The organism is Pseudonocardia xinjiangensis (genome assembly GCF_012911925.1).
Lineage (GTDB): Bacteria > Actinomycetota > Actinomycetes > Mycobacteriales > Pseudonocardiaceae > Pseudonocardia > Pseudonocardia xinjiangensis.
On record NZ_JAAXKY010000019.1, the window covers coordinates 1 to 57671 of the forward strand.

Genomic DNA, 57671 nt, shown 5'->3' on the forward strand with positions numbered 1-57671 from the left:
GAGTCCGGCGGGCGCCGCCAGGTCGATCGGTACGGGGGCGGCGCGACCCGCCGGCGCGGCGCGGTCGACGCGCTGCGCGTTGCCGGGCACCACGTCGCCCCTGGCCGCCCGGCCCCCGGCCGGAGCCGTGCGGCCGGCCGTGCCGTCGCCGCCGTCCTCGTCCTGCACGTGCCTCATCGCTCCATCCTGGTCGCCGTGGTGGCATCCGGCCCGCCGGGCCGGACGCCCTCCGGTCGACCAGGCCTCACATCGAGCGGCCGCGCCACTCCCGGTACCGGCGCACCAGCGCCGCGGTCGAGGCGTCGAGGCCGCCGGTGTGCGCCTCCGGGTCGGAGAGCACCGGTCCCAGCTGCCGAGCCAGGACCTTGCCCAGCTCCACACCCCACTGGTCGAACGAGTCGATGCCCCAGATCGTGCCCTCGACGAACGTCATGTGCTCGTAGAAGGCGATCAGCTGACCGAGTACCGACGGGGTCAGCTTCCTCGCAAGGATCGCGGACGACGGCCGGTTCCCCGGCATCACCTTGTGCGGAACGATCTCGGCAGGCGTGCCCTCGGCCGCGATCTCCTCGGCGGTCTTGCCGAACGCGAGCGCAGAGGTCTGGGCGAACAGGTTGGACATGAACAGGTCGTGCATGTCGCCGCTCGTGCCACCGTCGGGCACCGACACGTCGTGGTTGGGCTCGGCGAACCCGATGAAGTCGGCGGGGACGAGCCGCTTGCCCTGGTGCAGCAGCTGGTAGAAGGCGTGCTGGCCGTTGGTGCCCGGCTCGCCCCAGAAGATCTCGCCGGTGGTGGTGGTGACGGGGCTGCCGTCGCCGCGCACCGACTTGCCGTTGCTCTCCATCGTGAGCTGCTGGAGGTAGGCGGGCAGCCGGTGCAGGTACTGGCTGTAGGGGAGGACGGCGTGGGTCTGGGTGTCGAAGAAGTTGACGTACCAGACGTTGAGCAGCCCCGCGATGACCGGCAGGTTCTCCTCCAGCGGCGCGGTGCGGAAGTGCTCGTCGATCGCGTGCATGCCGGCGAGGAACTCCCCGAACTGCTCCTTGCCGATCGCGACCATGAGCGAGAGCCCGATCGCGGAGTCGACGGAGTAGCGCCCGCCGACCCAGTCCCAGAACCCGAACATGTTGTCCTCGTCGATGCCGAAGGCGCTCACCTCCTTCGCGTTCGTGGAGACCGCCACGAAGTGCTTGGCCACGGCCGACTCGTCGCCACCCAGCCCCGCCAGCAGCCAACGGCGTGCGACCTGGGCGTTGGTCAGCGTCTCCAGCGTGGTGAAGGTCTTGGACGAGACGATGAACAGCGTGGTGGCCGGATCGAGGTCGCGGGTGGCCTCGGTGATGTCGGTCGGGTCGATGTTGGAGACGAACCGCATCGTCAGGTCGCGGTCGGCGTAGGCCTTCAGGGCCTCGTAGGCCATCACGGGTCCGAGGTCGGAACCGCCGATCCCGATGTTGACGACGGCGCGGATCCGCTCGCCGGTGTGGCCGGTCCACTTCCCGGAGCGCACGGCGTCGCTGAAGCTGCCCATCCGGTCGAGCACCGCGTGCACGTCGGCCACCACGTCCTGGCCGTCGACCTGCAGGGTGGCGTCGCGCGGCAGCCGCAGTGCGGTGTGCAGCACCGCCCTGTCCTCGCTGGTGTTGATGTGCTTGCCCGAGAACATGGCCTCGGTGCGCTCCGGCAGGCCGGCGGCGCGGGCGAGCGCGGTGAGCAGCGGCACCGTGTCGCGCGTGATGCGGTGCTTGGAGTAGTCGAGGACGAGGTCGGCGCCTGCTGCCGTCATGGCGGCGGGGCGGTCGGGGTCGGCGTCGAACAGCTCACGCAGATGCAACCCGGCCACGGCCTCGTGGTGCTCGGCCAGCGCGGACCACTCGGCGGTGGAGGTGATGTCGATTGCGGGCACGTCCGCCATCCTGCCGCGTATCAGGACTTGGCGGGGGTGGGGACACTCTCCTGGGCGCCGATGCTGCGGTCCCACAATGCGATGCCCCCGAGCAGGCCGGAGATGTTCGGCACGAGTGTCCGGTTCGGTCCGAGCTTGTCCGCATCGAGCCGCTTGGCGTTGCCGCCGCCGACGTAGACGTGGTCGGGCAGCACCATCGCCTCCAGCGCTTCGAGGGCGTCCATCACCCTCTCGCGCCAGTGCTCCTTGCCGACCTTGTGCCGTTCGTTGTCGCCGCAGGCCACCTCGATGGAGTGGCCGTGCCCGAAGCGCCCGTGCGAGAGCTCCATGTGCGGCAGCAGCATGCCGTCGAAGAACACCGCGCACCCGACGCCGGTGCCGAGTGTGATCACCAGCTCCATGCCGTGGCCGGAGATGACGGCGCAGCCCTGCACGTCGGCGTCGTTCGCCACCCGCGTCGGCTTCCCGAACCGCTGTTCGAGCGCCGTCTCCAGCTCGAAGCCGGTCCACTGCGACACCAGCTCAGGGTCGGGCTGCTGACCGGGCCCGTGGCGGGAGAAGGCGGGGACCTCGCGGACCCGGCCTCGGCGGATCGCCCCGGGGAAGCCGACCGAGACGCGGTCGTAGGCGGGCTGGGTGCCGGCGAGTGTCGTCAGCTCGTCGAGCAGCACCGGTGGAGTGCACGGGTACGGCGTCTCGCGACGCTCGCGCTCGGACATCATCTCGCCCTCCGGCGACAGCACGGTGGCTTTGAGCCCCGAGCCGCCGACGTCGATTGCCAGTGTGAGCGGTCCAGCCATGCCCGTGGTCCTCCTCGTGCCGTGCCTCCACCGCACCGTAGCCGGGTGGACTCACGGCTGTCATGGCGAGTGCTCCACAGGGGATCGACGCCGGACGTCAGCCGGGGATGACACCGTCCTTCGCCAGGGTGGGCACGTCGACCGCCACCGTGTCCGGGTAGATAAGCCCGGTCCCGGTGTTGAGCACGACGACGTCCTCGCTGCCGTCGAGCCAGCCGGACTCCCGCAGCTGCCCCACCGCCGCGAAGCACGCCGCTCCTTCGGGGCACACCCAGGTGCCCTCGTCGCGGGCGAGCGCAGCCTGCGCGGCGAGCAGGTCCTCGTCGGTGACCGCCACCGCGGTACCGCCGGTGGACCGCACCGCGTCGAGCACGAGGAAGTCACCCAGCGCCTTCGGCACGGTGATGCCGAACGCGACGGTGTGCGCGTCGACGGGGGCCGTGCTCTCGGTGCGTCCGGCGTGGAACGCGTCGACGATCGGCGCACATCCCGTCGCCTGCACCGCGACGAGCCTCGGCAGGTCGCCGGTCAGCCATCCCAGCTCGCGCAGCTCCAGCAGCGCCTTGTGGATCGCGATGATCCCGACGCCGCCGCCGGTCGGGTAGAGGATGACATCAGGTGCCCGCCAGCCGAGCTGCTCGACGATCTCGTAGCCCATCGTCTTCTTGCCCTCGATGCGGTAGGGCTCGCGCAGGGTGGACGTGTCCTGGTACCCGTCGCGCCCGGCCACCGCCGCAGCGATCAACCGACCGGCGTCGCCGATCAGCCCGTCCACCAGGTACAGCTCGGCACCGGCCACCACGCACTCGCGGCGGGTGATCACGGGCGCGTCGACGGGCATCGCGATGAGCGCGCCCATCCCGGCGCGTGCCGCGTAGCTCGCCCATGCCGCGCCGGCATTGCCGTTCGTCGGCATCGCGATCCCCGTGACGCCCAGCTCCGCCGCCCGCGAGATCCCGACGGCGGCGCCACGTGCCTTGAACGCCCCGGTGGGGACCAGTCCCTCGTCCTTCATGCGCAGGCGCGGGACGCCGAGCCGGGCGCCGTGGCGGGGCAGGTCGAGCAGCGGCGTCATGCCTTCCCCGAGGGTGACCACATGTGCGGGATCCCGCACGGGCAGGAGCTCGTGATAGCGCCACAGGTCCGGCGGGCGGGTCGCGATCTCTGCCGGTGTGACGGTGGCGGCCGCGCGCTGCAGGTCGTAGCGGGCGAGCAGGGGAGCACCGAGCGGGGAGGTGCCCTGCACGACGTCGGCGTCGTGGCGGGAGCCGTCACGGGAGCACTCGAGGTGCGAGAGAGCGGAGAAGGACGTCGTCGGATGGGCGGGGGCCGCAGGAAGAACCACGACGGCAGGCAATCCTGCTGCGACGAGCGCGTCAACTGTGACGTTCGTCCTGATCGAGCGCCGACACGATGTGGTGAAGATCATGACGAGCGGCCCGTCCTGCGCGACGGTCGGACGCGGAAACGTCGAGATGGGCACTCGGTCCCTTATGTCCGCTGCTCATCGCGCATGACCACCCAGCCGTCGAGGCATCCGTGTGACGTCGGATGCTCGACCGCCTACGTCAGGTTCACTGGTGGTCACTCCCCGGATCAGATTGATCACCCAGCGCTTCGGAGGACTTGATGTTGCACCGTCCCCTGCCCCCGCCTGCCAGCGACGTGGCACTGCTGCTGGCACGCATCCTCATCGGCGTCGTCATGTTCGCCCACGGCTACCAGAAGATGGTCATCAGCGGTATCGGCCGCACCACCGAGGGGTTCGAGAACCTGAGCATCCCGCTCGCCATCGTCTCCGCGTCGTTCGTGACGGTGGTCGAGTTCGTCGGCAGCGCGCTGCTGATAGCGGGAGCGCTCACGCCGGTGGTGTGCGCTCTGATGCTGGTCATCATGAGCGGGGCGGCGATCTTCGTCCACATCCCCAACGGCATCTTCGTCGCCAACGGCGGGTGGGAGCTCGTCGGCGTGATCGCGGCGGGCCTCATCGCCATCACCGCCACCGGCCCCGGCCGCTTCAGCATCGACCACATCGTCCGCACCCGGCAGCACCAGCAGCCCGACGTGCAGGCGCCCCCGCCTCCCACGCGCCACGCCGTTGAGGCGGAAGACACCTTTTGGCGCAGTCCCGCGGGGGGCAACCAGGGGGCATGACGCCGCAGACCGCCGCCACAGGGGCCCAACCCCGTCGCCCCACCGTCGCCGACCACGTGGTCGACCGGTTGGCGTCGTGGGGTGTCAGGCACTACTACGGCTACCCGGGCGACGGCATCAACGGCATGACCTCGGCGCTCCAGCGGCGGCCCGACACGCGGTTCGTGCAGCTCCGGCACGAGGAGACCGCCGGTTTCGCCGCCGCTGCGCACGTCAAGTACGGGGGTGGGCCGCTCGGCGCGGCGCTCGTGACGTCGGGGCCGGGGGCCGTCCACCTGCTCAACGGCCTGTACGACGCCAAGCTCGACCACCAGCCCGTCGTCGCGCTCGTCGGGCAGACCGCTCTCACCGCTCAGGGCGGCGGCTACTACCAGGAGATCGACCTCCTGGCGCTCTACAAGGACGTCGCGGGCTTCCTCGCCCAGCTCGACGACCCCAACCAGGTCCGCCACCTGGTCGACCGGGCCTGCCGCACGGCGCTCGCCCACCGCACCGTGTCGGTGCTGGTCCTGCCGAACGACATCCAGGACGAGAAGGCCGTCCTCGACCCGCCGCACAGCCACGCCCACTTCGCCACCTCGAACGCGCCGAGCACCCGGGTCACCGTCCCGCCGGAGGCCGACCTGCGTGCCGCCGCCGAGCTGCTGCGCGGCGGCGAGAAGGTCGCGATGCTCGTCGGCCAGGGCGCGTACGGCGCCGAGGCCGAGGTCGCCGCGATCGCCGAGCGGCTGGGGGCCGGCGTGGCCACGGCGCTGCTCGCGATGCCCGTGGTGGACCAGCGTGAGCCCTGGGTCACCGGCTCGATCGGCCTGCTCGGCACGGGGCCGAGCTGGTATCTGATGAAGGAGTGTGACCGGCTGCTGATCGTCGGGTCGAACATGCCCTACGGCGAGTTCTACCCTTCGGAGGGCCGGCCCGCGGTGCAGATCGACATCGACGGCGCCCAGCTGGGCCTGCGCTACCCCACCGAGGTCAACCTGGCCGGTGACGCCGCGCCCACCCTGCGTGCGCTGCTCGACCTGCTCGCCGGCCACACGCCGCCCACCGAGTGGCGCGACGACATCGCCACGCGCACCGCGGCGTGGCGGACGGCGCAGCGCAAGGTGGCCGAGCAGAAGGCCGACCCCGTCAACCCGCAGCTCGTGCTCGCCGAGCTCGACGAGCGGCTGCCCGCCGACGCGATGCTCGCCGTGGACTGCGGCACCGTCACCGCGTGGTTCGCCCGGCATCTGCACCTGCGCCCGGGGATGCTCGCCAGCCTGTCGGGCACGCTCCTGTCGATGGGGGGTGGCCTGCCGTACGGGATCGCCGCGAAGTTCGCCCACCCGGACCGCCCGCTGTTCGCCCTGCTCGGCGACGGGGCCATGCAGATGAACGGGGTCAACGAGCTGATCACGGTCTCGAAGTACTGGCGGGAGTGGGCGGATCCGCGGTTCGTGCTGCTCGTGCTCAACAACCGCGACCTGTCGTTCGTCAGCTGGGAGCAGCGCGCCGAGGAGGGCACGCCGAAGTTCGACGACAGCCAGCTGCTGCCCGACGTCGACTACGCGGCATGGGGCCGCACGCTGGGGCTCCACGGGATTCGCGTCGACGATCCGGCGCACGTCGGCGCGGCATGGGACACCGCGCTCGCCGCCGACCGCCCGACCGTGATCGACGCGGTCGTCGATCCGGCCGAGCTGATGATCCCGCCGCAGTTCACCCTGGAGCAGGCCCGACACACCGCCACCGCGGTGATCCGCGGCGACTCGGACTGGCGCGGGATCCTGCGTCGGGGCGTGCCGACGGCGGTAGCCACCCTGCTGCCGCACCGGGCCGGCTGATCAGCCGTCGGTCCGCGGATCCACCACGTGTCGGGTCGCGGCCGCCGAGCCGACGTCGGCGAGCGACGGGTCGCCCGGCGGCCGTCCCCACGGCAGGTGGTTGAACAGCAGGTTCAGCAGGAAGGCCACGATCACGCACGAGGTGATCGAGGAACCGACGATGATCCCGAACGTCGCCGGCAGCTTCTCGTAGAACGAGGGTGCCACCACCGGGAGCATCCCGATCCCGATCGAGACCGCGACGATCATCAGGTTGTTCGTGCCGTCGAAGCGGACCTTGTGCAGGGTCCGGATGCCGACGGCGGTCACCGTGGCGAACATGATCAGGCCGGCGCCGCCCACCACCGGTCCGGGGAGCGAGGCCACCACCTCCCCGAACTTGGGCACCAGGCCCAGCAGCAGGAGGATCGCGCCGGCCACCGCGGGGACGAACCGGCTCCGCACACCGGTGAGCTGCACCAGCCCGACGTTCTGGGCGAAGATCGTGTCCGGGAACGAGTTCAGCACGCCCCCGAGCACGCCGGAGAAGCCGTCGGCGGCGAGCCCGCGCGCGATCCGGGCCGGTGTGAGGGGCTCGCCGATCGTCTCGCTGACGGCGAGCATGTCGGCCGTCGACTCGGCGAAGATCACCAGCATCACCACGCACATCGAGATCACGCCGGCGAGCGGGAACTGCGGCGCCCCGAACAGGAACGGCGTGGACACCCCGAACCAGGGCGCGGTGGCGACCCCGGAGAAGTCGGTGAGCCCCATCGGGATCGCCACGAGCGCACCGACGACGAGCCCGGTGAGCACCGCGATCTGGCCGATGAAGCCCCGCACGAACCGCGTGATCAGGACGATGAGCAGCACGATCCCCCCGGCGAGCGCGAGCCCGGGAACGGCGCCGTAGTCCGGGGCCGTCGAGTCGCTCCCCGCGATCAGGCCGGCCGCCGCCGAGATCAACGAGAGCCCGATGATCGTGATCACGCTGCCCGTCACGACGGGCGGGAAGAACCGGATGATCCGCGAGAACGGCACCGCGATCAGCAACCCGAAGATCCCCGAGACGATCATCGAGCCGTAGATGCCGACCAGGCCGAAGTTCTGTCCGATCAGGATCATCGGGGTGACGGCCGTGAACGTGGCGCCGGTGACGATCGGCAGCCGCACCCCGAGGATCTTCCCGATGCCCAGGGTCTGGATCAGCGTGATGATGCCGGCGACGACGAGGTCGGCGTTCACCAGCAGCCCGATGGTGCGGGTGTCCAGGTTCAGCGCACTGCCGACGATCAACGGGACGGCGACGCACCCGGCGTACATCACGAGCACGTGCTGCACGCCGAGCACCAGGAGCCGTCCCGCTGGTGGCACCTCGTCGACCGGGCTCTTCCCGCCGATGGCTTGCGCGTCGGTCATGCGGCCGCCTTTCGTCATCCTGGGAGGGACCGTAGATCTCGTTCGTTAACGCGGCGTGACGACGCGCCAGGAAGCGCGCGCGGCGGGGTGCGAGGATGGCGCCGACGGCGACCCGGGTCTCGGAGCAGGGGGTGAGCGGATGCTGCGGCACGTCACGGCCATCCGGTACGTCACGCCGCTGCGCGAAGGCGGGTCGCTTCCCGGCCTGATGGAGGCCGACGACCTCGGCACGTACGTCGTCAAGTTCCACGGGGCCGGGCAGGGCCGCAAGGTCCTCGTGGCGGAGATCGTCTCCGGGGAGCTCGCCCGCGGGCTGGGCCTGCCCGTCCCGGAGCTGGTCACCGTCGAGCTCGACCCGGCCCTGGGCGCCTCCGAGCCGGACCAGGAGGTGCAGGAGCTGCTGCGGGCGAGCCCGGGGCTGAACCTCGGCATGGACTTCCTGCCGGGCGCGCTCGACCTCGACCCCACCGCCTTCGCCCTCGGCCCGGAGCTCGCGGGGCAGGTGCTGTGGTTCGACGCGCTCGTCGGCAACGTCGACCGCTCGTGGCGCAACGTCAACATGCTGTTCTGGCACGGCGCGCCCTACCTGATCGACCACGGGGCCACGCTGACGTTCCAGCACGCCTGGTCGGGTGCGCAGGGGTGGGTGCGCAGGCCGTACGACGCCGCCGACCACGTGCTCCTCGGCTCCGCGCCCGACCTCGACGCGGCCGACGCCGTGCTCGCGCCGAGGGTCACCGCGGACCTGCTGCGCGCCGCGGTCGACGCCGTGCCCGCCCAGTGGCTCGCCGACGAACCCGGCTTCGCCGGTCCCGACGACGTCCGCGCGGCCTTCGTCGCTGCGCTCCTCGCCCGGCGGGACGCGCGCGAGGCGTGGCTCCCGGGTGTGCGGGCCGCGGTCGACGCCCGCCGGGACGGCCACGGCGAGCCCCCGGCCACCCGCGGACCGAAGCCCCCGTTCTGGGTGACGCAGGGGCAGGGCCGGGCATGACGGGGCGCCACGCCTTCGAGTACGCGGTGCTGCGGGTGGTGCCGCGGATCGAGCGCGGGGAGTCGTTCAACGCGGGCGTGCTGCTGTACTGCCGTCCGCTGGACTACCTCGGGGCGCGGGTGCACCTCGACCCGCAGCGACTGTGCGTGCTCGACCCCGCCGCCGACGGCGCGGTGATCGCCCGCGCCCTCGACGCGGTGGCGGCGCTGTGCGGCGACGGCCACACCGAGGCGGCCCGCTACGCGGGACCTGCGGGGGAGGAGGACCGGGGCCGCCGGTTCCGGCGTCTCACCGCTCCGCGCAGCACGATCGTGCAGGCGGGCCCCGTGCACACCGGCCTCACCACCGACCCGGAGGCCGAGCTCGACCGCCTCCTGGCCGCCCTGGTCCTCCCCCTCCCCTGACCCGGCCGAGCACACACCCCCGCGAGTCGCCCGTTCCTGACCCGCGAGTCGCCCGTTTTCCGTGCGCGAGTCGCCCGGAACCCGTTGGCCTCAGCTGCGGGACCGGCGCCCCACCGCGACCACGGCGACCGTTGCGCCGACCACGACGGCGATCCCGATCGGCAGGAGGGGCAGTTCCGGCTGGGTGCTCGGCGGGACAGGCTCGCTCGACGCCACGGCCGGCGGGGGAGGATCGCTCGTCGCCGTGGGGGCGACCACCGGCGCCCGGTCCACGAGGGTGCCGACCGGTGTTCTGTCCATCGGCTGGGCGAAGCCCCAGTCCAGGAGCGCCGCAGCCTGTCTCCACATCGGCTCGGGATGCTGCTCGCCACGCATGAGCGCGACCACGAGGCGTCGGCCGCCGTGCTGGGCAGCCCCGACGAGCGTGTGCCGTGCGGCGTCGGTGAACCCGGTCTTCTCACCGAGGGAACCGGGATAGCGGGCCAGCAGCCTGCTGGTGTTCGACAACGCGAACCCCGGCCGGTCGCCGTATCCGGGGAAGGGCACGGACGGCGTGGTGAGCGTGCCGGCGAACAGCGGGTCCCGCATCGCCACGCGGAACAGGACCGCGAGGTCGTAGGCCGACGACGCGATCCCTGGCCCGTCGAGCCCGGATGGCGTGGCCGGGAGCGTGTCGAGCGCACCCACCTCGCGGGCAACGGCGGTCATCCGGGCCAGCATGACGGGGTCGCCGCCGACCGCGCGGCTTAAGGCCTGGGCGGTGTCGTTGCCGGAGTTGAGGAGCAGGCCGGCCACCAGTTGGCGCACGGTGTAGCGGCCCCCGGCCCCGATGCCGGCCTTGCTGCCCTCGATCTGCATGTCTTCCGTCGTGGCGCCGACCACCGCGTCCGGGTCGAGGTTCCGCAGCGCGACCAGCGCTGTGAGCACCTTGAGGGTTGACGCGGGCCGGTGCCGCGCATGCGGCGCTCGGGCGGCGAGCACGGCACCCGAGTCCAGGTCGGCCACGACCCACGACGCGGCTCCCACCTGCGGCGCGCCGTCCGTTCCGATCTCCCCGCAGCCACCCAGCTGCGGACCTCCCACCGGCTCGGCCGGCCAGGGCAGCGGCTCCGGTGCAGGCCCGACGACCTCGGTCGGGGCCGGCGGCGGCGGAGGCACCTGCTGACCGGGACAGCCGACCGACGGCCCGGAGGTGATGGGCGCAGCAAGGGCGGCAACCACCGCGATCACGCCCAGGAATCGCACGCTGCGACTCTACGGTCGGGTACCGCCGTGACGGTCGGAGTGACAGGAGCACCCCCCTGTCGCCGAAACCATTCACCCGATGCGGGCGCCCCGGCGACCGAAATGCCCGAATCCGCGTAATCCGCAATCCGTCCCCCGCTCGGTCGGGCCGGACGATAAGGCGGCGGTCAGAGTTGCGCTGCACGTTCGGCAATGACGCATTACGCCGCGGCCGCGACGCATGAGCCGGTGCTCGCGGATCGGGTCGGCCCGTGAGGTGGACGCGGGGCGGGCCGCGGCCGGGCTGAGCACGGACACCCCGGCCTGATCATTCCGAGATCGGCGAATCCGCCTCTGCGAGGGCGGATCTGTGGTTCTCACGGCGATCACCGACCCGGTTCGGCGACATGATCGGTCCGAGATGCGGATGTCCGCCCTTTTGAGGGCGGATTCGTGACTCTCGCCGCGATCAACGGGGCCGGTCGGCGCGGGAGCGGAGGGGCGGAGCGCTCGCCGTATCTCTGTGCGACTCGCGCCAGAAGCGGGCGACTCGGGCGCGCAAAACGGGCGACTCGCGCGGCGGGAACGGGCGACTCGCGGGGGTGGGGGTGGCGCGAGGTTGCTCGGGGTGATCCTGTGGTCACCGACCGGAGCCGACGATTCGGTCACGCCGCGGAGTCCATCGTGTGAACTGATCTGTCGCTCGGCTACGGTCCCTCCGTCGTGCCGTCCGAGATCGGGACGGCCGGAAACAGGAGGCGTTCTTCAGTGCGGATCAGACGAGGATTCGTGCTGGCAGCTGCCGTGCTGACCAGCGCGCTGGTGGTGGTGGGCTGTGCCCGCGACACCGGGAACACCCAGCCCTCCGCCGGCGGTGGAACCAACGCGGGAGCGTGCGCGAAGAACGCCGCGCCGCAGGTCCCGGCGGGGGGTGCCGCGAACTCGGCGGCGCCCCTGCCGAACGCCGACGCGAGCGGGCTCAAGGTCGGTCTGGCGTTCGACATCGGTGGGCGCGGCGACGCGTCCTTCAACGACGCCGCAGGCGCCGGTCTCGACCGGGCGATCAGCCAGCTCGGCCTGATGAAGCAGAACACCAAGGAGCTGACGGCCGCTCCGAACGAGAGCGAGGACGCCGCGGCGACCCGCCTGCGCCAACTCGTCAGCGAGGGCTACAGCCCGATCATCACGGTCGGCTTCAAGTACGCCACCGCGCTGAAGACGGTCGCCGCCGAGAGCCCGAACACCAAGTTCGCGATCGTCGACGACAACTCGGTCGAGCTGCCGAACGTGACGCCGCTGGTGTTCGCGGAGGAGCAGGGCTCCTTCCTCGTGGGTGCCGCCGCCGCGCTCAAGACGCAGACCTGCAAGATCGGGTTCGTCGGTGGTGTCGAGCAGCCGCTGATCCAGAAGTTCCAGGCCGGCTACGTGCAGGGCGCGAAGGCGGTGGCCCCCGACATCCAGGTGGACGTCGATTACCTCACCCCGGCCGGTGACTTCACCGGCTTCAGCGACCCGGCCAAGGGCCAGGTCGTGGCCACGGGCCAGCTCGACGGGGGCGCCGACGTGATCTACCACGCCGCGGGCGCGTCCGGTCAGGGTGTGTTCCAGGCCGTGAAGGCCGCGGGCAAGTCGGCCATCGGCGTCGACTCCGACCAGTACAACATCCCGGGCCTGGCCGACGTGAAGGACGTGATCATCACGTCCATGCTGAAGCGGGTGGACGTGGCGGTCTTCGACTACATCAACGCCTCCGCGGCCGGGAACCTCACGACGCTGCCGAAGGTCTTCGACCTGAAGGTGGACGGGGTCGGATACGCCACGTCCGGCGGCAAGGTCGACGACATCGCCGCCCAGCTCGACGCCTACAAGGCGGCCATCATCAGCGGCGCGATCACGGTCAACTCGACGCCGTCGTCGTCCTGAACCTGGGGCACCATCGGGGGGCCGGGAGCCGCCGCGCGCGGCCCGGCCCCCCGGATCCGCGTCCCCCTTCGAAAGGCCTGATCTCATGGCCACGAGCGCGGCCGAGTACGCCGTCGAGCTCACCGGCATCACCAAGCGCTTCCCCGGCGTGGTCGCCAACGACGACATCCATCTCGCGGTCCGCCGCGGTGAGGTGCACGCCCTCTGTGGTGAGAACGGCGCCGGCAAGTCGACGCTGATGAAGATCCTCTACGGGATGCAGCAGCCCGACGAGGGCACGATCTCGGTGGACGGGCACGTGGTCCGGTTCCGTTCCCCGTCCGACGCGATCCGCGCCGGGATCGGCATGGTCCACCAGCACTTCATGCTCGCCGACAACCTGACCGTCGCGGAGAACATCCTGCTCGGGGCCGAGGCGATGCTGGGAATCGGCGGTGCGGCCCGGCGCCGGATTGCCGAGCTGGCCGCCACCGTGGGGCTCGAGGTCGACCCTCGCGCGCTGGTGGAGCGACTCGGGGTGGCCGACCGGCAGCGCGTCGAGATCATCAAGGTGCTCTACCGCGGTGCCCGCACGGTGATCCTCGACGAGCCCACCGCGGTGCTGGTGCCACAGGAGGTCGACGAGCTGTTCGACACCCTGCGCACGATGCGCGCCGACGGTTTCACGTTCCTGTTCATCTCCCACAAGCTCGACGAGGTGCGCGCCATCGCCGACTCGATCACGGTCATCCGCCGGGGCATGTCGGTGGGCACGGCCGACCCGGCCTCGGTGACCAGCAGGCAGCTCGCCGAGATGATGGTCGGCAGCGAGCTCCCGAGCCCCGAGACCCGCGACTCGACGGTGACCGACCGCGAGGTGTTGCGCGTCGAGGGGCTGGAGCTGCAGGCGGAGTCCGGTGCGCGTCCCCTGCTCGCGGGGATCGACCTGGTGGTGCACGCCGGTGAGGTGCTGGGCATCGCGGGTGTCGAGGGCAACGGCCAGACCGAGCTCGTCGAGACGATCATGGGTATCCGCCGGGCGAGCGCAGGCACGGTCGTGCTCGCCGGGACGGACCTCAGCCACGCCAGCACGCTGGAGCGGCGCGAGGCCGGGATCGGCTACGTGCCGGAGGACCGCACGCGCCACGGCATCCTGGCCAGCCAGCCGCTGTGGGCCAACCGCATGCTCGGCTACCAGAGCAGGCCGCCGGTGTCCCGGGGCGGCCTGCTGGGCCTGCTCGACCGGGCGGCCGCCCGGCGCGACACCGAGCGGATCGTCGCCGAGTTCGACGTCCGCACACCGAGCGTCGACGTGCCTGCTGCCGCGCTGTCGGGCGGCAACCAGCAGAAGCTCGTGGTCGGCCGGGAGCTCTCGGGCGATCCGGTGCTGCTCATCGCGTCGCACCCGACCCGCGGTGTGGACGTCGGGGCGCAGGCGGGCATCTGGGAGGAGCTGCGCAAGGCCAGGGCGCGCGGCCTTGCAGTGCTGCTGATCAGCGCGGACCTCGACGAGCTGATCGGGCTGTCCGACACGATCAAGGTGATGCTGCGCGGGGCGCTGGTCGCCGACGCCGACCCCGCCACCGTCACGCCGGAGGATCTGGGTGCGGCGATGACCGGCGCCGACGACGGGCGAGGAGCGGTGGCATGAGACGCATCCGGACGGTGCTGCTGCCGCCTGCACTGGCGATCGTCTTCGCCGCGTTGCTCTGCGCGGTCGCGCTGCTGATCAGCGGCGACTCCCCGCTCACCGCCCTGCGGGTGATGATCACGCAGGTCGGCGAGGGCACGACGGCCGTGGACATCGTCAACAGCGGGGCCGTCTACTACATCGCCGCGCTCGCCGTCGCGATCGGCTTCCAGATGAAGCTGTTCAACATCGGTATCGAGGGCCAGTACCGGCTGGCGGCATGTGTGGCCGCGATCGTCGGGGGTGCGCTCGTGCTGCCCCCGGTGGTGCACACGCTGGTGATCATCGTGGTCGCGGCGGTGGTGGGTGCGGCGTGGGCGGGCATCGCCGCACTGCTCAAGGCCTACCGCGGGGTCAGCGAGGTCATCTCGACGATCATGCTGAACTTCATCGCGACCGGCCTGATCGCGTTCCTCATCAAGCCCGACTCGTTCGGGGTGCTCCAGGGCAACAACATCTCCACCGCCCCGATCGAGCCGAGCGGGCAGTTCCCGGGCATCTCCTTCGGCTCCGGCGGCACGCTGTTCGGGATGGTCGGCGTGGCCGCGCTGCTCGGGCTGGGCTACTGGTTCCTGCTCAACCGCACGCGGTTCGGGTTCGAGCTGAAGGCGTCGGGGGAGTCGCCGACGGCCGCCACGGCGGGTGGGGTCGACGCCCGCCGGATGGTGATCATCGCGCTGGTGCTCTCCGGTGCGGTGGCCGGGCTCGTCGGGCTGCCAGAGCTGCTGGGGCGCGACTTCGCGTACACGCTCACCTCGCCGCAGGGCTACGGCTTCACCGGGATCGCGGTCGCCCTGCTGGGCCGCAACCATCCGCTGGGCATCGCGCTCGGGGCGTTGCTGTGGGCGTTCCTGGACAAGTCCGCGCTCGCGCTGGACAACGTCGGGGTGCCCCGGGAGATCGTGCTGATCATGCAGGGATCGGTGGTGCTGTCCGTGGTCATCGCCTACGAGATCGTCCGGCGCTACGAGCTGGCGGCCGAGCAGCGCAGGGTCGCCGCGCAGCTACGGGACACCGCGGCTGCTGAGAAGGCGGCCGAGAAGGTGGCGTCATGACGACGCTCCGCACCGCGCCGGTGACGTCGCCGCCGTCGCCCTCACCGGGCAGGCGACGGGTCCCGGCCTGGGCGCGCGTGCTGACCGTCGTGGTGGTCGGAGTCGTGATCCTCTCGGTCACGGCCACCCTGACCGGCCAGTACCAGCTCACCTCGCGGGGCACCACGCAGGCGGCGGTGCTGCTGCTGCTCCCCATCCTGTTCGCCGGGCTCGGCGGACTGTGGAGCGAGCGCTCGGGAATCATCAACATCGGTCTCGAGGGCATGATGATCCTCGGCACCTGGGGCGCGGCGTGGGCCGGCTACCAGTGGGGGCCGTGGGCCGCGGTCGCGGGCGGCATCGTGTTCGGGGCGCTCGGCGGGCTCCTGCACGCCGTCGCCACCGTCACGTTCAACGTCAACCACATCGTGTCCGGTGTCGCGATCACGCTGCTCGGCATGGGCGTCACGAAGTACCTCTCGACGCTGCTGTTCGAGCCGATCTCGCAGAACCCGCGCCAGTCCCCACGGGTCGAGGCGTTCGAGACGTTCTCCGTGCAACCGGTGGCCGACGGGCTGGCGTCCGTCGAGTCCCAGCAGCGGGTGCTGCTCTCCGACGTGGCGGGGCTGCTCGGCGGCCTGGTCAGCGGGCTCACGCCGCTCGTCATCATCGGGTTCGCGCTCGTCCCGATCAGCTACGTGGTGCTGTGGCACACCCGCTTCGGACTGCGGCTGCGGTCGTGCGGGGAGAACCCGGTGGCCGCCGAGTCGCTCGGCGTGAAGGTGGCCACCTACAAGTACATCGCGGTGGTCACCTCCGGCGCGCTCGCCGGGCTCGGCGGGGCGGCGCTCACGCTCAACCCCGGCCAGCTGGGCTATCTGGAGGGCCAGACCGGCGGCCGCGGGTACATCGGGCTCGCCGCCATGATCTTCGGCAACTGGCGCCCCGGTGGCCTGCTCGCCGGTTCGGCGCTGTTCGGCTACGTCGACGGCGTCCAGCTGCGGGCCGGTGGCGAGGCCGTCCACGGCCTGCTCTACGGGGCCACGATCCTGGCGGTCGGGCTCGCGCTGCTGTGGGCGGCGCGGCGCCGGTGGCGGGCGGCGCTGATCGCGGCGGTCGCGGGTGCGGCGGTGTACGCCGTCTACTTCTCGATCGACACGGTGCCGCGGGAGTTCGCGGCGTACGCACCGCAGCTCGTCACGCTGCTTGTGCTCGCCGTGGCGTCGCAACGGCTACGACCACCCGCCGCCATCGGCGTCGAGTACCGGCGGGGCGAAGGTGACTGAGCCCGACTGGGACGCCCTGCGCGCGGCCGCCGTGGCCGCCGCCGGTTCGGCCTACGCCCCGTACTCGCACCTGCAGGTCGGAGCGGCCGCCCTGTGCGACGACGGCCGGGTCGTCACCGGGTGCAACGTGGAGAACGCCTCGTACGGGCTCGGCCTCTGTGCGGAATGCACCATGGCCGGGCAGCTGCGCCTGACCGGCGGCGGCCGGTTCACCGCGGTGGCCTGCCGGTCGGGCGCGGGCGATCTCCTGATGCCGTGCGGGCGGTGCCGGCAGATCCTCTACGAGTTCGGCGGCCCGGACTGCCTGGTCGACACCCCCCGCGGCATCCTCCCCATGCGCGAGGTCCTGCCGGATGCGTTCGGCCCGGACGACCTGCCGCAGCGCTAGGCGCCGGACAAGATCAGTAGCTGACCGCACCCCGCAGTCGCGCTCAGCTGCTGATCTTGTCCGGCAGGGCCGCCAGCTCGGCGCTGATCTCACCGATCAGGTCGGCGAGGTCGGCGGGCTGGGACAGGAACGGCGAGTGGCTGGTGGGCATGTGCCGGACCAGGTCGGCCTTCGGCGGCAGCGTCTCCGCCAGCACCGGGGGGAAGATCCGGTCCTCGTCGCAGACGACGAACGCCGAGGGGAGCCGGCGCCAGGCCGCTCGCGTGAGCGGCTCCAGGAACGACAGGGAGCTCTGCGGTCGCAGCCGGACCACCGCGGCCTCTGCGACGTCGGCGGCCACGTCCGCGTACATGAGCACCGTCGAGCTGTCCGGCACCGGCAGCAGCGGCGTCTCCTCCGGGTCGAACCACGGTCCGCCCGTCGGCCCGAGGACGTACTCGCCGACGTCGAGCATGTGGGCGGCCAGGTAGATGAGCTGCGTGACCCGCGGAACGGTGGCGGCCACCTCGGTGACCGGCAGGCCACCGTAGGAGTGGGCGAGCACGGTGATCGGGCCGTCGATGCCGGCGAGGTGCTCGCGGATGACCTCGGCGTCGCGGTACATCCCGGCCTCCGGATCGCCGGAGGCGCTGAGCAGGTCCACTGTGGAGGTACGCCAGCCCCGGGCCGCGAGCTGGGGGACGAGCAGCTCCCAGGCCCATGCTCCGTGCCATGCGCCGTGCACCAGCACCAGCGTCCGTTCATGTGCCGCGTCGGCGACCACGGGCCACTCCTCGTTCTCGGTTTGTCGACCACGGCCCCGTCCGGGCCGCCCTTCACCGACGCTAGGTGGGGGCCCGCGTAGGGTCCATTTGCCGATGTCCGTCGTCCTTTCGTGATCGTCCGGAGCTGTGGTGGACCCCCTGGAGCACGTGCTGACGCTGCTGAGCGTCGAGGGGATGGTGGGGGTCCCGCTCCACGCAGGCGGACGCTGGGCAGTCGCGTTCAGCGGGCGGCTGGACATCCGGTGCGAGGCGGTGGTCGAGGGCGCCTGCTGGGTCACCGCCGAGGGCCGGGACGAGCCACTGCGCGCCGAGCAGGGCGACTGCTACCTGGTGGTCGGCAGGCGGCATTACCGGCTGTGCAGCGACCTGGAGACCCCGGCCGTCCCGGCGAACGCCGTCTACCGGGACCCCGACGGGACACGCCGGCCGCATCCGCGCGTAGGTACCGGGCACGACACCACGCTGGTGGGCGCCGGCTTCACGTTCGACGTGCACGCGGCCCCGCTGCTGCTCGGCGTCCTGCCGCCGGTGGTCCACATCCCTGCGGAGTCCGGGGACGCGGCCGCCCTGCGGGCGACGATCATCCTGCTCGGCACGGAGGTTGGCGGCGACCGGCTGGGCCGGGCGGCCATGCTGAACCGGCTCTCCGCGGTGGTCCTGCTACAGGCGCTGCGGGCGTACGCGGAGGCCGGCGGAGCGGCGACCAGCGGCTGGCTGGGGGCGTCGCTCGATCCGCAGATCGGTGCCGCGCTGCGCGCGATGCACGCCGACCTCGCCTACCCGTGGTCGGTACCCGAGCTGGCCGGGATCGCGCGCATGTCCCGGTCGACCTTCTCGCTCCGGTTCAAGGAGGCCGTCGGCGCCTCCCCGGCCGACTACGTGCTCCGCGTGCGCATGCACACCGCGGCCCGGGCGCTGCGCGAGAGCGGGCGGACGGTCGCCTCCATCGCAGCGGGGGTCGGCTACGGCAGCGAGAGCGCGTTCAGCGTCGCGTTCAAGCGGGTCATGGGTCGATCACCGGGCCGGCACCGGGTGCTGGGCGCCCCCCGCGACATCGGACCGGCCTGGGCGTCGTGAACGGGATCTGAGGAAGGAACGGAATTGCCGAACGCCATCGACGTCATCACCGCCAAGCGGGACGGGAGGCGGCTGTCCGACGACCAGATCGACTGGGTACTCGCGGCCTACACCCGCGGGGAGGTCGCCGACGAGCAGATGGCCGCGCTCGCGATGGCGATCCTGCTGAACGGCATGGACGCCGACGAGATCGCGCGCTGGACCCAGGCGATGATCGACTCGGGCGACGTGCTCGCGCTCGCGGACGTCGGCCGCCCGCTGGTGGACAAGCACTCCACCGGCGGGGTCGGCGACAAGATCACGCTCCCGCTGGCCCCCCTCGTCGCCGCGTGCGGGGCCGCCGTGCCGCAGCTGTCCGGGCGGGGGCTCGGCCACACCGGCGGCACGCTGGACAAGCTGGAGTCGATCCCGGGCTGGCGCGCGGCGCTGTCTCTGGAGGAGATCGCCGCTCAGCTCTCCGACGTGGGTGCGGTGATCTGCGCGACCACCCCGACGCTCGCCCCCGCCGACCGCAAGCTCTACGCGCTGCGCGACGTCACCGGCACCGTCGAGTCGATCCCGCTCATCGCCAGCTCGATCATGAGCAAGAAGATCGCCGAGGGCACCGGCGGTCTCGTGCTCGACGTCAAGGTCGGGTCCGGGGCCTTCATGAAGACCGAGCCGCTGGCCAGGGAGCTGGCCGAGACCATGGTGCGGATCGGCGGCGCCCACGGCCTCGCGACCACCGCGGTCCTCACCGACATGTCCGTGCCGCTCGGGCGCGCCGTCGGCAACGCCCTCGAGGTGGCCGAGTCCGTGGAGGTGCTGCGCGGCGGGGGGCCCGCCGACGTGGTCGAGCTGACCGTGGCACTGGCCCGGGAGATGCTGGCACTGGCCGGCATCACCGGCGTCGACCCGGCGCAGGTGCTCTCCTCCGGCGCCGCCTACCCGGTGTGGGAGCAGATGATCGCCGCGCAGGACGGCGACCCGTCGGCGCCCCTCCCGGCCGCGACGCACGTGGAACCGGTGCTCGCCGAGCGCTCGGGCGTGCTGAGCAGGGTGGACGCCATGGCCGTCGGGATGGCGGCATGGCGGCTGGGAGCGGGCCGGGCCCGCAAGGAGGATGCGGTGCAGGCCGCGGCCGGGGTGCTGCTGCTCGCCGGACCTGGCGATGAGGTCGAGGCCGGGCAGCCGCTGCTGGAGCTGCACACCGACACCCCCGACGCGGTGCCCGGGGCTCGTGCCGCACTGGCCGACGGGCTGGTGGTCTCCGACGAGCCCGCCGCCCGCGGCACCCTGCTGCTGGACACGATCCGCACCCGGTGAGCCCGGCCGCCTCGGCTTGATCAGTCCGAGATCCACGGATCCGCCCCCGCGGGGGCGAATCCGTGAGTCTCACGGTGATCACTGGGCCGGGCCGCCCCGCCGCGGGAGCGGCCGGGCCGGCGGTGGGCCGTCAGTCGTCCGGGTCGTCGTTGACGATGTCGCCGACCGATGCCCCGTTGGGGGACTTCACGACGACCTTGCGCGACTGCCGGCGCTGGGCGGGGCGGGGCGGCGGGGGAGGTGACTGGACGGCGGCGCCACGGCCCAGGATCAGCTCCGCGAAGGTGGCCATGGCCTCGTCGAGCTGGCCGGCGTTGCGCCGCTCGGACTCCTCGTTGGCCTGCTCCACGAGCGTCCGGACCGAATGCGAGTCGGGCCGGGCCACCAGCGCGGCGTCGAGCTTGCCGAGCTTCTGGTCGATCTCGCCGCCGAGGGAGCCGAGACGTCCGGACAGTCCCTCCTCGAGGGAGTCCAGCCGGGCGCTGACGGCGTCGAGCCGCTCGGCCAGCGACCCCAGCCGCGTTGCGAGCCCGTCGAGCGGCTCCGTGGGGTCGACGGCGGGGCGGGCGGCCAGGTCCTCCAGCCGGCGGTGCAGACCGATGCTGGTGTCGCCGAGGAGGTTGCGCATGCCCTCGTCGGACTCGTCCATGGCGCGGACGGCGTTGTCGAGCTGCTCGCGGACGGTGCGCTCGATCCCGTCGATCCGCTCCTTGATCGGGGTGCCGACCGACGACGGCATCGCGTCGAGCCGCATCTCGTGGCGGTCGAGGCGGTTGTCCAGGTCGTCGAGGCGCTTGTGCAGGCCCCCGAGGCGGTCGTCGAGCCCGTCCATCCGGCCCGACACGCCCTCCAGCCGCCCGGCCATGCCGTCGAGCCGCCCGTCCAGCTGGGCGATCGGCTTGGCGATCTTGTCGGGTATCGCCTCGACGGCCCGCATGACGGCGGCGATCGCGGCGTCCTGGGCGTCGAGCTTGGCGACCGTCTCGTCGAGGCGCTCGGCCAGGACGCTGACCTCGGTGCGGTCGGGCAGCTCGGTCATCCGCTTGCGGATCGTGCCCAGGGCGTCGAGTGCGGCGAGGCGGGCGTGGATCTCGTCGAGCGAGTCGAAGATCTGCTGCTGCTCGCTGTCGCGGATCTCCGCGGCTCGCATGAGCATGCCGCGCATGCGGTCGAACGACAGTGTGGAGTCATTGCTCATGGCGGCGGGGAGCTTCCTCTGAGCCGGACAACGGGGAGTGCCGTGCGCACTGAGGGTAGCGACCCGTGTTGATCACTCCCTCGGCGCTCCCCGTTCGGAGTGGGTTCGCCCGATTGGAGCAGTATGGAGGGCTTTCGCTCACCCACCGGAGCCAGTGGGCGGCCAGGTCACGCCACCGGCGGGGCCCGAGCCGTCAGGTCCGGAGGTAGGACGCGCCGTTGACGTCGACGATCGCGCCGACGGCCGACTCCGTGCCCGGCGAGGCGAGGAACACGATCACCCTGGCGATCTCCTCCGGGGTGGCGGCCCGCCCGAGCGGGCTCTGCGCCCGGACCGCGTCGCCACCGGGTCCGTGCAGGTAGGGCGCTGCCATGTCGGTCTCGACGAAGCCCGGCGCGACCGCGGTGACGTAGATGCCGTGCGGCGCCAGCGCCTGGGCGAGCGACTGGCTGAAACTGTTGAGCCCGGCCTTGCTCGCCCCGTACGCGGGGTGGTCCGGCTCGCCGCGGAAGGCGCCCCGGGAGGTGACGTTGACGATCCGCCCGCCCCCGTTGCGGACCATGTGGGGCACCACGCAGTGCACGAGGTTCGCCGGCCCGACCAGGTTGGTGTCGATGGTCTCCCGCCAGGCCTCCTGCCACGTGGCGTAGTCGGTGTCCAGCACGGGGTGCCGGGTGTAGACGCCGGCGTTGTTGACCAGCACGTCGACCCGTCCGAGGCGGTCGACCACCGACCGCACGAGGGTCTGCACCTGCGCGGGGTCGGCGACGTCGGCCTGGAGCGCGATGTGCGGGCCGCCGCCGAGCGCCACGAGCACCTCATCGGCCGCCTCGCGGTCCTGGCGGTACTGGATCGCGACCGTGGCGCCCGCCGCGGCGAACTCGAGGGCGGCAGCCCGGCCGATACCGCGGGAGCCGCCCGTCACGAGCACGACAACGCCATCGAAGGCCATGGAGATCAGCATGTCAGCCCGGTGGGGGGTTGAGCGGAGCGGCTCCTGGGAAGGATCACCCGTGCCCGAAGTCGACGAGGACCGCCTCGTACCCGCGCTGGCCGAGCGCTACGAGCTCGGGGACGTCCTCGGTGCCGGTGCCGCCGCAACCGTGTATCGGGCAGTCGATCGGCACTCCGGACGGTCGGTCGCGGTGAAGCTGTTCGACCCGCAGGTGTCCCGCCCGCGCCGCCCGGGCCACGTCGTGGAGGCGGCGGCGCTGGGCGAGCTGCGCCACCCCGCTCTCGTCGAGCTCTACGCCACGGGCGTCGACAACGGCCTGGCCTACCTGGTCATGCAGCTGGTCGACGGGGGGACGCTGTCGGACCGCATCGCCGGCGGGCCGGTGCCGGTCGGGACGGCCGCGGCCATGGGGGCACGCCTGGCGGACGCACTGGCGCACGTGCACGAGCGGGGCATCGTGCACCGCGACCTGAAGCCCGGCAACGTCCTGCTCGACGCCGATCAGCGGCCCTACCTCGCCGACTTCGGGGTATCCCGACTCATCGACGCCACGCGGGTGACCGCGACCGGGTTCGTCGTCGGCACGCCGGCGTACATGGCTCCCGAGCAGGTCAGGGGCCAGGCGGTCGGCCCCCCGGCCGACGTCTACGCGCTCGGCCTGATCCTGCTCGAGGCGGTGACGGGCAGGCGCGAGTACCCGGGCGACGTGGTGGAGTCCGCGGTCGCCCGGCTGCACCGGAGGCCCGCGGTTCCCGCCGGGCTCCCGGACGGCCTGCGATCGCTGCTGAGTGCGATGACCGCCGATGATCCGGACCAGCGGCCCTCCGCAGCGACCGTGGCAGCACAGCTCACTGCTTCGGCCGGGGACACGGTGGCCGGGTCGACGGGCCCGGCACCACGTCCGCTCCGCCGGTCGAGATGGCTTGCTGCGGCTGCCGCGAGTGCCGTGCTCACAGCGGGGGCGCTGGTCATGACCACCGCCACGGGCACCCCATCGACGCCCCGAGCCGCTGCCGGCGGTGCGTCCTCCCCGGCCCTCCCGTCCTCACCTGCGCCCGCGGCTCCGGCCGCGCCGGTCGTGGTGCCACCCCTCGTCGCAGCCCAACCGGCGACTCCGCAGGTGGGAGCGGTCGCGCTCACCGCTGCTGCTCCCCGTCCCTCCCCGGCCCGTTCGCCGGCAGCCACCGCCGAACGGGCCGCTGAGGGCAGCGATGCGCGGCGGCTCCGGGAAGACCGGTCCGGTTCGACGCCCCCGGCCGGCCGGTCCGACCCCGATACCGATCGCCCCCGCCCGGTGACGGGCGGGGCCCCGGCCGGGGACGGGAACGACGGCTACCGGAGCGCGAGGAACAACAGCGGTGCCACGAACCGCCAAGGAGCGGAGAACCGGGCCGCCGCCTCGGATCACGGCGGCGGCAAGGGCGGCAAGGAAGGCAGGGGCGACAGGGGGAAGTGAGCCGACGGAGGGCCTGCTGGGCGAAGGATGCCGTCCGGCGGCCGTCTCCCGACCGGTGACCGCCGCCCGGAGCTCGCGTACCGGATCGGGCACCCCGGGACGGGTTGCCGTGTTCTAGCGTGGCGGGGTGCCCGTGCCGCTGAACATCGACTCCGTCCGGGACGCACCGAAGGTGCTGCTCCACGACCACCTCGACGGCGGGCTGCGGCCCGCCACCGTCGTCGAGCTCGCCGACGCCGTGGGCTACGCCGGACTGCCGAGCACGGATGCCGATGAGCTGGGCAGCTGGTTCCTCGCCGCCTCGCACTCCGGCTCCCTCGAGCACTACCTGGAGACGTTCGGGCACACCGTCGGGGTGATGCAGAGCGTCGACGCGCTGGTCCGGGTGGCAGCCGAATGCGCCGAGGACCTGGCCGCCGACGGCGTGGTCTACGCCGAGGTGCGGTTCGCTCCCGAACTGCACGTCGAACAGGGTCTCGCGCTCGACGACGTGGTCGAGGCCGTGCTGGAGGGTTTCCGGGTCGGCTCGGCTCGGGCCGCCGGGCGCGGCAGGCGGATCCGCGTGGGCTGCCTGCTCACCGCCATGCGGCACGCCGCCCGGTCACGGGAGATCGCGGAGCTGGCGGTGCGCTACCGCGACCTCGGAGTGGTGGGCTTCGACATCGCCGGCGCCGAGGCCGGTTTCCCTCCCACCCGCCACCTCGACGCGTTCGAGTACCTGCGCCAGCAGAACGCGCACTTCACGATCCACGCCGGGGAGGCGTTCGGCCTGCCGTCGATCTGGGAGGCGTTGCAGTGGTGCGGCGCCGACCGGCTGGGCCACGGCGTGCGGATCGTCGACGACATCATGCTGGGCGCCGACGGCACCCCGAGGCTGGGACTGCTCGCCGCGTACGTGCGTGACAAGCGCATTCCGCTGGAGATGTGCCCCACGTCCAACGTGCACACCGGCGCGGCCAAGTCGCTGGCCGACCACCCGATCGGCCTGCTCACCGAGCTCCGGTTCCGCGTCACGGTCAACACCGACAACCGGCTGATGTCGGACGTGTCGATGACCAGCGAGATGACGGCGCTCGCCGACACGTTCGGCTACGGATGGGCCGACCTGCAGTGGTTCACGGTCAACGCGATGAAGTCGGCCTTCCTCGGCTTCGACGAGCGGCTCGCGCTGATCAACGACGTGATCAAGCCGGGGTACGCGGCACTGATGGCCTGACGGCCCGGCCGTCCGGGTGCGTCAGTGCACGGTGAGGCGCGCGGTGAGCTCGTCGACCAGCTCGCGGAACCGTGCCGCCTCCGCGTCGAACGGCGGGCTGGGCGCGAGCCGGGTGGGGTCGGGCTTGATCACGAACGAGACCAGCCACCCCAGGGCCTGCGACTCGGCGAGCGCCTCGCGGGCGTCGTCGTCGCCTGCCCACTCGCCCACGTCCAGCAGCAGCTCCACAGCCAGCTCCAGCTGGGACGGGTCGACGGTGAGGGTGCCCTCGGCGATGTCGTCGTCGAGCCCGGTGAGGGTGTAGGAGTTCAGCTCGTCGACCTCCACCTCCAGCTCGCCGACGGCCGCCCGCTCTACGACCTCCGACCACGTGGAGGCGGCGACGAGGTCGTGCCCGTCGGCGCCGTCCTCGCCGAGCCAGCGGGCGAGGGCGCGCTCGGTGGTGAAGACGTCGATCTTGCCGTTCGAGCCGAGGAAGACCGGGGCGTCGTCGAGGTAGCAGCGCAGGGTGACGTACTCGCCGTCGCGGGTGGTGATGCGGACCGGGTCGATGCCGATCTCCTCCCAGAAGCCGGCGGGCTCGTCGTCCTCGCTCTCGTCCCGGTCGTCGCCGACGGTGGCGAGGACGGGCTCGTCGACCTCGTCGACGACCACGACCTCCTTCTCCGCCGCGGCGAGGGCCGCCGCGTCGACGTCCGGGGTGTCGACGAGGTCGTCGAGCGCGTCGATGACCTCGTCCCAGCGTTCAGCGACCGTGTCGACCATCTGCGTCCACAGCCGTGCGCCCTCGCGTCCGACGAACGGCAGGGTGCCCTGGCGCAGCAGGGCGAAGGCGGGCGCCGAGTCGACGACCTCGGTGACGACGTCCAGCTCGCAGACGTCGGCGATCGACCGCACCATGTCGGTGATCTCGGCGAGCTCGCTGATCGTCCAGGTGTCGGGGTCCTCGGCCACGAGCTCGGGCACCCCGACGATGTCGTAGCGCTGCGTCTCCTCCGGCGTCAGCTCGGCGACGGTCAGGTCCGGCACCACCGACCACGCCGGGTGGTCCACCAGGTCGTGTTCGGCCGCGGTGCGGACGAACGCGGCGAGCTGGGCGACCTCAGGAAACGCGAAGAGCGCTTCGTCGTCGCCGAGGAACGCCTCCCACTCCTCGCCGTCCTCGCGCCACCGCGGGGCCCACAGGGTGACGAGGTCCCCCTCGGTGAGGGAGAGCTGGATCGGGACGATGTCGCTGGCCACGACGAAAGGGTAGGCCGCTGGCTGGTCAGCGCCCGACCGGGTGCCAGACCGTCTTGATCTCGGTGAAGGCCCGCAGCCGGGCGATGCCGGGCGGACGCATCGGATCGGGCTCGGTGGCGGGCCGGGGAAGGACCCGTTTGACGGTGTCGGCCGCGGCCCGTTCCAGCTCGGTGGTCAGCTCCGCGGGGGCGCCTGCCAGGTCGAGCGCCTGCACCTCGGCGTGGGCGGCGAGCCACGGCGCCAGCTCGGCGACGTGGCCGGTGAGCAGGTTGGCGACCCCGCCGGGAACGTCGGAGGTGGCGAACACCTCGGCGAGCTCGATCGCGGGCAACGGCCGGTTCTCCGACGCCACGACCACGGCGGTGCACCCGGTGGCGAGCACCGGGGCGAGCACGTCGACGAGCCCGAGCAGGGCCGACGACTGCGGCGCGAGCACGCCGACGACGCCGGTCGGCTCGGGGGTGGACCAGTTGACGAGCGGACCGGCCACCTGGTTGACCGAGCCGAGCACACCGGAGAGCTTGTCGGTCCACCCGGCGTACCAGACCCAGCGGTCGATCGACGCGTCCACCAGCGCCGTCGCCCGCTCGCGCGGCACTCCCTCGGCCTCGGCCACGACGTCGACGAACCGGTCGTGACGGCCCTGCAGCATCTCGGCGACGCGGTAGAGCACCTGCCCGCGGTTGTACGCGGTGGCGCCCGACCAGCCGCCGAACGCGGAACGGGCGGCACTCACCGCGTCGCGGACGTCCTTGCGGGACGCGAGCGCGGCGTGTGCGAGGAGCGTCCCCTGCGCGTCACGGACGGGGTAGCTGCGGCCGGACTCCGACCGCGGGAACGCGCCGCCGACGTAGAGCTTGTAGGTCTTGGCGACACCGAGGCGGCCGTCGACGGGCGCGGGCTGGCTCATGGCGCATGAGCCTACGACCGGGACACCCCGATCACCCCCCGCGAGTCGCCCGTTCCGCGCACGCGAGTCGCCCGTTTCCCTCGCGCGAGTCGCCCGTTCTCAGCGCGCCTTGCGTGGGATGAGGCCTGCCTCGTGGGCCAGGATGGCCGCCTCGACCCGGTTGCGGACCCCGAGCCGGCGGAAGATCCCGCTCACGTAGACCTTCACGGTGCCTTCGACCACGTGGATGTGCTCGGCGATCTCGGCGTTGGACAGCCCGGATCCGAGGAGCCCGAGCACCTCCCGTTCGCGGTTGGTCAGCCCGTCGAGCTGCTGCGCGGCGCCGAGGTGCGACCCGGTGGCGGCGAGGTGGTCGATCACCCGCCGGGCGACGGAGGGCGAGAGGTAGGCCGCGCCGAAGGCGACGGCACGCACCCCCGCGATGATCTCGGTGGGGTCGCCCGTCTTGAGCACGAAGCCTCCCGCGCCCTCTCCGAGCGCTCGGGAGATGTAGGCGTCCTCGGCGAAGGTGGTCAGCACCAGCACCTCGGTGCCGACGGTCAGCCGGCGGATCTCCGCCGCGGCCTCGAGCCCGTTCAGCCGCGGCATCCGGATGTCCAGCACGGCGACGTCCGGGCGATGCGCCAGCACCAGGTCCACCGCCTCGCGCCCGTCCTGCGCCTCGGCGACGACCTCGACCTCCGGCGCGGCGGCGAGCACGGCACGCACCCCGACGCGTACGACGGCCTCGTCGTCCGCGAGCACCACGCGGATCGTGCCGCCATCCTGGCCCGTCATCGCTCGCCCCGGACCAGCTCGTCCTTGCTCACCAGCCGGCCGTCCCGGAAGCAGAGCCGGTACAGGTCGCTACCGCGTTCGTCGAACGGGTTGGGGTGGGTGCTGTAGTGGCGGCAGGCCGAGCCGGCAGGTGTCGGCGGCACGCCGTCGGGCTGGTCGACCCGCGTCTCGGCGGGCAGCAGCGGGGCGACGGACGGCTCGTCCTGCCCGATCATGAGCCCTGCGTAGTCGGCGGGCTGGAGCACGGACGTGGCCGCGTCGACGACCATGTAGGCCACCACGCAGGCCACGACGCCGACCGACACCCCGGCGGTGACGTAAACCGTCCGGCGCCCGCTGCGCCGGACCTGCAACTCGGCCTGTCTGCGGTGCAGGCCGGTCGTCGTGGCCGGCCCCGCGGGCGCCGATGGCCGGTGGGGGACGTGCGCCGTGACCTCGTACCCGCCGTCGACGCGCTGCCCGGCGTCGAACCGCCCCCCGACGAGCCGCACCCGTTCCGCGAGTCCGAGCAGCCCGTACCCGCCGGTGACCCCGCGTCCGGACGGCTGGGCCGCCGCCGCGTTGGCCACCCGCACGACGCTGCCCTCGCCGGTTTCCTCGATCCGGACGGTCACGGCCGCTCCCGGGGCGTGCTTGACGACGTTGGTGAGGGCTTCGGCGACCACGCGGTGGATCGTCCGTGCGATGACGGGGTCGTGGTCGCGGGGTGGGTCCGCGACCAGGTCCACGTCGAGCCCCGACGTCCGGCTCCGGGCCACGAGCTCAGCCACGGACTCGCCGGGACGGTCGGTGCTGCCCTGGTCCGGGCGCAACACGCGCACGGCGTCGGCCAGCCGTTCGGCGGCGGTCGTCACGGCCGCGCGGGCACCACCGGCCGCCGATCGATGCGCCGGGTCGAGCCCGGGATCCACTTCGAGCGCCCCGATGCGCAGTGCGGCGTGCGCCAGTTCGTGGCCGATCAGGTCGTGCATCTCACCGGCTAGCCAAGCCCGTTCGCGGGTCCTGGCCCTGTCCTCGGCCAGCCCGAGTTCCCGCTCCACCCGTTCCGCGTGCTCCCAGCCGGCCTGGACCATCCGGGTGTACTGGCGGCGGTACCGGCCGATCGTCCAGGGCACAACGGCGAGCACCGCCACCGCGGCGACCGTCGCGATGGTGGTGTCGCCCCCGCCACCGAGGCCCAGAGCAGCCGCAGCGCCGGCGGCGGTGGCCGCCGACAGCACCACCGCGCCCGCCGTACCCGCGGTTGCGTTCCGGCCTGCCACGAAGCTGACCGCTACCAGGCCTCCCGCGAACGCGATCACCCCGAGCGTGCTGTTCAGCTCGTCCCGCGACAGGAAGGTGACCTGCCACGCCGCCATCACCAGCACGAGCGCGGCCACCGGCAGGCGGTGCACGAGAGCCGTGGCGGCGCCGAGGACGGCGAGCCCGGCGAGGGCCTCGGCTGCCGAGAGCCGGCCGTCCCACGGTCCGACCGTGGCCACGAGCACCGGAACTGCCGTGATCGTCCAGAGGGCGAGTGCGCGCACGCCCATCAGTTTCGCGGATGCCGTCTCAGGCGCGTGGGGCGACGAAGGCGAACCGTCGGCGCATCTCCCGCTCCCGCATCGCCCACCAGCCACCCCACCGCGGCCCGGTTCCGGGCCTGGGTGATCACCGGCGCCAGCAGACGTGCCGGTACCGGGAGGACGAGGGCCACCACTGCGCCCAGGAGGAAACCGGCGATCACATCATGCGGATAGTGCACACCGACGACGACCCGTGAGGCCGCGGCGAACAATGCCACCCCGACGGCGAGGAAAGCGAGGCGCCCGCCTGCCCAGGCGAGAGCGACGGCGGCCGCTGCCGCGACCGTCGCGTGATTGCTGGGAAAGGACCAGTCGCCGTACTCGGGGCACGCCGCGATCGTGGCCAGGTCACCGAGCGTCCGGCACGGACGTTCCTCCTGCCACAGCTCCTTCGCTGTCTCGCTCAGCAGGTACGCCACCACCGTCACCGCCGGCACCAGCAGCACTCGTGCCATCAGCAGTGGTGGTCCGGTCCGCGCGCGCCACCACGCCGCGACGAGCATCGCGGCGAGCACGACCGCGACCGCGTCGGTGGCGACCTCGACGAATACGTGTATCGCCTCGGGGCTCGCCGCCGCTGATTCGACGGTGCGCCGATACCATTCCGCGCTGACATCGGGTACATCCGGAATTCCCGTACCGTCCGGAATCGGCTCCACCGGTGCATTCGTCACGGCGAGAACGCTATTTATCGGGCCGGTCGATCGCCTTCGTCGAAAGCGTCGTGCTGCCTCTGTCCTTCGTCAGGGTCGGGTACCTGACGATCGACAGGGCGGCGCAGGCTCACGCGGGCAGGTCGAGCCGGACGAGCTGCGCGCGGGAGGTGACGCCGAGCTTCGGGAACGCCTTGTACAGGTGGTAGCCCACCGTGCGCGGGCTGAGGAACAGCTGCGCCCCGATGTCGCGGTTGCTGAGCCCGGCCGCGGCGAGCCGGACGACCTGCAGCTCCTGCGGGGTGAGCTCCGTGAGCAGGTCGGGACCCGGCTGCGCGTCGGCCCGGCTCTCCCCGGTGGCCCGCAGCTCGGCCCGCGCGCGCTCGGCCCAGGGGCGGGCGCCGAGCTCTTCGAACGTCTCCAGCGCCGACCGCAACGGTGCCCGGGCGTGTGCGCGGCGCCTGCCCCGGCGCAGCAGCTCCCCGTGGAGAAGCTCCGTGCGGGCTCGCTCGAAGGGCCGTGCCCCGTCGAGCCGGTGGTGCGCCACGGCCTCGGCGAAGAGGTGTTCGGCCCGGTCTCCGCCGTCGACGAGCGCCCGGCAGCGCAGCGCAACCGCCCGTGCCCAGTCCTGCCCGACGTGGCCGGCCCATCGTTCGAAGCGCGCGGCGGCGTCGCGGGCGAGCTCCGGGCGCCCTGCGCGGGTCGCCGCCTCCACGAGGTCGGGCAGCGACTGACGGCGGCTGGGGTGCGCGACGAGCTCGGTGAGCCGGTCGGCGGCGGTCTCGAACCGGCCCAGCCCCACGTCCAGGAGGCTGCGCGCGGCCGCCGCCGCCTCGGAGAAGCCCCGCGGCTTCCGTCGCCCGTCGAGCTCGGCGAGGACGGCCACCAGGCGCACCTCATCGCCCTCGACGGCCGCCAGCTGCGCCGCCACGGCCGCGAGCTCACCGAGTGCCTGCTCGTGGCCCGCGTCCCGGGCGAGCTGCAGCCCCTCGGCGGCTGCGGCTGCCGCGTCGTGGCGGTGGCCCAGGTGCCACCGGCCCGCGGCCAGCACGGCCAGCACCCGGGGCAGCACGCCGTGGGCGCCGCGGGTACGGCAGTCGCGCTCGGCGGAGGCGGCGAGCTCGTGGGCGGTGACGTGGTCGCCGAGTGCGAGGTGCCAGGCGGCGAGGGTGGCGCCGACCCGCGGCGACCCCGAGTCGTGGCAGACCGCCATCTCGCGCAGGCCGGCGACCGCTCCGGGCAGCGCGGTGTCGTCGGAGCCGGGGAGCTGGGCGAGCGCCACCGCCGACAGCGCACGGACGTACCGCGCGTCGCCGAGGCGGTCGGCGGCGGCCATGACCTGCTCGACCATGCCGCGGTCCCGCGCCGACCACCCCGCCTCGACGGCCCACAGGAGCATCTCGTCGGCCAGCCCGGGCGCGACGGCCGCCGTCGGCACCACGGCCTCCATCAGCAGCCGGTGGGTCTCCTCCGGCCGGTTGACCTCGTCGGCGAGCCGGGCGTGGATCAGGGCGAGCCGCGCGAGCTGCACCCGGTCGGCCACGGGCCGCGCGGCGTCGACCGCGAGGGTGGCCGCCCACTCTCGGTGACCGGCGTCCGCCGCGGCCTCCGCTGCCGCGGTCAGCCGGCCGGTCCGCCGGGCGGGGTCGGGGCTGAGCGAACCGGCGCGTTCGTACGCGGCCGCCGCCCCCTCGTTGCTGCCCCGGTCCGCGGCGCCGCGCGCGCTCTCCTCGAGCGCGGCGGCGACGTCCTCGTCGGGTCCGATGCTCGCAGCGGCCCGGTGCCAGTTGCGGCGGTCGACGTCGGGACGCCCGTCGAGGACGTCGGCGAGCGCGCGGTGGGCCTCCTGTTTGCGGACCACGGTGGCGCTGCCGTAGGCGGCCGTGCGGATCAGCGGATGCCAGAAACCGAGGCACCCCTCCTGGAACATCAGCAGGCGCGCGCGTTCCGCCGCCTCCAGGTCGGCCACGGAACTGCCGAGGCGCTGCGCGGCCGCGAGCACCACACCGGTGTCGCAGGTGTTGTCCGCCGCCGCCACGAGCAGCACGGTGCGGACGCTGTCGGGCAGTGCCGCGATCCGGGCGGCGAACTCCCGCTCCACCGGGCTGTGCGTCGGCGCCGACCCACCGCGCCCGGCCTCGGGCGGACCGAGCGGGTAGACCGGTGCGCGGCCCGCGCGGTGCGCCGCAGGCAGCTCGTGCAGGGCGAGCGGGTTGCCTGCCGCATCCCGCAGCAGCTGTTCCCGGATGTGCCGGGGAAGGTCACCGGCCCCGGAGTCCAGGACGTGGCGGGCTGTCGTCTCGTCCAGCCGGGGCAGGGTGAGCTCCGCCAGTCCCGGGGCCGGGAACGCGGGGGCGTGCCCCGTGCGCGCCGCGAAGATCATCACCACGGCCTCGGCGTCGAGCCGGCGCGCGACGAACAGCAGCACCTGCGCCGAGGCCCGGTCGAACCAGTGGGCGTCGTCGAGCAGGCACAGCACCGGCCGCTGCGCCGCCAGCTCGGCGAGCAGCGTCAGCACTGCGAGCCCGACCAGGAACCGGTCGGGCGCGCGTTCGGCCGTCGCCAGCCCGAGCGCCGCGCGCAGCGCGTCCGCCTGGGCCCCGGGCAGCTCGTCGACCCCCGCCACGGTGTCCTTCAGCAGCAGGTGCAGGGCGGCGAAGGGCAGCTCCGTCTCGGTCTCGACGCCCGTCCTGGTCAGCACCAACATGTCCGGCGCGGCCGCGGCGGCGTGCCGGAGCAGGGTCGACTTCCCGATCCCGGCCTCACCACCGACCACCAGCGCGGCGCTGCGGCCCGCGCGGGCGGTGTCGAGCAGGCGCTGCACGACCGCGGTCTCGGTGGCCCGGCCGGGGAGGGCGGGTTGGACCGGCGCCCGGGCCACGTTCTTCATCGGGCCCCCTCCGCCGCGGCCCGGGTGGCTCCCGGCGAGGCCGGCGCCAGCAGCACGATGAGCCCGACGCCCACCGCCGCGGTGATCACGACGACGCCGGCGCGGAAGCCCCCCGCACCGCCCCCGGCCACGGTCCAGGCCAGCGCGGTCACCGCCGGGGCGACCGTCATCGCGATCGTGCGGACCGTCATGCCGACGCCCCCGGCCACCCCCTCCGACCCGGACGGCGTGCCGACCAGCAGCGCGGTGTTGATCGCCGGGTTGAACAGCCCGGACCCCACCCCGAGCAGGACCAGCCGCCAGGCCAGGTCCACCAGCCCGGAACCGGCGTCCAGCGTGAGCATGGAGAGCATCGCGACCACCGTCACCGCGCTCCCGACGATCGCGACCGCCCTCGTCCCGTAACGGTCGGACAGCAGCCCCGCGAGTGGGGAGATCGGTGCCATCGCCCCGACCACGAACAGCAGCGCCACACCGGTGACGTCGGGGCCGTCGCCCAGCACATCGGCCACGAAGTACGGGAGCAGGAACGCGATCAGGCCGCCGGTGAAGGTGGTCGTGAACAGCGCGAGCAGCGTTGCCGCGAACGAGCGCCCGCGCACCAGCGCGATCACCGGTCCCGACGCCGTCAGCCGGGTCCACCACAGCCCGAGGCCGATCGCCGCCACCCCGAGCGCGGCGGCGACGAGCGGCTGCCCGTCCACCTCGTCGAGCGCGAGCAGCAGTGCCGCCACCGCGCCCCCGAGCAGCAGCGCCTCGCGCACGAGTTCGCCGCTCGGCCGGGGCAGCCCGCGGTCCGGGGTGCGCGGGATGGTGCGCAGGCCCACCCACAGCACGACGGCCACCAGCGGGATCTTCATCAGGAAGACCTCGCGCCAGGTGAACACCTCGGCCACCAACCCGCCGACGGGCATGCCCACCGTGGCGCCGATCGTCATGATCGTGATCACGAACCCGATCGCCCGGCCCCGCTGCTCCGGGCGCACGCTGCCGCTGATGATCGGCATGTACGCGGCCACCACCAGCGCACCGGCGATCCCCTGCAGCAGGCGGCCGGCGACGACCAGCGGGAACGTCGGGGCGAACGCCACCAGCGCGCTCGCCAGTCCGAGGCCGATCATGGCCAGGGCGAAGACCGCGCGGACGTCCGCGCCGTCGGCCCAGCGCCCGGCCGGGACGGACACGGCCGCCGACGGCAGCGCATAGGCCAGCAGCACCCACGCCGTCGCCGCCGCGGACACCCCCAGTTCGGCGCCGATGCCGGGGAGGGTCACCGCGGGGATCGTCATCTCGGAGGTGACCATCAGCATCGCGAGACCGAGCGCCACCACCGGCGGCCAGCTCGTCCGCCCGGGTTCTACCGCTCTCGTGGCCATCGTCGTCCCTCCTGGACAGATCGGACTCCGACGCTAGGAGTTGAAGCTCACTCGAGGTCAAGACGATCACCCGGTGACGTACGGGCGCGCGGCACGGGCGTCGCGCAGGGCCACGGCCCACCAGGCGAGCTGGTCGAGCAGGGTCTTCGCTGCCGCCGAGCACTCCGCCTCCTCGAACGGGCGGCCCTCGTCGCCGAACCGGGCCCACGCGCCGTGGAAGCTCACGGTGTCGCGCACCGTGGTCGCGTGCACCTCGGCGAACACCGGCCGCAGGTGCTCCACCGCACGCAGGCCGCCCGACATCCCGCCGTAGGACACGAACGCCACCGGCTTTGCCTGCCACTCCGGCCCGTACCAGTCGACGAGCGTCTTCAGTGGCGCGGGATAGCTGTGGTTGTACTCGGGCGTGACCACCACGAACGCGTCCGCGGCCGCCAGGCGCGGCGCCACGGCCGCCACCTGTGGCGGCGCCGGCTGCCCGTAGCCGGTCAGCCGGTCCGGCAGTGCGGCGTCGGCGAGGTCGAGCACGTCGACGTCCATGTCGGCGTGCTGCTTCGCCTCCCCGACGAACCAGTCGGCCACCGTGGACCCGAACCGGCCCTCCCGCGTGCTCCCGATGATCACCACCAGACGCAGTCGCGCGTCGGTCATGGTGGGCTCCTTCCCCTCGTCGCTGCTGGTGCGAGCGACGCTAGGAGCGAGGAGGGGCCCACCGAATCCGTCACGTGACCGGCGCTCCTGATCACCGCGACCCGTACCTGACGGCCGTGGCGGCCCGGAGGTCAGGCGTCGAGGTAGGCCTCCAGGCCGATCCGGCCGCCTTCCCGGCCGAAGCCGGACTCGCGGTAGCCGCCGAAGGGCGCCGTCGGGTCGAAGCGGTTGAAGGTGTTGGCCCAGACCACGCCGGCGCGCACGCGCTGCGCGGTCCAGAGCGCCTTGGCGCCCTTCTCGGTCCAGACGCCCGCGGAGAGGCCGTACGGGGTGTTGTTGGCCTTGGCGACGGCCTCGTCGGGGGTGCGGAACGTGAGCACCGACAGGACCGGTCCGAAGATCTCCTCCCGCGCCACCCGCATCGTCTGCTCCACGCCGGAGAAGACGGTGGGCGGGAAGAAGAGGCCGCGCTCGGGCAACGCGCACGAGCTGGTCCAGCGCTGCGCCCCCTCGGCGTCGCCCGCGGCGGCGAGGTCGACGATCCGGTCCAGCTGGGCGCGCGAGTTGATGGCGCCGACGTCGGTGTTCTTGTCGAGCGGGTCGCCCACGCGCAGCGTCTCGATCCGGGCGCGCAGGAGCGTCTCGAACTCCTCCGCGATCGACTCCTGCACCAGCAGCCGCGACCCCGCGCAGCACACGTGGCCCTGGTTGAAGAAGATCCCGTCGACGACGCCGTCGACGGCCTGGTCGAGCGGCGCGTCGTCGTAGACGATGTTGGCGGCCTTGCCGCCGAGCTCCAGGGTGAGCCGCCTGCCGGTGCCGCCGAGGCGCCGCTGGATCTCCTTGCCGACCTCGGTGGAGCCGGTGAAGGCCACCTTGTCCAGCCCCTGGTGCCCGACGAGGGCTGCGCCCACGTCACCGGCGCCGGGGAGGACGTTGAGCACGCCGGGCGGCAGCCCGGCATCGGCGGCGATCCCGGCCAGCACGAGCGCGGTGAGCGGCGTGGTCTCCGCCGGCTTGAGGACGATCGTGTTGCCGCAGGCCAGCGCCGGAGCGATCTTCCAGACGGCCATGAGCAGCGGGAAGTTCCACGGGATGACGGCACCCACCACACCGAGCGGCCGGGGGTCGGGGCCCAGCCCCGCGTAGCCGAGCTTGTCGGCCCAGCCGGCGTGGTGGAACAGGTGCGCCGAGGCCGTGGGCACGTCGATGTCGCGCGACTCGCGGATCGGCTTCCCGTTGTCCAGCGTCTCCAGCACGGCCAGCTCGCGGGAGCGCTCGGCGACCACCCGCGCGATCCGGAACAGGTACTTGGCCCGTTCGGCCCCGGGCATCGGGCCCCAGACCTCGGTGTACGCGCGGCGGGCGGCCGCCACGGCCCGGTCGACGTCGGCCGGGCCCGCCGTGCCGACCTCGGCGAGCACCTCCTCCGTGGCCGGGTTGGTGGTCTTCAACGGCTCGCCGCCGCCGTCGACGAACTGCCCGTCGAGGAACGGCCGGTAGGCCGGCTGGAGGTTCGCGAGCGCCGCGGACTCGGGGGCGGGGGCGTAGGTCCAGTCCATCAGGCGTTCCCGATCCGGTCGGTGCTCTCGTAGTGCCCGCCCTGCTGGGTGCGGCGCTGCCGCAGCAGGTCGCCGAGCAGGGACGACGCGCCGAACCGGAAGAGCTGCGGGGTGAGCCACGCCGGCCCGGCGATCTCGTTGACCGCCACGAGGTGGCGGATCGCGTCCTTCGCGGTGCGGATGCCGCCCGCGGCCTTCACACCCCGCAGCTCGCCGGTGGCGCGGTGCCAGTCCCGTACGGCCTGCAGCATCAACTGCACCACGGGCAGCGTCGCCGCCGGGGAGATCTTGCCCGTGGAGGTCTTGATGACGTCGGCGCCCGCGAGCAGGGCGAGCCAGGACGCGCGACGCACGTCGTCGTAGCCGGCGAGCTCCCCGGTCTCGAGGATCACCTTGAGGTGCGCGCTGCCGCAGGCCTGCTTCACCGCGGCGATCTCGTCGTACACGGCGCCGTAGCGGCCGGTGAGAAAAGCGCCGCGGTCGATCACCATGTCGATCTCGGAGGCCCCGGCCTCGACGGCGAGCGCGGTGTCGGCCAGCTTGACCGCCCGCGACGAGCGCCCGGACGGGAACGCGGTGGCGACGGCGGCCACCGCCACCCCCGAGCCGCGCAGCGCCTCGACGGCGATCCCGGCCAGGTCCGGATAGACACAGACGGCGGCCACGGGGGGAACCTGCGGGTGGTCGGGATCGGGGCGGCGGGCCTGCGCGCACAGCGACCGCACCTTGCCCGGCGTGTCGGACCCCTCCAGCGTGGTGAGGTCGATCATGGAGATGGCCATGTCGAGGGCCTGGAGCTTCGACTCCCGCTTGATGCTCCGCGTGGCCAGCACCGCCGACCGGCGTTCGAGCCCGACCTGGTCGACACCCGGCAGCCCGTGCAGGAAGCGGCGCAGGGAGGCCTCGTCACGACCGACGTCGCCGAACCCCGGACCGGCAACGCCGTCGCGGGTGTCGACAGGCGCTCGGCCTGCGTTGCGCGCGTCGGGCCGCGGAGCGGGGACGATCGTTGTCACGGCGCTGAGTGTAAGGGCCGCAGGCCCGCGATCGAGGGTCGTCGCCGCTGCCGTCCGGCCTCCCGGCGCGATCACCCCGGAGGGCGCCGGCCGCACTGCTCGATCCTGAACAGCGCGCCGCCCGCCGCGCCGATGGGCGCAGCGGGCGACCGCGAGTGGTTGGGGGGAGCGTCCCGTAGCGGGTGGTCAGGTGGAGCTGTGCAGACGGACGACGCCGACAGTGACGTCCTCCAGGCCACCGCGATCGAAATCGCGGCGCAGTTGATCGGCCTTGACTGTTGCCGTCAGGCCGTCGAACGGTCCGTGGGCATCAACCTCTCCGGTCTGAGGGTCGACGGCGAGCACAACATAACCGTCGCACTGCGTAAGCTTCTCCGCCGCAGCGACCAGCGTCGCTTCGTCGGAAGTTGAGTTCTCCGGCACCGGATCACCTCCTAGTCATAAGTACAGCGTCGGGGAGGCCTTCGGCGTGACAGTGTTTGTGGCAGACCACCCATTCGGGTCAGGGTGAATCTGGGAGATCGATCACGGTGGGTACCGACAAGTGGGTGATAGGGCGGTTGAAACGGTGTACACCCGCCCCTGACTAGGATCAATGTGTCGATCTTGGCACTCTTAGTCATCATTACCCTCGGTACGGACTTCGCCCCTCGGGCCGCTGCCGACGATGATCCAGAGATGGTCCGGACCAGGTGTTCCGCTGCTCCATCGAACCTTGGACGCCCGTCCACGATGGAGTAGTGCACCCCGGAATGGTTGCGGAATGTGATTGGCCACGAGCCGCGGTCGGGTGTTCGTCTCCCGATGTGGTGACGGCCGGCCTCGACCGGCGCCGGCAACGGGCGGGGGCCGCGGACGCAGCTCGTCACTGTGGCGCCGGTCACCCTCCGTCCCAGGGTGGCGGACGGTCACCGCGTACCGGGGAGCCGGACCGCCGCGGAGCGGCTCGCGCCGGAGCGCCCCGGCTCCGCGAAGCGCCGTCGGCCGGGACGGCGGCAACTGTCAAGATCAGCTCATGCGCTGCCTCCGCACACCCGGCGAGCGGTTCGCCAACCTCCCCGACTTCGCTCTCACTCCCCGCTACGGCGACGTCCCCGATCCCGACGGCGGATCGCTGCGGATGGCCTGGGTGGAGGCCGGCCCGGCGGACGGACCGCCCGTCCTGCTGCTGCACGGCGAGCCGAGCTGGTCGTTCCTGTACCGGACGGTGCTCCCGGTGCTGGCCGCGGCCGGGCTGCGGGCCGTGGCCCCCGACCTCGTCGGGTTCGGCCGCTCCGACAAGCCCACCGAGGTGACCGACCACAGCTACGCCCGCCATGTCGAGTGGCTGCGGTCGCTCGTGTTCGACGTGCTCGACCTGCGCGGTGTCACGCTCGTCGGGCAGGACTGGGGTGGCCTGCTGGGGCTGCGGCTGGTGGCCGAGCACCTCGACCGGTTCGCCGCCGTGGTGGCCGCGAACACCGGACTGCCCACCGGCGACCACGACATGCCCGAGGTCTGGTGGCAGTTCCGCCGGGCCGTGGAGAAGGCGGAGCGCCTCGACGTCGCCCGCCTGGTGCAGGCCGGCTGCCGCACCCCGTTCTCCCCGGAGGTCCGCGCGGCCTACGACGCGCCGTTCCCGGACGAGAGCTACAAGGCGGGCCCGCGGGCGATGCCGCTGCTCGTGCCGACCCGGCCCGACGACCCGGCGACGGAGGCCAACCGCGCGGCCTGGGCGACGCTGTCGCGCGGCGAGATCCCGTTCCTGTGCGCGTTCAGCGACGGGGACCCGATCACGGCGGCCATGGAGCCGATCCTGCGCCGCACCATGCCGGGCGCGGCAGGCCGCGAGCATCCGACGATCACCGGCGCCGGGCACTTCCTGCAGGAGGACGCCGGGCCGGCGCTGGCCGATGCGGTCGTCCGTTTCGTCGGAGGTGCGCGGTGACCGCGCTGCATCCCGAACTCGGGAGCGAGCCGTCCCGCAGCTCCACCGGGGGTGCCGGCTGGGGGTGCAGGCAGCCCGGCATCGGCGCCGGCCTCGCACCCGTCGACAACCGGTTCAGCTGGTTGTCGCCCGGTCCGCTCATCGCCTCGCGCAACGACGTGCTGGCGCGCCGGCTCGGTGATCCCACCGACGGTCAGCGGCGGGAGTGGCTGCGCCGGCTCGACGCCTACGCCGAGGCGGCGGGCGCGCCGCCCCCGCCGCGCGACCGGCTCGTCACCCGCTTCGCCGACCGCGACAGCATCTCCGTCGCGGTGCTCGGCGACCCGGGCGAGGGGGACGCCTCGCAGTACGTGGTGGTGCCGGTGCTGGAGCGGGTGGCGGGGGACACCGACCTCGGCATCGTGTGCAGCGACGTCGTATACCCGGCCGGTGGGGTGCGCGCCTACCGCGACCGCTTCTACCGGGCCTACGCCGGCTACCGGGCTCCGCTCTACGGCCTGCCCGGCAACCACGACTGGTACGACGGGCTCACCGGCTTCATGACCACCTTCTGCGACGTGGCGCCCGACGTGGGGGAGCCCTCGCCCGACGTGCCCGGCCCGTGGTGGAAGCGGGTGGTGCGCCGGCTGCTCTGGCGGCACGCGCCGAAGGCCACCGCGCAGGACGTCGCCGAGATGCGCTGGTACCGCGACGAGGAGTCGCAGCAGGCGGTGCAGCCGGGGCCGTACTGCGCGATCGACGCCGGTCCGGTGCGGCTGGTGCTCATCGACGTGGGGATCGACGGCCACATCGACCGCGAGCAGGGCGACTGGCTCCGGGAGGTGTCGGCGGGCGACCGCCCCAAGATCCTGCTCACCGGGAAGCCCCTCTACACCTACGCCCACGCGCAGCCGTGCCCGATCGAGGGCGGCGGGTTCGTCGACGACATCGTCACCGACCCGGCGAACAACTACGTCGCGGCGATCGGCGGGGACGACCACAACTACCAGCGCTACCCCGTGCGGCAGCCCGACGGGCGCACGATCCTGTACCTCGTGGCGGGCGGCTCGGGCGCCTATCTCTCGGCCACCCACCAGATCCCCAACGTGGACCGGCTCGCGCCCGCCGTCCACGAGGAGGACTTCCGCTGCTACCCGCTGCGCGGCGACTCGCTCGCCCACTTCAGCAGGCGCTACGACCGAGTCCTCGGCCTCGGGCTCGGCCGGTTGGTGATCTCCCCGGACGACGCGACCACGCTGATGGCCGAGCGGGTGGGCATCACGCCGCCGCGGGCGGGCTCGGCCACCGTGCCGGCCAGGGAACGCCGTGCCGCCGACTTCATCTTCCCGCTGCCCGCACGGGGGACGGCGCCCGCGCACAACCTGATGTCGGTGCTGTTCGACTCGAACGCCGTGCCCCAGTTCAAGAGCTTCCTGCGGCTCGACGCCACCGGCGAGGAGATCGTGGTGTCGTGCTGGGCCGCCACCGGCTGCCGGGAGCACGAGATCGACCCGGTGCTGGAGGACCGGATGCGCGCCACCCGGCAGCCGGACGGCCGGTGGGCCTGGACGAGCGAGACCCCGGGCCGTCCGGTGCCGTGACCCCCACCCGCGAGTCGCCCGTTCCTACCCCGCGAGTCGCCCGTTCTGCGTGCGCGAGTCGCCCGTCCCGGGACCCCGGTCAGGCTGCTCGCGGCGCCCGCCTGCGCAGCCCGGCCATGGTGAGAACCGCGCCGATCACCGCGCCGACGAGCGGGACGACCAGGCCGGCCCGGAGCCCGTCGAGCACGGCCTGCGGGGAGTCGCCCGCGGTGTTGCCGACGATCACCGCGGCCACCACCGCCAGCCCGACCGCCGCGCCGAACTGGAACGAGGTCGTCAGCAGGCCGCTCGCGAGCCCCTGCTCGTGGTCGGCGATCCCGTCGGTGGCGGCGATCGTGAGCGGCCCGTACGCGAGCGCGAACCCGACGCCGAGGACGAGCAGTGCAGGAAGCATCGCGACGAAGCCCCAGTCGAGTCCGACCGGCAGGAACAGCAGGTAGGCGACGGCCGCGAGGGCCAGCCCCCCGGCGGCCACCCTCGCGTTGCCGAAGCGGTTCACCAGCCACGGGGTGAGGGTCGGCGCGAGCACGGCGTCGATTCCGGCCACGGCGAGCGCGAGACCCGTCTCGACCTCCGACCAGCCGCGCAGCTCCTGCAGGTACAGCACGACCGTGAACTGGAACGCCATGAACGAGCCGACGAGCAGCAGCGCACCCGCGTTCGCCCGCAGCAGCGGGGCGGAACGCAGGATCCCCAGCCGGACCAGCGGGGCCACGGACCGGCGCTCGACCAGCACGAACACCGCGAAGAGGGCGAGGGTGCCCGCGAGTGTGCCGACAGTCGTCAGGGTCCCGACGTCGGGCGCCCGCACCACCGCGACCACGAGCAGCAGCATCGCGCCCGTCAGGGTGGCCGTTCCGGCGACGTCGAAGCCTCCGGAGACGCGGACCGGCCGTGCCTCCCGCGGAACGAGCAGCAGCGCGGCCACCAGGATCGCCGCGGCCATCAGCACGGGCGCGAAGAACACCCACCGCCAGTCCACGGCGGCCAACAGCCCGCCGACCACCATGCCGAGCGAGAAACCGCCCGCTCCCGCCCCGGCATAGACGAGGACGGCCCGGTTGCGGGCCGGGCCCGCGGCGAACGTCGTCGTGATGATGGACAGCCCGGCGGGCGCCATGAACGCCGCGGCCACCCCGGTCACGAAGCGGGCGAGGACGAGGACCCAGGCCTCGGTGGCGAGCCCGCCGAGGCCGGAGAAGACCACGAACACCACGAGCCAGGTGAGGAACATCCGGCGCCTGCCCAGCAGGTCGGCGGCCCGGCCGCCCAGGAGCACGAACCCGCCGTAGCCGAGCACGTAGGCGCTCACCACCCACTGCAGCGCACTGGTGGACATGCCCAGTTCGGCGCGGATCGACGGCAGGGCCACGCCCATCATGGAGACGTCGATGCCCTCGAGGAAGATCGCGCCGCAGAGGACGAGCAGCAGGCCCCACGCGCGGCCGCTCATGCGCTCGTGGAGCCGGGCCGGCGCGGGCGAGGACGTGGGTACGGGCACCGAATTGCTCCATTCGTCGGTTCTGTCTTGTAACCGACCACATCGTGAGTCACCATCGGGAAGCGTGGAAGAAGGCACTTCGAAGTCACCGACGCACTGCTGCGATACCGGACCACCGCACGAGGACGCCGAGGGGCACTGGGACGCCCACCAGTGGGACACCCGGGAGGACTGCGAGGTCCGCCAGATCCTCGACCGGGTGGCAGACAAGTGGTCGCTGCTGGTCATCGCTCTGCTGGAGCGGCGCAGGCTGCGCTTCACCGAGCTACGCCGCGAGATCGACGGCGTCAGCCAGCGGATGCTCACGGTCACCCTGCGCCAGCTCGAGCGCGACGGGCTGGTGCGCCGCACCGTGTACCCCGTCGTCCCGCCGCGGGTGGACTACGAGCTCACACCCCTCGGTTCCACGCTGCACGAGACCATCCAGGCGCTGGTCACCTGGACCGAGGCCCACCAGAACGAGATCGCCGCCGCCCGCGCCGCCTACGACGCGGCGCAGGCCGCACCGGCGCCGTGACCGGACGCCCGTGCCGTCCGGTCGGTCGGCGCTAACCTCTCCGCCATGGACGTGCAGGTCGTCGACCACCCACTGGCCAAGGCCCGGCTCTCCGAGCTGCGCGACGCGCGCACGGACAACCCCACCTTCCGCGCCGCGTTGCGCGACCTCACCCTGATGCTGATCTACGAGGCCACCCGGGACGCGCCGCTGGCCTCCGCCCCGCTGCACACGCCGGTGGCGCGCACCCTGGGGTTCCGGCTGGCCAACCCGCCGCTGCTGGTTCCCGTCCTGCGCGCCGGGCTCGGCATGGCGGACGCCGCGCTCGGGTTGATGCCGGAGGCGCAGATGGGGTTCGTCGGGCTCGCCCGCGACGAGGAGACCCACCAGCCCGTCCCGTACATGGAGTCGCTGCCGGACTCGCTGCAGGGGCGCCCGGTGTTCGTGCTCGACCCGATGCTCGCCACCGGCGGCTCGATGGCGCACACGATCCGGCTCCTCACCGAGCGGGGCGCCACCGACGTCACGGCGATCTGCGTGCTGGCCGCGCCCGAGGGTGTCGAGCACCTGCGGAGCAGCGGCCTCCCGGTACGGGTGATCACCGCCAGCATCGACGAGCGGCTCAACGACTCCGCGTTCATCGTCCCCGGCCTGGGGGACGCGGGCGACCGCCAGTTCGGCGCCGTCTGACCCGTCGTCCGGTTACGGCGCCGCCGCGGCCCACCCGGCCGTGACGGACCGGAGCGCGTCCTCGAACCGGGACTCCGCGCCCGGCGGGAGCAGGCCGCGCAGCTGCAGGCACACCCAGCCGTGGACGGTGGCCCAGAGTGCGAGGGCGGCGGTGGCCGGGTCGAGGTCGGGCCGCACCGCGTCGTCCTCGACGGCCCGCTGCACGAACTCGCGTAACGGGGCTAGTGCGGCACCGCTCGCGAGCTCCTGCGGGTCGCCGTCGAACACCACCTCGAACAGGTGGGGCTGCGCGAGCGCACCCTGCCGGTAGGCGAGCGCCAGCTGGACCAGGTCGTCGAGGGTGTCGTTGCCCGGCGGGACGGCCAGGTGAGCGCGGAACCGGCGCAGCGCCTCGTCGAACAGGGCGGTCAGCAGCCCGGCCTTCCCGCCGAACAGCGAGTAGACGGCGGTGGTGGACGTGTCGCATTCGGCGGCGAGGGCGCGCAGGCTCAACGCCGGCATCCCGTCGGCCGACACGCGCTCCAGCGCGTGCCGCAGCAGCCGGTCCCGCAGCGCCTCGTCGTGGACCTTGGGCCGAACCATCGGCGCAGGCTAGCCGAGCCGCCCCGTCAGCCCTCCAGCAGTTCGTGGACCTCGGCGCGCAGGGCGTCGAGGCGCCTGCGAGCGGCGGCTTTCGCCTCGGCCAGCGCTGCGGCGTGCGGTACCGGCTCGACCACCTCGAGGTAGGCCTTGACCTTCGGTTCGGTGCCCGACGGGCGGATCACCAGCCGCTCGCCGTGGCGCCGCAGGACGAGGACGTCGGGGGTGGGCCGCTGCGCCGACCACCCTGCCGGCGTCCCGGACCGGAGCCGCTCGACGAGGGCGTCGCGGGCTGCCGGGTCCCGGCGCACCGACACCCCCTCGGTGCGGTGCACCCCGTGCGCGACGGCCAGCTCGTCGAGCCGGTCGGCCGGTCCCTGGCCCGCTGCCTTCAGCCCCGCCGCGAGGTCGCAGGCCAGCACCGCGGCTGCGATGCCGTCCTTGTCGCGCACCGCGTCGGGGTCGACGCAGTAGCCGAGCGCCTCCTCGTAGCCGTACACCAGCCCCGGGCCGCCCCGGACGATCCACTTGAAGCCGGTCAGGGTCTCGGCGTACCGCGCCCCGTAGGCGGCCGCGAGCGGCCGGAGCATCGACGAGGAGACGATCGTGGTGGCCACCAGCGGGTCGTCGTAGGGCATACCGCGGGCGGCGCCCGACCGCAGCAGGTGGTCGCCCAGCAGCACGCCGGTCTCGTCGCCGGTGAGCATCCGCCAGCCGCCCCCGGCGTCCGGCACGGCCAGCGCACACCGGTCGGCGTCCGGGTCCAGGGCGATCGCCAGATCGGCGTCCACCTCGGCGGCGAGCGCGAGCAGCGCGTCGGTGGCCCCCGGCTCCTCCGGGTTGGGGAAGGAGACCGTCGGGAAGTCGGGATCGGGAGTGGCCTGCGCGGTGACGACGTGGACGTCGGTGAACCCCGCCCGGTGCAGCGCGTGCACCGCGGTGGCTCCGCCCACCCCGTGCATCGGCGTGAGCGCCACCCGCAGCTGCCGGGCCGTGCCGCGCGGCAGCCGACCGGCGCGGTCCAGGTAGGCCTCCGTGACGTCCACGGTCGTGGCGGTGGCGGCGGTCGGGACGGACACGGCGGCCGGAGCCGCGCGGATCGCCGCCTCGATCTCTGCGTCCGACGGGGGCGCGAGCTGCGCGCCGTCGGCCAGGTAGACCTTGTAGCCGTTGTCCGCAGGCGGGTTGTGCGATGCCGTGATCTGCACGCCGGCCACGGCGCCGAGCTCGCGGACGGCGAACGCCAGCACCGGCGTGGGCAACGGCGCGGGCAGGGTCAGCACCCGGAACCCCGCGCCGGCCAGCACCTCCGCCGCCGCGGTGGCGAACGCCTCCGACCCGTGCCGCGCGTCGCGGCCGACCACCACCGGCCCCGGGTCACCCCGGCGGGCCAGCCACGCGGCCAGCCCGGCGGTGGTCCGGCGGACCACGGCCACGTTCATCCCGGCCGGCCCCGCCCGCACCGGGCCGCGCAGCCCGGCGGTGCCGAAGCGCAGCATCCCCGCCATCCGGTCGCGCAGGTCGTCCACCGCACCCGGGGTGCCGACCATGGCCGCGGCCAGCACCTGCTGCAGCTCCGTGCGCGTCAGGGGGTCGGGGTCGTCGGCGATCCAGCGCGTGGCCGCGTCACGCAGGTCGGGCGGCAGGGTCACGAGCGGGCGATGAGGTCGCGCAACAGGGCACCCATCCGGCCTGCCGACGCCGCACCCGCGGCCAGCACCTCGTGGTGGTCGAGCGGCTCGCCGGTCATCCCGGCGGCCAGGTTGGTGACGAGCGACAGCCCGAACACCTCGACGCCCTCGGCGCGCGCCGCGATCGCCTCCAGCACCGTGGACATCCCGACGAGGTCGGCACCCAGCCCGCGCAGCATCCGGATCTCGGCAGGTGTCTCGAAGTGCGGGCCGGGCAGACCGGCGTAGACACCCTCGGACAGCGACGGGTCGATCTCGCGGGCGAGCGCACGCAGCCGTGGCGAGTAGAGGTCGGTCAGATCCGTGAACCGCGGGCCCACCAGTGACGAGCGACCGGTCAGGTTCAGGTGGTCGGAGATCAGCACGGGCTCACCGACCCACATGCCCTCCCGGATGCCGCCCGCCGCGTTGGTGAGCACCACGGTGCGGCAGCCGGCCGCCGCGGCCGTGCGGACGCCGTGGGCGACCGGGTCGGCGCCGTGGCCCTCGTAGAGGTGCGTGCGGCCGAGCAGGACGAGCGCCCGGTGCTCTCCGACGGGTACCGAGCGGATCGTGCCGCCGTGCCCGGCGACGGCGGGGGTGACGAAGCCCGGCAGATCGGCCATCGCGATCTCGTGGGCGGGGTCGCCGATGATGTCGGCGGCAGGCCGCCAGCCCGACCCGAGCACCACAGCCACGTCGTGCTTGTCCACTCCGGTGGCTGCGGCGATGGCCGCTGCGGCGGCGACGGCGGGTGCTGGGGAGACCTCGGCGCTCATGAGCCGACCCTATCGACCGACGGTGACCTCAGGCGGTGGCGAGGGCGGAGCCGGAGGTGTTCCCCAGGTGCCGGTCGGGCCTGCTCACGGTGCGGTGTCGGCCGACGAGACGGTGGCGGTGGTGAACGGGGACTGCCCGGCCAGCAGCCGCGTGGCGGTCCACCCGCCGATCGCACCGGCCACCACGACCGCCGCTCCCGCGACCACCAGCCCGACCGCGGCCATGCCCGTCACGGGCGGGGCGGCGGCCGAGTGGCGCCGGGAGGCCGTGGCGGCCACCGGCCGGACCGGGGCGGGCTGGCGGGTGCGGGCCGGCGGCAGGGGGCCCGGCGACGTCGCCAGCGGGGCCGGCTCCACGAGGTGGCGCGCGCCGGTCGGCGCAGGCGGCAGGGGAGCCGGGCGACCGGCGCTGAACTCGGCGCGCTCCGCGGCGGTCGGAACGGGGAGACCCGCCCCGATGGTGGGCGCGTCCGGGGAGCCGGGGTAGAGCGGGTCGTCCGGGTCGTCGATGAGCGGCCGCAGCCGGTGGCGGACCTCGTCGAGCGGCATCCGCGCGTCGGGGTCCTTGACCATCAGCGCCATGATCACGTCGGCCACCGCGCTCGACGTGCGCGGCCGCGGGACCTCGCCGTCCACCACCTCGGTGATCGTGGACACCGGGTCGCCGTGCACGTCGTAGGGCGGGCGCCCCTCCAGAGCCGCAAAGAGCGTGGCGCCCAGCCCCCACAGGTCCGCCGCCGGCGTCACCGGCTGGCCTGCCGCCACCTCCGGCGCGATGTAGGCGGGGGAGCCGAGGACGAGCCCCACGCTCGTCATGGGGGCGTCGGCGATGTTGCGGGCGATGCCGAAGTCGGTGAGCTTCACGCGGCCGTCGTCGGCCACGAGCACGTTGCCCGGCTTGACGTCCCGGTGCGTGATCCCGCTGCGGTGCGCTGCCCGCAGGCCGCCCGCCGTCGCGAAGCCGACCACCGCCGACTGCTGCAGCGTCAGCGTGCCCTGCTCGCCGATCATCGTCGCCAGGTTGCGGGACGGCACCAGCTCGAGGACGACCACCGGTGCGCCGTCGACGTCGACCACGTCGAACACGGTGATGATGTTCGGGTGCGACAGGCCGCCGAGGGCCCGCGCCTCACGCATGATGCGCTCGCGTGCCTCCGCCGCCTCCTGCTCGGGAACACCCGGCGGGACCTTCAGCTCCTTGACCGCCACCCGGCGCTGCAGCACCTCGTCGTAACCCGCCCAGACGGTGCCCATGGCGCCGCTGCCGAGGAGATCGGACAGCCGGTACCGGCCGCCGATCAGGCGCACGTGCTGGCCCTCCGGGCTGTCCTGCGACACGTACCCATTCTCCCCGGCCCGCGCAGGAGCGGCGCTGGCGCCCCCCGCGTACGCACCGGGATCGCTCCCGGGTTGCTCCCGAAGGGGGGAGTTGACCCCTGTGGGTGTGGGTGGTTGTTGAGAGGTCCAGCATGGCGACACTGCGTGCCGCATGGGCGTTCGACGAGCGGCGACGAGCGGTGTCAACCCCCGTTCGCCTCAGCTTCCGGCGACCGTTCGTCACAGTCCGCGTGCCCGCCCGCAGCAGATCCGCAACCCCTCGGCGCGGATTCCGGCCCCTGATGCGTTTCCGGTTGGAACACCGCCGTCCGGGTGAGCACGATGGCTAGATGCACGACAGAGCAGCCTCAATGCGCGCACCGCTGACGTTGCGCGCTGCGACCGGTCCTCGGGGGACCGCTGCACGCGGTGGTGTGCGGTGACCTTGCTGGAGGCGCACAACGACCTCGTGCCGCCTGCGGAGCTGGCCGTGAATGATATGGGTGCGGGCAGTGGCCCGCCATGGCTCGACTCCTGGCTGGCGGCACACCGAACCGACGTGGTCGCCTGGCGACGCGCCATCCACGCCGTACCGGAGCTCGGACGCGCCGAGCACCGCACCACCGAACTGGTGGCACGGCGGCTGATGGCCGCGGGGCTCGAGCCCCGCACCCTGCCCGGCGGCACCGGCCTCGTCTGCGACATCGGATACGGCGACCGCTGCGTCGCCCTCCGCGCAGACCTCGACGCACTTCCCCTCAAGGAGGACACGGGCCTCCCGTTCGGCTCCACCGTCGACGGCGTGATGCACGCCTGCGGGCACGACGCGCACACCGCCATGCTCCTCGGGGCCGGTCTCGCGCTGGCCTCCGCGCCTGCGCTGCCCGGCCGGGTGCGGCTCATCTTCCAGCCCGCCGAGGAGGTTCAGCCCGGCGGCGCGATCGACATGGTCGCCGACGGCGTCATGGAGGGTGTCGACCGCGTCTTCGCCCTGCACTGCGACCCCCGTCTCGAGGTCGGCAAGGTCGGCACCCGGGTCGGGCCCATCACGTCGGCGTGCGACGTCCTCGAGGTCCGGCTCACCTCTCCCGGCGGCCACACCTCACGCCCGCACCTCACGGCCGACCTCGTCGAGGCCCTCGGCCTGCTCATCACCCAACTGCCGCTGCTCCTCACCCGCCAGGTCGACCCGCGCTCGGGCACCGTCCTCGTCTGGGGTGCCGTGCACGCGGGGGAGGCGGCCAACGCCATCCCGCAGCACGGCGTCCTGCGGGGCACCCTGCGCACCGCCGACCACCACACGTGGGGGGAGCTGGAGGCCAAGATCCGCTCGCTGGTCTCGGCGCTGCTCGCCCCCACCGGCACCGGCTACGTGCTCGAGCACATCCGCGGCGTGCCGCCCGTGGTCAACGAGGCGGTCAGCGCGGGCATGCTGGCCGACGCCGCCATCGCCGTCCGGGGTGCCGACGCCGCCACCAGCACCGAGCAGAGCAGTGGTGGCGAGGACTTCGCCTGGTACCTGGAGCACGCTCCCGGCGCCATGGCCCGGCTCGGGGTGTGGCCCGGGCACGGCCCGATGCGCGACATCCACCAGCCCACGTTCGACCTCGACGAGCGCGCCCTCCCCTTCGGGGTCCGCGTCCTCATCCAGGCCGCGCTCACGGCCCTCACCGCCCCCTGACGCCCCGCACGAGCCGCCGGTCCCCAGGGAACCGGCGGCTCGTGCCGTTCGCTGATCGGGCCCGTGGCGCGCCGCGAGGGGTCAGACGGATTTGCCGCTCGGGCGGTTGCGCAGCGCCGAGACGTAGTCGGCCGGGGCGCCGGCCTGTTCGGCGGCGTCGGCGATGACCCCGAGGTAGCGGGCGCTGGGCATCCCGCCCTCGTAGGCGTCGAGCACGTAGATCCAGGCCAGGACATCGCCGTCGAGGGTGTGCACCCGTAGCCGGAGCTTCTTGTGCAGCCCCAGCTCGCCGCCTTCCCAGCGGTCGAGCTGGTCGGCGTCGAGCTCGGAGACGTCGTAGAGCACGACGAAGACCTGCGACTCCGGGTCCTCGACCACCGTGGAGAGCGCGCCCTCCCAGCCGTAGTCCTCGCCCCCGAAGGTGAGCCGCCAGCCGACGAGCCACCCGGTACCCGCCATCGGCGAGTGCGGGGCACGCTCCTTCATCTGCGCAGGATCCATGTTCGACCCGTAAGCGGCGTACAGCGGCACCGCCACAGAGTAGTGCGCCATCGCCCGCGTACCGTTCTGGGGGAACCGGACATCAGGAGGAGGCATGCCTCGGTGACGCGCATCGTGATCATGGGCGGGGGGCCTGCGGGGTACGAGGCGGCGCTGGTGGCGGCCCAGCACGGCAGTGACGTCACCGTCGTCGAGCGCGAAGGGATGGGCGGTGCGTGTGTTCTCGACGACTGCGTGCCGTCCAAGACCTTCATCTCGTCCGCGGGCATCAGAGTCGACCTGCATCGTGCCCCTGACCTGGGCGTCACCGCCGACCGGCAGGCCATCGGCGTCGACCTGCCCACGGTGCACGCCCGGGTGAAGCGCCTGGCGCTCGCGCAGTCCGCCGACGTGCGGGCCCGCGTGGAGCGGGAGGGCGTGCGCATCGTCCGCGGCACCGCCGTCTTCACCGACGAGCCCTCCGTGCGGGCGCCCCACGTGGTCGAGACACGGACACCCGATGGTGGACGCGAGGAGCTTCCCGCCGACGTCGTCCTCATCGCCACCGGCGCCACCCCGCGCGTGCTGCCGGACGCCGTCCCCGACGGCGAGCGCATCCTCACCTGGCGCCAGCTCTACGACCTCGAGGCGCTGCCCGAGCACCTGATCGTCATCGGTTCCGGGGTGACGGGCGCGGAGTTCGTCTCGGCCTACGTGGAGATGGGGGCGCGGGTCACCCTGATCTCCAGCCGCGACCGCGTGCTCCCCGGCGAGGACGCCGACGCCGCGGCCGTGCTGCAGGACGTCTTCGCCGAGCGGGGCGTCGAGATCCTCGCGCAGGCGCGCGCCGAGACGGTGAAACGCGACGGGGACGGCGTGGTCGTCACCCTCGCCGACGGCCGCACCGTCACCGGTTCGCACGCGCTCATGACCGTCGGGTCGGTGCCCAACACCGCCGACATCGGGCTGGAGAAGATCGGCGTCGAGCCGGGGCGTGGTGGCTTCATCCCCGTCGACCGGGTCTCGCGCACGTCGGTGCCGGGCGTGTACGCGGCGGGCGACTGCACCGGGGTGCTGATGCTCGCCTCCGTGGCCGCGATGCAGGGCCGGATCGCGATGTGGCATGCGCTCGGCGAGGGCGTGGCGCCGATCAAGCTGAAGACGGTGGCGGCGGCCGTGTTCACCCGGCCGGAGATCGCGACCGTCGGGATCAGCCAGCGGGCGATCGACGCGGGCGAGGTGCCAGCTCGCACGATCATGATGCCGCTGTCCACCAACCCGCGGGCGAAGATGCAGGGGCTGCGCCGCGGGTTCGTGAAGCTCTTCTGCCGGCCCGCCACCGGCGTGGTGGTGGGCGGTGTGGTCGTCGCCCCGGTGGCGAGCGAGCTGATCCTGCCGATCGCGCTGGCCGTGCAGAACGGCCTCACCGTGGCCGACCTCGCCCACACGTTCTCGGTGTACCCGTCGCTGTCGGGCTCGATCACCGAGGCCGGACGCCAGCTCATGCGCCACGGCGACCTGGACTGACCGGGCTCGTCACCTCGCCGAGGCTCGGCTCCGGAGGCCGGTGCGCAGCCTGGCGCCCACGGCCCGCACCAGCGTGCTGGGCCGGGCCAGCGTGCTCGGGTGCGCGAGCATCGTGGTGACCATGCTCATCCGCCGGTTGATCTCGGGATCGACCGCCGACATCGCGAGCACCATGTCGCCCAGCTTGGAGATCAGCGCGTAGCCGGGCGGGTAGGGGCCGTCGACGCGGGGCAGCGCGAGGTCGGCGAGGGTGGAGACCTGCCAGGCCGCGTCGACGACCACCCGCACCTTGTCGAAGTACTCCCGTGCCGGCTCGTCGAGTCGCGGCTCCCCGCGCAGGTACGCCGACAGGCAGGACGCATGCAGCGCCGCGGAGGTCATCCCCTGCCCGTAGACGGGGTTGAACGACGCCACCGCGTCCCCGATCGCCACGAGCCCGGCGGGAAAGCGCTCCAGCTCGTGGAACTCGCGCCGCCTGCTGTCGGCCTGGTGGTAGGTGATCACGTCCCCGAGCATCTCGGCCTGCTCGGCGATGTACCCGAAGACGGACGGGAAGTCCCGGCGGCACCGGGCGGCGAACTCGGCGGGATCACGGCTCGGACGGTCGTCCGCGTAACCCGAGATCAACATGATCCAGCGGTTGTCCTCGACGGCGTTGATGCCGCCGATCCGGGCCACCCGGTCCGGCGCGGGACGGGTCTGCGACACGACGACGCTGATGTCGCTGATCTGCTCGTCGCGGCGGAACATCGCCGTGGCGTAGTTCAGCTTGATCGGCATCCGCTGCATCGGCGGCCGGACCCAGCCGTTCTCCTCGAGCCAGTCGCTGAGGCGGCTCGACCGGCCCATCGCGTCGACGACCAGGTCCGCAGGCTGGATGGTCGCGTCGGCGTCGGCGCTCTCGCCCGTCGGCCGGTACCGCACTCCCGTGGCCCTGTCACCGGTGAAGACCACGCCCTCGGCGCGCCCGTGGAGGATCCGGATGTTGGCGATGGCCGTGGTCCGGCGCCGGACCATCGCCTCGAGGAACGGCCGGGTCGTCACCAGCGCGATGCCCGAGCCCGCGATCCGCTGCGGGGGCGGCTGCAGCACGCCGTTGACGTACATCCGGGTGCCGGACGGCGACGGCACCACGGCGCCGGCCGCGAGCGCCTCCTCGGCGAACCCGGGGAACCAGCGCTCGAGCTGGACCTGACCCGCCGGCAGGAGCGCGTGCACCTGGCTGCCCTGCGGCACCCCCGGCCGGGGCTCGTACCCGGTGTCGGCCGCGTCGCGCTCGATGACGACGACCTCCTCGGCGTGGTCGCTCAGCACCCGCGCCGCCAGCAGGCCCGCCATGCTGGCGCCGAGCACGACCGCGCGACCCATGATCGGTCTGGTGTCGGTCGGCCGTCGGGACGTGCTGAGCTCCGTGAAGACGCGGGATGCGGACGGCACTGGGTGGACTCCTGCTGGTGCGGCCGGGCGACGGGCTCCGGCGGACGGGGCAAACGGGATCTTGAAGCTACCCCGGGCACCCGCCCGGGCGAGGCCGCTCCCGCATGCCCTGCGGCTCCGGCTCCGGGTCCGGTCCGGGCGATCCCTGATGCCGGCGCCCGGCCGGCCGCGCACGATCGAGTGATGACCACTCTGCCTGCAACGTCCCGCGTGCCCGCCGGCGCAGTGCTGATCGCCGGGATCGGCGCGCAGCTCGTGGACGACGCCGCCTACCTGCTCCTGCCGCCCGTCGCTCTGCTCGCACCCCTCAGCGGGCTGCTCGCGATCCTGCTCACGGCAGGAGCCGCTCGCTACGTGTCCCGCGACCGCACGGGGGCGGCGGTGGCGCGCACCGGGCTCGCGGTGGGCGCGGTGTCCGCGGTGATCGGGTTGCTCGTCGGCGGCCTCGGGCTGGTGGCGATCCTGCTCGCCGGCGTGACGGTGGTGGCGGGTGTCGCCGGGGCGGTGGCCGGGCGCGGTACGGGCGCCCGGAACCTCGACGGCTGAGCGCTCCGGCGCACCACTCCGCGTGGACCCTCAGGCCAGGGCGGCGGCGATCTGCTTGCGGATCTCGGGGAGCTTCGCGTGGAGCTTGTCGCCCGGGCACTCCGTGGTGGTTTCCCAGTCCTGGTGCCCGGAGATGGTCGGCACCGTGGCCGTGGCACCGGAGATCGGGTTGACGTAGTCGGTGGTGCCCGTGGGGTCGAGCCGGCAGACGCGGGTGAGCACCGTGAGCACCTGGAGCAGGGTGTCCAGCGCCGCGGACGTGGGCTCCACGTCGATGAGGTCGCCGAGCAGCACCACCCCGACGTTGCCGGCGTTGAAGCCGCCGACGTGGGCGGCGTTGGCCATCAGCGGTGCCTTGTGGGTGGACGCGTCGCCGAAGACCGGAACCGGGTCGTCCCCCGACCAGCGGCCCTCGTAGAGGGCGCCCGCCTCGTCGATCAGCAGGTGGTAGCCGAGGTCACCGAACTCGCGCGTGACCGTGTGGTCGTAGTAGATCCCGCGCACCGTGCTCGCCGGGTTGGGGTCGTTGTTCTGGGTGGCCGAGTGGTGCACGGTCAGCGTCTGCACCGGGTGCCAGGTGGGCGGGAACAGCTCGGTGCCCTCGGCGCTGAACCGCAGCCCCTCGTCGGCACCCCACCCGGCGCGGGTGCGGTAGACCAGGCCGCCGTCCCACTTCTCGCTCCGAGGTCCGGAAGCCGACTTCGGCTCGGCCATCGTGTTGATCTCGCCGACCCGGACCGGGGTGTCGGTGCCCATGTCGAGTGTGTACTCCCCGGTGTCGGGGACGGCCACCAGCGCGGAGCGCCGTCGGCCGGGCCTGTCGTCGCGCCCCCCACCGCACGCCGCCCGTACCGGTACGGCCTGCCAGTCCGACCCGACCCGCACCCGCAACCCGACGTCGGGCTCTCCGGACCAGCTCAGCCCCAGGTGGGTGAGACGCTGCTCGGCCCGGACCGGTGCGGTGTCGCCGAGCAGCCGGAGCGTGCCGGTCACCCCCGGCTCGCCCGGCGGCGGGGCCGGTGCAGGGGTCTGCGCGAAGGCCGTGGTGGTGCCGGTGGCCACGGCCAGTGCTGCCGATCCTCCACCGAGAAGCAGCGCCCTGCGACTGACGGCCATGGTGATCCTCCGAGGGGTGAGTGCCGGGTACGTTAACCCGTTCGGAGGTATGCCCGACAAGCGGGCATGATCTTGACGATCCGCGTGCGGGGGCGTCAGCGGCTACCCGCTGCGGCCCGCGCTGCGGCGAGCAGCTCCGACACCCGGTGCCCCAGCCTGCGGGGGTCGGTGGGCGCAACCGTGGTCCACTCGACGCCGTCCTCGCCCGTGGAGCGCGTCACGAGGTAGCGGCCGCGGGGTCCGTCGAGGATCGCGAGTACACCGCCCGCGCGGCGGAGCACGCCCCAGCGGTCGGCGCTGAGGGCGACGATCTGCGCGCCCGCGTCGATGCCGGTGACCATGCGGGCCAGGAGGCCGGCATCGGCCGGAGCGACCTTCCCGGCGAGGAGCGCCGTCCGCAGTCCGAGGCCCGGCGCGGCGGTGGAGAGCACGGCCGACGGCACGGTGGCGGCCCGCCCGGGACCCGGCGGGACGTGGGGGAGCGCGCGCAGCAGCGCGACCGGCAGCGAGCCGTGCGCTCCCAGGGTGACGGTGGCGTCCTGGCGGACCGCCAGCACGCACGCGTCGGGGCCGCCTGCGGCCACGGCCCGCACCCTGTGCTGCCACCGCCCCCGCAGCTCCAGCTGTTCGGCGGGGCGGGCCAGGAGGTGCAGCAGCCGGGTGAGCCCGGGGTCCGGTCCGGACGGCCCGGCGAGCCCGCGCCGGCGCAGCGCCTGCCAGCCCGCCGCCTGGAGCTCCCGCCGCCCGGCACGGGTGCGGCCCGGCGACTCCAGGCGCAGGACGACGGGCGTGGGGCCGAGCCGGAGCCGCTCCCACAGCACGTCGAACTCGACGGCGGTGAGCACGTGCCGGGGTGCGTCGGGCAGCGGTTCGAGGGCGGGCTCGGCCATGGTGTCCTCCCGTGCGCGAGATCTCGCGGCGACGGTAGGGCGGGGAGATCCGGTGCCGGGGGCGTTCCCGGGAACCTGTGTACGAACGTGAACGACCCCGGGACGCACGACGGCCGGTGCGGCTGCAGTCCGCACCGGCCGTCGCGGTCTCCGGCAACCGGTCGAACCGGCGTCGGACCTCTTGCTGGTCATTCGGCCTGACGCGCACGCAGTTGCTCACGGAACTGCTCCACCGGCAGGCCGCCCCAGCCCCAGTTCTCGGTCTCGACCTCGTCGATGATGACGAAGGTGGAGTCGACCGGTTTGTTCAGCACGTCGAGCAGCAGCGCGCTGACTCCGCTGATGAGCGCGGCCTTCTCCTCGGCGGTCACCGAGTGCGCGTCAGGAGTGGTTCCCTCTCGGGTCACCTGGATGGTCACGACCGGCATTTCTTCCTGCTCCTCTCCGAGATGTTGCGCGGGTCAGTGACCGGCGCTCTGGCCGCCGTCGACGTGCAGGACTTCTCCGGTCACGAAGGGCGCCGACTCGAGATAGACGACGGCGTCGACGACGTCGCTGGTCTCGCCCATGTGGCCCACGGGGTGCAGTCCGGCGAGGGCCTCGTGGGTCTCGACCGGGTGCATCGGGGTCTTGATGATTCCCGGAGACACGGCGTTCACGCGGATGCCGCGCGTCGCGTACTCGATGGCCAGCGACTTCGTGGCGGCGCCCAGGCCGCCCTTCGTCAGCGAGGCGAGCACGGACGGCACGTTCGAGTTGGCGTGGTCGACCAGGCTCGTCGTGATGTTGACGATGTGCCCTGTTCCCTGGCTCTCCATGAGTTCCACGGCTCCTTGCGTGATGCGGAAGAACCCGGCCAGGTTCACCCGCACCACCGCGGCGAAGTCCTCCTCCGTGTACTCGGTGAAAGGCTTCGCGATGAAGAGGCCGGCGTTGTTGACCAGTGTGTCAACGCGGCCGAACCTGCTCAGTGCCTCTCCGATCACCCGCTGCGCAGTATCTGCGTCGGCGATGTCGCCCTGGACACTCACGATGTCCGGGTCCTCGGACGGCGCGATCGAGCGTGAGTTCGCGACCACGCCGTAGCCCAGCTTCCGGTAGGCGCTGACCAGGTCGGCGCCGATACCCTGCGAGGCGCCGGTGATGATGGCGACCTGCTGTCCCTGGAGGTTTCCCACGGTCTGTTCCCCTTCGTGTTCTCTGGTTGTCGTGCGGAGTGGTTATCGAGAGATTTCCGCCACGCGATCCGGCCGGCGCGGGAATCGGAATCGCAGTGCCGCGGAGGCGAGGGCGGCGGCGAGGACAGCGGCGGCGCCGACCAGCAGAGGCTGCTGGTAGCCATGGCTCAACAACGGGGTGACGACCAGCGGGCCGGCGATCTGCCCGGCCCCGTACCCGGTGGTCAACAAGGCCACCGCACGCGGGAACCGCAGGTGCGCGCCGATCCCGAGTGCCATCGAGGTGACGCCAACGAACGTCGCACCGAACAGCAGAGCTGACACCACCGCTGGTCCGATGCCCCCGGAGACAGCGGGCAGAGCGATGCCGAGAGCCTGGATCACCAGCGCGACCGGCAGCAGCGCCGATGCCGGCCACCGCTTGCCCAGCCGCGCCCACAGGGCGCAGGACGGCAGGGCGGCGAGCCCGACCAGAACCCACGCACCGCTGCCGGTCGAGCCGGAGGCGTTCTGGTCCATCGCCGCCACCAGGAACGTCCCGGCGATGATGTAGCCGACACCTTCCAGCGTGTAGCCGGCGAACAGCGCCCAGAACCAGGTGTCCGTCCCCGGCCCGGCCCGGCCGACTCCGGCCGCGCCCTCCGGTTCCGGATCCGGTTGC

Annotated in this window: 51 protein-coding genes (1 of these 51 running past the window's edge); 20 read left to right on the forward strand and 31 right to left on the reverse strand. The window is 73.1% G+C overall.

All coding sequences use genetic code 11. The annotated features are described in order from the left end of the window. Positions 1-244: 244 nt before the first annotated feature. From pgi to HF577_RS08575, 3 genes are all read right to left on the reverse strand, one after another. Positions 245-1918 (reverse strand): glucose-6-phosphate isomerase, encoded by a 1674-nt coding sequence (pgi, locus tag HF577_RS08565; RefSeq protein ID WP_169395218.1) that lies wholly within the window; start codon positions 1916-1918, stop codon positions 245-247. Between the two features lie 11 nt (positions 1919-1929). Then, on the reverse strand, positions 1930-2709 hold the full coding sequence (locus HF577_RS08570) for an ROK family protein (RefSeq protein WP_169395219.1): 780 nt from the start codon (positions 2707-2709) through the stop codon (positions 1930-1932). A gap of 97 nt (positions 2710-2806) precedes the next feature. Next, the gene (locus tag HF577_RS08575; RefSeq protein WP_312859017.1) at positions 2807-4054 is read right to left on the reverse strand and encodes a threonine synthase; all 1248 of its coding nucleotides are present in this window, start codon (positions 4052-4054) and stop codon (positions 2807-2809) included. A 284-nt stretch (positions 4055-4338) separates the two neighbouring features. Here HF577_RS08575 and HF577_RS08580 point away from each other — a divergent pair, with 284 nt between their 5' ends. Both HF577_RS08580 and HF577_RS08585 read left to right on the forward strand, forming a co-directional pair. Beyond that, positions 4339-4863, forward strand: a complete 525-nt coding sequence (locus HF577_RS08580) for a DoxX family protein (RefSeq protein WP_169395220.1) — start codon at positions 4339-4341, stop codon at positions 4861-4863. Beyond that, positions 4860-6686 (forward strand): thiamine pyrophosphate-requiring protein, encoded by a 1827-nt coding sequence (locus HF577_RS08585; RefSeq protein WP_169395221.1) that lies wholly within the window; start codon positions 4860-4862, stop codon positions 6684-6686. Before HF577_RS08580 ends, HF577_RS08585 begins: the two co-directional genes overlap by 4 nt. On the opposite strand, the gene HF577_RS08590 is transcribed toward HF577_RS08585, so the two are convergent. Next, complete coding sequence (locus HF577_RS08590; protein ID WP_169395222.1) at positions 6687-8084, reverse strand: nucleobase:cation symporter-2 family protein; 1398 nt, start codon at positions 8082-8084, stop codon at positions 6687-6689. 55 nt (positions 8085-8139) lie between these two features. Here HF577_RS08590 and HF577_RS08595 point away from each other — a divergent pair, with 55 nt between their 5' ends. Beyond that, on the forward strand, positions 8140-9075 hold the full coding sequence (locus HF577_RS08595) for a HipA family kinase (RefSeq protein ID WP_312859018.1): 936 nt from the start codon (positions 8140-8142) through the stop codon (positions 9073-9075). Continuing rightward, positions 9072-9479 (forward strand): DUF3037 domain-containing protein, encoded by a 408-nt coding sequence (locus HF577_RS08600; protein WP_169395223.1) that lies wholly within the window; start codon positions 9072-9074, stop codon positions 9477-9479. The genes HF577_RS08595 and HF577_RS08600 overlap by 4 nt, the downstream gene beginning before the upstream one ends. Positions 9480-9569: 90 nt before the next feature. Here the strand turns inward: HF577_RS08600 and HF577_RS08605 are convergent, their stop codons facing one another. Beyond that, positions 9570-10724 carry a D-alanyl-D-alanine carboxypeptidase family protein gene (locus tag HF577_RS08605; protein WP_169395224.1) on the reverse strand — a complete coding sequence of 385 codons (1155 nt, stop codon included), beginning with the start codon at positions 10722-10724 and terminating at the stop codon, positions 9570-9572. Positions 10725-11492: 768 nt separating this feature from the next. On the opposite strand from HF577_RS08605, the gene HF577_RS08610 reads away from it, so the two are divergent. From HF577_RS08610 to HF577_RS08630, 5 genes are all read left to right on the forward strand, one after another. Beyond that, positions 11493-12626: a BMP family lipoprotein gene (locus HF577_RS08610; RefSeq protein ID WP_312859019.1), complete on the forward strand. Its 1134-nt coding sequence runs from the start codon at positions 11493-11495 to the stop codon at positions 12624-12626. Positions 12627-12711: 85 nt separating this feature from the next. After that, positions 12712-14256, forward strand: a complete 1545-nt coding sequence (locus HF577_RS08615) for an ABC transporter ATP-binding protein (protein ID WP_169395226.1) — start codon at positions 12712-12714, stop codon at positions 14254-14256. Beyond that, a complete protein-coding gene (locus HF577_RS08620) occupies positions 14253-15350 on the forward strand; it encodes an ABC transporter permease (RefSeq protein ID WP_169395227.1) in 1098 nt (365 codons plus the stop codon). The genes HF577_RS08615 and HF577_RS08620 overlap by 4 nt, the downstream gene beginning before the upstream one ends. Beyond that, entirely contained in the window at positions 15347-16615 is a 1269-nt protein-coding gene (locus HF577_RS08625; protein WP_169395228.1) for an ABC transporter permease, read from the forward strand. The genes HF577_RS08620 and HF577_RS08625 overlap by 4 nt, the downstream gene beginning before the upstream one ends. After that, on the forward strand, positions 16608-17003 hold the full coding sequence (locus HF577_RS08630; protein ID WP_169395229.1) for a cytidine deaminase: 396 nt from the start codon (positions 16608-16610) through the stop codon (positions 17001-17003). Before HF577_RS08625 ends, HF577_RS08630 begins: the two co-directional genes overlap by 8 nt. A 43-nt stretch (positions 17004-17046) precedes the next feature. Here HF577_RS08630 and HF577_RS08635 read toward each other — a convergent pair whose 3' ends face one another. Beyond that, a complete protein-coding gene (locus tag HF577_RS08635) occupies positions 17047-17766 on the reverse strand; it encodes an alpha/beta fold hydrolase (RefSeq protein ID WP_169395230.1) in 720 nt (239 codons plus the stop codon). A gap of 127 nt (positions 17767-17893) precedes the next feature. Here HF577_RS08635 and HF577_RS08640 point away from each other — a divergent pair, with 127 nt between their 5' ends. Next, entirely contained in the window at positions 17894-18844 is a 951-nt protein-coding gene (locus HF577_RS08640; RefSeq protein ID WP_169395231.1) for an AraC family transcriptional regulator, read from the forward strand. 24 nt (positions 18845-18868) lie between these two features. Next, complete coding sequence (locus HF577_RS08645) at positions 18869-20149, forward strand: thymidine phosphorylase (protein WP_169395232.1); 1281 nt, start codon at positions 18869-18871, stop codon at positions 20147-20149. Between the two features lie 130 nt (positions 20150-20279). Here the strand turns inward: HF577_RS08645 and HF577_RS08650 are convergent, their stop codons facing one another. Further along, the gene (locus HF577_RS08650) at positions 20280-21347 is read right to left on the reverse strand and encodes a PA containing protein (protein WP_169395233.1); all 1068 of its coding nucleotides are present in this window, start codon (positions 21345-21347) and stop codon (positions 20280-20282) included. A 193-nt stretch (positions 21348-21540) separates the two neighbouring features. Further along, positions 21541-22299, reverse strand: a complete 759-nt coding sequence (locus tag HF577_RS08655; protein WP_169395234.1) for an SDR family NAD(P)-dependent oxidoreductase — start codon at positions 22297-22299, stop codon at positions 21541-21543. Between the two features lie 61 nt (positions 22300-22360). On the opposite strand from HF577_RS08655, the gene HF577_RS08660 reads away from it, so the two are divergent. Beyond that, positions 22361-23758: a serine/threonine-protein kinase gene (locus HF577_RS08660; RefSeq protein ID WP_169395235.1), complete on the forward strand. Its 1398-nt coding sequence runs from the start codon at positions 22361-22363 to the stop codon at positions 23756-23758. Positions 23759-23885: 127 nt separating this feature from the next. Beyond that, positions 23886-24974 carry an adenosine deaminase gene (locus HF577_RS08665; protein ID WP_169395236.1) on the forward strand — a complete coding sequence of 363 codons (1089 nt, stop codon included), beginning with the start codon at positions 23886-23888 and terminating at the stop codon, positions 24972-24974. 21 nt (positions 24975-24995) lie between these two features. Here HF577_RS08665 and HF577_RS08670 read toward each other — a convergent pair whose 3' ends face one another. The 11 genes from HF577_RS08670 to HF577_RS08720 form a co-directional block, all read right to left on the reverse strand. After that, positions 24996-26216 carry a primosomal protein gene (locus HF577_RS08670; RefSeq protein ID WP_169395237.1) on the reverse strand — a complete coding sequence of 407 codons (1221 nt, stop codon included), beginning with the start codon at positions 26214-26216 and terminating at the stop codon, positions 24996-24998. Positions 26217-26241: 25 nt separating this feature from the next. Next, positions 26242-27126 carry an aldehyde dehydrogenase family protein gene (locus HF577_RS08675; protein ID WP_169395238.1) on the reverse strand — a complete coding sequence of 295 codons (885 nt, stop codon included), beginning with the start codon at positions 27124-27126 and terminating at the stop codon, positions 26242-26244. Between the two features lie 99 nt (positions 27127-27225). Beyond that, positions 27226-27903, reverse strand: a complete 678-nt coding sequence (locus HF577_RS08680) for a response regulator (RefSeq protein ID WP_169395239.1) — start codon at positions 27901-27903, stop codon at positions 27226-27228. After that, on the reverse strand, positions 27900-29429 hold the full coding sequence (locus tag HF577_RS38030; protein ID WP_169395240.1) for a sensor histidine kinase: 1530 nt from the start codon (positions 29427-29429) through the stop codon (positions 27900-27902). The genes HF577_RS08680 and HF577_RS38030 overlap by 4 nt, the downstream gene beginning before the upstream one ends. A 5-nt stretch (positions 29430-29434) precedes the next feature. After that, entirely contained in the window at positions 29435-30142 is a 708-nt protein-coding gene (locus tag HF577_RS08690) for a phosphatase PAP2 family protein (RefSeq protein WP_312859020.1), read from the reverse strand. Positions 30143-30251: 109 nt separating this feature from the next. Further along, a complete protein-coding gene (locus HF577_RS08695; protein WP_169395241.1) occupies positions 30252-33011 on the reverse strand; it encodes a helix-turn-helix transcriptional regulator in 2760 nt (919 codons plus the stop codon). Beyond that, the gene (locus HF577_RS08700; protein WP_169395242.1) at positions 33008-34387 is read right to left on the reverse strand and encodes an MFS transporter; all 1380 of its coding nucleotides are present in this window, start codon (positions 34385-34387) and stop codon (positions 33008-33010) included. The genes HF577_RS08695 and HF577_RS08700 overlap by 4 nt, the downstream gene beginning before the upstream one ends. A 66-nt stretch (positions 34388-34453) precedes the next feature. Further along, entirely contained in the window at positions 34454-35038 is a 585-nt protein-coding gene (locus tag HF577_RS08705; RefSeq protein ID WP_169395243.1) for an NADPH-dependent FMN reductase, read from the reverse strand. A gap of 131 nt (positions 35039-35169) precedes the next feature. Then, positions 35170-36603 (reverse strand): aldehyde dehydrogenase family protein, encoded by a 1434-nt coding sequence (locus tag HF577_RS08710; RefSeq protein ID WP_169395274.1) that lies wholly within the window; start codon positions 36601-36603, stop codon positions 35170-35172. After that, entirely contained in the window at positions 36600-37496 is an 897-nt protein-coding gene (gene deoC, locus HF577_RS08715) for a deoxyribose-phosphate aldolase (RefSeq protein ID WP_211173985.1), read from the reverse strand. The genes HF577_RS08710 and deoC overlap by 4 nt, the downstream gene beginning before the upstream one ends. A gap of 306 nt (positions 37497-37802) precedes the next feature. After that, the gene (locus tag HF577_RS08720; protein WP_169395244.1) at positions 37803-38039 is read right to left on the reverse strand and encodes a hypothetical protein; all 237 of its coding nucleotides are present in this window, start codon (positions 38037-38039) and stop codon (positions 37803-37805) included. 592 nt (positions 38040-38631) lie between these two features. Here HF577_RS08720 and HF577_RS08725 point away from each other — a divergent pair. After that, entirely contained in the window at positions 38632-39543 is a 912-nt protein-coding gene (locus HF577_RS08725; protein WP_169395245.1) for a haloalkane dehalogenase, read from the forward strand. Then, complete coding sequence (locus HF577_RS08730) at positions 39540-41123, forward strand: metallophosphoesterase family protein (RefSeq protein WP_211173976.1); 1584 nt, start codon at positions 39540-39542, stop codon at positions 41121-41123. Before HF577_RS08725 ends, HF577_RS08730 begins: the two co-directional genes overlap by 4 nt. A gap of 79 nt (positions 41124-41202) precedes the next feature. Here the strand turns inward: HF577_RS08730 and HF577_RS08735 are convergent, their stop codons facing one another. Continuing rightward, entirely contained in the window at positions 41203-42624 is a 1422-nt protein-coding gene (locus tag HF577_RS08735; protein WP_407692194.1) for an MFS transporter, read from the reverse strand. A gap of 64 nt (positions 42625-42688) precedes the next feature. On the opposite strand from HF577_RS08735, the gene HF577_RS08740 reads away from it, so the two are divergent. Next, on the forward strand, positions 42689-43141 hold the full coding sequence (locus HF577_RS08740) for a winged helix-turn-helix transcriptional regulator (RefSeq protein ID WP_169395246.1): 453 nt from the start codon (positions 42689-42691) through the stop codon (positions 43139-43141). 45 nt (positions 43142-43186) lie between these two features. Beyond that, complete coding sequence (gene upp / locus HF577_RS08745) at positions 43187-43810, forward strand: uracil phosphoribosyltransferase (RefSeq protein ID WP_169395247.1); 624 nt, start codon at positions 43187-43189, stop codon at positions 43808-43810. Between the two features lie 12 nt (positions 43811-43822). Here upp and HF577_RS08750 read toward each other — a convergent pair whose 3' ends face one another. The 4 genes from HF577_RS08750 to HF577_RS08765 form a co-directional block, all read right to left on the reverse strand. Continuing rightward, positions 43823-44392, reverse strand: coding sequence for a TetR/AcrR family transcriptional regulator (locus tag HF577_RS08750; protein ID WP_169395248.1), 570 nt, complete (start codon positions 44390-44392; stop codon positions 43823-43825). A 26-nt stretch (positions 44393-44418) separates the two neighbouring features. Further along, positions 44419-46041 (reverse strand): phospho-sugar mutase, encoded by a 1623-nt coding sequence (locus HF577_RS08755; RefSeq protein WP_169395249.1) that lies wholly within the window; start codon positions 46039-46041, stop codon positions 44419-44421. Continuing rightward, a complete protein-coding gene (locus HF577_RS08760) occupies positions 46038-46838 on the reverse strand; it encodes a purine-nucleoside phosphorylase (RefSeq protein ID WP_169395250.1) in 801 nt (266 codons plus the stop codon). The genes HF577_RS08755 and HF577_RS08760 overlap by 4 nt, the downstream gene beginning before the upstream one ends. Positions 46839-46922: 84 nt before the next feature. Further along, positions 46923-48176, reverse strand: a complete 1254-nt coding sequence (locus tag HF577_RS08765) for a serine/threonine-protein kinase (RefSeq protein ID WP_312859021.1) — start codon at positions 48174-48176, stop codon at positions 46923-46925. Positions 48177-48654: 478 nt separating this feature from the next. Here HF577_RS08765 and HF577_RS08770 point away from each other — a divergent pair, with 478 nt between their 5' ends. Then, the gene (locus HF577_RS08770) at positions 48655-49836 is read left to right on the forward strand and encodes an amidohydrolase (RefSeq protein WP_169395276.1); all 1182 of its coding nucleotides are present in this window, start codon (positions 48655-48657) and stop codon (positions 49834-49836) included. 81 nt (positions 49837-49917) lie between these two features. Here the strand turns inward: HF577_RS08770 and HF577_RS08775 are convergent, their stop codons facing one another. Beyond that, positions 49918-50367, reverse strand: coding sequence for a gamma-glutamylcyclotransferase (locus HF577_RS08775; RefSeq protein WP_169395277.1), 450 nt, complete (start codon positions 50365-50367; stop codon positions 49918-49920). A gap of 72 nt (positions 50368-50439) precedes the next feature. Here HF577_RS08775 and HF577_RS08780 point away from each other — a divergent pair, with 72 nt between their 5' ends. Continuing rightward, positions 50440-51843 carry an NAD(P)H-quinone dehydrogenase gene (locus tag HF577_RS08780; protein WP_169395251.1) on the forward strand — a complete coding sequence of 468 codons (1404 nt, stop codon included), beginning with the start codon at positions 50440-50442 and terminating at the stop codon, positions 51841-51843. A gap of 9 nt (positions 51844-51852) precedes the next feature. Here the strand turns inward: HF577_RS08780 and HF577_RS08785 are convergent, their stop codons facing one another. Continuing rightward, entirely contained in the window at positions 51853-53211 is a 1359-nt protein-coding gene (locus HF577_RS08785; RefSeq protein WP_169395252.1) for an FAD-dependent oxidoreductase, read from the reverse strand. 252 nt (positions 53212-53463) lie between these two features. Between HF577_RS08785 and HF577_RS08790 the strand changes: the two genes are divergently transcribed. Next, complete coding sequence (locus HF577_RS08790; protein ID WP_169395253.1) at positions 53464-53826, forward strand: hypothetical protein; 363 nt, start codon at positions 53464-53466, stop codon at positions 53824-53826. A gap of 30 nt (positions 53827-53856) precedes the next feature. On the opposite strand, the gene HF577_RS08795 is transcribed toward HF577_RS08790, so the two are convergent. The 5 genes from HF577_RS08795 to HF577_RS08815 all read right to left on the reverse strand — a co-directional run. Next, positions 53857-54942, reverse strand: a complete 1086-nt coding sequence (locus HF577_RS08795; protein WP_169395254.1) for a peptidoglycan recognition protein family protein — start codon at positions 54940-54942, stop codon at positions 53857-53859. Positions 54943-55037: 95 nt separating this feature from the next. Beyond that, entirely contained in the window at positions 55038-55832 is a 795-nt protein-coding gene (locus HF577_RS08800; RefSeq protein ID WP_169395255.1) for an ESX secretion-associated protein EspG, read from the reverse strand. A 188-nt stretch (positions 55833-56020) separates the two neighbouring features. Continuing rightward, the gene (locus HF577_RS08805) at positions 56021-56260 is read right to left on the reverse strand and encodes a tautomerase family protein (RefSeq protein ID WP_169395256.1); all 240 of its coding nucleotides are present in this window, start codon (positions 56258-56260) and stop codon (positions 56021-56023) included. Between the two features lie 33 nt (positions 56261-56293). Next, positions 56294-57010 carry an SDR family NAD(P)-dependent oxidoreductase gene (locus HF577_RS08810; RefSeq protein ID WP_169395257.1) on the reverse strand — a complete coding sequence of 239 codons (717 nt, stop codon included), beginning with the start codon at positions 57008-57010 and terminating at the stop codon, positions 56294-56296. Positions 57011-57052: 42 nt separating this feature from the next. Continuing rightward, positions 57053-57671, reverse strand: partial view of a YbfB/YjiJ family MFS transporter gene (locus HF577_RS08815; RefSeq protein WP_169395258.1) — the 3' portion only. Its footprint extends 554 nt past the window's final position; 619 of the gene's 1173 nt are visible here — the last part of the coding sequence; its start codon lies beyond the right edge, outside the window; its stop codon occupies positions 57053-57055.

Excerpts from the sequence above, each read along its gene's own strand:
- pgi (WP_169395218.1), bottom strand. The coding sequence starts at position 1,918 with ATGGCGGACGTGCCCGCAATCGACATCACCTCCACCGCCGAGTGGTCC.
- HF577_RS08570 (WP_169395219.1), bottom strand. The coding sequence starts at position 2,709 with ATGGCTGGACCGCTCACACTGGCAATCGACGTCGGCGGCTCGGGGCTC.
- HF577_RS08580 (WP_169395220.1), top strand. The coding sequence starts at position 4,339 with ATGTTGCACCGTCCCCTGCCCCCGCCTGCCAGCGACGTGGCACTGCTG.
- HF577_RS08585 (WP_169395221.1), top strand. The coding sequence starts at position 4,860 with ATGACGCCGCAGACCGCCGCCACAGGGGCCCAACCCCGTCGCCCCACC.
- HF577_RS08590 (WP_169395222.1), bottom strand. The coding sequence starts at position 8,084 with ATGACCGACGCGCAAGCCATCGGCGGGAAGAGCCCGGTCGACGAGGTG.
- HF577_RS08600 (WP_169395223.1), top strand. The coding sequence starts at position 9,072 with ATGACGGGGCGCCACGCCTTCGAGTACGCGGTGCTGCGGGTGGTGCCG.
- HF577_RS08615 (WP_169395226.1), top strand. The coding sequence starts at position 12,712 with ATGGCCACGAGCGCGGCCGAGTACGCCGTCGAGCTCACCGGCATCACC.
- HF577_RS08620 (WP_169395227.1), top strand. The coding sequence starts at position 14,253 with ATGAGACGCATCCGGACGGTGCTGCTGCCGCCTGCACTGGCGATCGTC.
- HF577_RS08625 (WP_169395228.1), top strand. The coding sequence starts at position 15,347 with ATGACGACGCTCCGCACCGCGCCGGTGACGTCGCCGCCGTCGCCCTCA.
- HF577_RS08650 (WP_169395233.1), bottom strand. The coding sequence starts at position 21,347 with ATGAGCAATGACTCCACACTGTCGTTCGACCGCATGCGCGGCATGCTC.
- HF577_RS08655 (WP_169395234.1), bottom strand. The coding sequence starts at position 22,299 with ATGGCCTTCGATGGCGTTGTCGTGCTCGTGACGGGCGGCTCCCGCGGT.
- HF577_RS08675 (WP_169395238.1), bottom strand. The coding sequence starts at position 27,126 with ATGAGCCAGCCCGCGCCCGTCGACGGCCGCCTCGGTGTCGCCAAGACC.
- HF577_RS08680 (WP_169395239.1), bottom strand. The coding sequence starts at position 27,903 with ATGACGGGCCAGGATGGCGGCACGATCCGCGTGGTGCTCGCGGACGAC.
- HF577_RS08695 (WP_169395241.1), bottom strand. The coding sequence starts at position 33,011 with ATGAAGAACGTGGCCCGGGCGCCGGTCCAACCCGCCCTCCCCGGCCGG.
- HF577_RS08700 (WP_169395242.1), bottom strand. The coding sequence starts at position 34,387 with ATGGCCACGAGAGCGGTAGAACCCGGGCGGACGAGCTGGCCGCCGGTG.
- HF577_RS08705 (WP_169395243.1), bottom strand. The coding sequence starts at position 35,038 with ATGACCGACGCGCGACTGCGTCTGGTGGTGATCATCGGGAGCACGCGG.
- HF577_RS08725 (WP_169395245.1), top strand. The coding sequence starts at position 38,632 with ATGCGCTGCCTCCGCACACCCGGCGAGCGGTTCGCCAACCTCCCCGAC.
- upp (WP_169395247.1), top strand. The coding sequence starts at position 43,187 with ATGGACGTGCAGGTCGTCGACCACCCACTGGCCAAGGCCCGGCTCTCC.
- HF577_RS08750 (WP_169395248.1), bottom strand. The coding sequence starts at position 44,392 with ATGGTTCGGCCCAAGGTCCACGACGAGGCGCTGCGGGACCGGCTGCTG.
- HF577_RS08760 (WP_169395250.1), bottom strand. The coding sequence starts at position 46,838 with ATGAGCGCCGAGGTCTCCCCAGCACCCGCCGTCGCCGCCGCAGCGGCC.
- HF577_RS08770 (WP_169395276.1), top strand. The coding sequence starts at position 48,655 with ATGGGTGCGGGCAGTGGCCCGCCATGGCTCGACTCCTGGCTGGCGGCA.
- HF577_RS08785 (WP_169395252.1), bottom strand. The coding sequence starts at position 53,211 with ATGGGTCGCGCGGTCGTGCTCGGCGCCAGCATGGCGGGCCTGCTGGCG.
- HF577_RS08790 (WP_169395253.1), top strand. The coding sequence starts at position 53,464 with ATGACCACTCTGCCTGCAACGTCCCGCGTGCCCGCCGGCGCAGTGCTG.
- HF577_RS08795 (WP_169395254.1), bottom strand. The coding sequence starts at position 54,942 with ATGGCCGTCAGTCGCAGGGCGCTGCTTCTCGGTGGAGGATCGGCAGCA.
- HF577_RS08800 (WP_169395255.1), bottom strand. The coding sequence starts at position 55,832 with ATGGCCGAGCCCGCCCTCGAACCGCTGCCCGACGCACCCCGGCACGTG.
- HF577_RS08805 (WP_169395256.1), bottom strand. The coding sequence starts at position 56,260 with ATGCCGGTCGTGACCATCCAGGTGACCCGAGAGGGAACCACTCCTGAC.